Annotated in this window: 60 protein-coding genes and 2 tRNA genes (2 of these 62 cut by a window edge); 18 read left to right on the top strand and 44 right to left on the bottom strand. The window is 38.8% G+C overall.

Annotated elements, in window-relative coordinates; genetic code table 11:
* The 6 genes from ND812_RS10720 to rfaE1 all read right to left on the bottom strand — a co-directional run.
* Positions 1–892 carry the 5' portion of an LptA/OstA family protein gene (locus tag ND812_RS10720; RefSeq protein WP_265375443.1) on the bottom strand. Its footprint begins 446 nt before the window's first position, so only the first 892 of its 1,338 coding nucleotides appear in the window; the start codon lies at positions 890–892; the stop codon falls past the left edge of the window.
* Positions 889–1,434 carry an LPS export ABC transporter periplasmic protein LptC gene (lptC, locus tag ND812_RS10715; RefSeq protein ID WP_265375442.1) on the bottom strand — a complete coding sequence of 182 codons (546 nt, stop codon included), beginning with the start codon at positions 1,432–1,434 and terminating at the stop codon, positions 889–891. Before lptC ends, ND812_RS10720 begins: the two co-directional genes overlap by 4 nt.
* Positions 1,435–1,444: 10 nt before the next feature.
* Entirely contained in the window at positions 1,445–2,290 is an 846-nt protein-coding gene (gene kdsA, locus ND812_RS10710; protein ID WP_108959055.1) for a 3-deoxy-8-phosphooctulonate synthase, read from the bottom strand.
* A 1-nt stretch (position 2,291) separates the two neighbouring features.
* Entirely contained in the window at positions 2,292–3,914 is a 1,623-nt protein-coding gene (locus tag ND812_RS10705) for a CTP synthase (RefSeq protein ID WP_108959054.1), read from the bottom strand.
* Between the two features lie 63 nt (positions 3,915–3,977).
* Positions 3,978–4,466, bottom strand: coding sequence for a D-glycero-beta-D-manno-heptose 1-phosphate adenylyltransferase (gene rfaE2, locus ND812_RS10700; RefSeq protein ID WP_265375441.1), 489 nt, complete (start codon positions 4,464–4,466; stop codon positions 3,978–3,980).
* Positions 4,463–5,482 carry a D-glycero-beta-D-manno-heptose-7-phosphate kinase gene (gene rfaE1, locus ND812_RS10695; protein WP_407658505.1) on the bottom strand — a complete coding sequence of 340 codons (1,020 nt, stop codon included), beginning with the start codon at positions 5,480–5,482 and terminating at the stop codon, positions 4,463–4,465. Before rfaE1 ends, rfaE2 begins: the two co-directional genes overlap by 4 nt.
* Before the next feature lie 111 nt (positions 5,483–5,593).
* Between rfaE1 and ND812_RS10690 the strand changes: the two genes are divergently transcribed.
* A complete protein-coding gene (locus tag ND812_RS10690) occupies positions 5,594–6,145 on the top strand; it encodes an LON peptidase substrate-binding domain-containing protein (protein ID WP_322113691.1) in 552 nt (183 codons plus the stop codon).
* Here ND812_RS10690 and ND812_RS10685 read toward each other — a convergent pair.
* From ND812_RS10685 to ND812_RS10675, 3 genes are all read right to left on the bottom strand, one after another.
* Entirely contained in the window at positions 6,129–6,854 is a 726-nt protein-coding gene (locus ND812_RS10685) for an LIC11631 family protein (protein ID WP_265375439.1), read from the bottom strand. The genes ND812_RS10690 and ND812_RS10685 overlap by 17 nt on opposite strands.
* A 33-nt stretch (positions 6,855–6,887) precedes the next feature.
* Positions 6,888–8,822: an AMP-dependent synthetase/ligase gene (locus tag ND812_RS10680; RefSeq protein ID WP_265375438.1), complete on the bottom strand. Its 1,935-nt coding sequence runs from the start codon at positions 8,820–8,822 to the stop codon at positions 6,888–6,890.
* Between the two features lie 135 nt (positions 8,823–8,957).
* Positions 8,958–9,491 carry a TlpA family protein disulfide reductase gene (locus tag ND812_RS10675; protein WP_265375437.1) on the bottom strand — a complete coding sequence of 178 codons (534 nt, stop codon included), beginning with the start codon at positions 9,489–9,491 and terminating at the stop codon, positions 8,958–8,960.
* On the opposite strand from ND812_RS10675, the gene ND812_RS10670 reads away from it, so the two are divergent.
* On the top strand, positions 9,491–9,877 hold the full coding sequence (locus ND812_RS10670; protein WP_265375436.1) for a hypothetical protein: 387 nt from the start codon (positions 9,491–9,493) through the stop codon (positions 9,875–9,877). The two genes, ND812_RS10675 and ND812_RS10670, sit on opposite strands and share 1 nt — an antisense overlap.
* Here ND812_RS10670 and ND812_RS10665 read toward each other — a convergent pair.
* From ND812_RS10665 to recN, 8 genes are all read right to left on the bottom strand, one after another.
* Complete coding sequence (locus ND812_RS10665; RefSeq protein WP_265375435.1) at positions 9,863–10,999, bottom strand: glycosyltransferase family 4 protein; 1,137 nt, start codon at positions 10,997–10,999, stop codon at positions 9,863–9,865. The two genes, ND812_RS10670 and ND812_RS10665, sit on opposite strands and share 15 nt — an antisense overlap.
* Positions 10,993–11,862 carry a 3'(2'),5'-bisphosphate nucleotidase CysQ gene (locus ND812_RS10660; protein ID WP_265375434.1) on the bottom strand — a complete coding sequence of 290 codons (870 nt, stop codon included), beginning with the start codon at positions 11,860–11,862 and terminating at the stop codon, positions 10,993–10,995. The genes ND812_RS10665 and ND812_RS10660 overlap by 7 nt, the downstream gene beginning before the upstream one ends.
* A 23-nt stretch (positions 11,863–11,885) precedes the next feature.
* A complete protein-coding gene (locus ND812_RS10655) occupies positions 11,886–12,314 on the bottom strand; it encodes an LIC11625 family surface-exposed protein (protein ID WP_265375433.1) in 429 nt (142 codons plus the stop codon).
* Positions 12,315–12,332: 18 nt separating this feature from the next.
* Positions 12,333–14,516, bottom strand: coding sequence for an ATP-dependent helicase (locus ND812_RS10650; RefSeq protein WP_265375432.1), 2,184 nt, complete (start codon positions 14,514–14,516; stop codon positions 12,333–12,335).
* The gene (locus ND812_RS10645; protein WP_265375431.1) at positions 14,517–17,393 is read right to left on the bottom strand and encodes a BamA/OMP85 family outer membrane protein; all 2,877 of its coding nucleotides are present in this window, start codon (positions 17,391–17,393) and stop codon (positions 14,517–14,519) included.
* A gap of 3 nt (positions 17,394–17,396) precedes the next feature.
* Positions 17,397–17,828: an ExbD/TolR family protein gene (locus tag ND812_RS10640; RefSeq protein WP_100717074.1), complete on the bottom strand. Its 432-nt coding sequence runs from the start codon at positions 17,826–17,828 to the stop codon at positions 17,397–17,399.
* Positions 17,829–17,834: 6 nt separating this feature from the next.
* Positions 17,835–18,452 carry a MotA/TolQ/ExbB proton channel family protein gene (locus tag ND812_RS10635; protein WP_100717075.1) on the bottom strand — a complete coding sequence of 206 codons (618 nt, stop codon included), beginning with the start codon at positions 18,450–18,452 and terminating at the stop codon, positions 17,835–17,837.
* Positions 18,453–18,527: 75 nt separating this feature from the next.
* The gene (gene recN, locus ND812_RS10630; RefSeq protein ID WP_108959041.1) at positions 18,528–20,237 is read right to left on the bottom strand and encodes a DNA repair protein RecN; all 1,710 of its coding nucleotides are present in this window, start codon (positions 20,235–20,237) and stop codon (positions 18,528–18,530) included.
* A 130-nt stretch (positions 20,238–20,367) separates the two neighbouring features.
* Here recN and ND812_RS10625 point away from each other — a divergent pair, with 130 nt between their 5' ends.
* Entirely contained in the window at positions 20,368–22,074 is a 1,707-nt protein-coding gene (locus ND812_RS10625) for a patatin-like phospholipase family protein (RefSeq protein WP_265375430.1), read from the top strand.
* Here ND812_RS10625 and ND812_RS10620 read toward each other — a convergent pair.
* From ND812_RS10620 to ND812_RS10575, 10 genes are all read right to left on the bottom strand, one after another.
* Positions 22,071–23,072: a PLP-dependent cysteine synthase family protein gene (locus ND812_RS10620; RefSeq protein ID WP_265375429.1), complete on the bottom strand. Its 1,002-nt coding sequence runs from the start codon at positions 23,070–23,072 to the stop codon at positions 22,071–22,073. The two genes, ND812_RS10625 and ND812_RS10620, sit on opposite strands and share 4 nt — an antisense overlap.
* Complete coding sequence (locus ND812_RS10615; RefSeq protein ID WP_265375428.1) at positions 23,073–23,450, bottom strand: FKBP-type peptidyl-prolyl cis-trans isomerase; 378 nt, start codon at positions 23,448–23,450, stop codon at positions 23,073–23,075.
* Between the two features lie 8 nt (positions 23,451–23,458).
* The gene (gene leuD, locus ND812_RS10610; protein ID WP_265375427.1) at positions 23,459–24,085 is read right to left on the bottom strand and encodes a 3-isopropylmalate dehydratase small subunit; all 627 of its coding nucleotides are present in this window, start codon (positions 24,083–24,085) and stop codon (positions 23,459–23,461) included.
* Position 24,086: 1 nt separating this feature from the next.
* Entirely contained in the window at positions 24,087–25,481 is a 1,395-nt protein-coding gene (leuC, locus tag ND812_RS10605; protein WP_265375426.1) for a 3-isopropylmalate dehydratase large subunit, read from the bottom strand.
* Between the two features lie 78 nt (positions 25,482–25,559).
* Complete coding sequence (locus ND812_RS10600; protein WP_265375425.1) at positions 25,560–26,390, bottom strand: hypothetical protein; 831 nt, start codon at positions 26,388–26,390, stop codon at positions 25,560–25,562.
* A gap of 1 nt (position 26,391) precedes the next feature.
* Positions 26,392–27,873, bottom strand: a complete 1,482-nt coding sequence (locus tag ND812_RS10595) for an FHA domain-containing protein (protein WP_265375424.1) — start codon at positions 27,871–27,873, stop codon at positions 26,392–26,394.
* A complete protein-coding gene (locus ND812_RS10590) occupies positions 27,833–28,594 on the bottom strand; it encodes an ATP-binding cassette domain-containing protein (RefSeq protein WP_265375423.1) in 762 nt (253 codons plus the stop codon). Before ND812_RS10590 ends, ND812_RS10595 begins: the two co-directional genes overlap by 41 nt.
* Complete coding sequence (locus tag ND812_RS10585; RefSeq protein WP_265375422.1) at positions 28,581–29,168, bottom strand: D-sedoheptulose 7-phosphate isomerase; 588 nt, start codon at positions 29,166–29,168, stop codon at positions 28,581–28,583. The genes ND812_RS10590 and ND812_RS10585 overlap by 14 nt, the downstream gene beginning before the upstream one ends.
* Entirely contained in the window at positions 29,158–29,931 is a 774-nt protein-coding gene (locus tag ND812_RS10580) for an LBBP_01157 family protein (RefSeq protein WP_265375421.1), read from the bottom strand. The genes ND812_RS10585 and ND812_RS10580 overlap by 11 nt, the downstream gene beginning before the upstream one ends.
* Positions 29,918–30,739 carry a glycosyltransferase family 2 protein gene (locus ND812_RS10575; RefSeq protein WP_265375420.1) on the bottom strand — a complete coding sequence of 274 codons (822 nt, stop codon included), beginning with the start codon at positions 30,737–30,739 and terminating at the stop codon, positions 29,918–29,920. The genes ND812_RS10580 and ND812_RS10575 overlap by 14 nt, the downstream gene beginning before the upstream one ends.
* A gap of 30 nt (positions 30,740–30,769) precedes the next feature.
* On the opposite strand from ND812_RS10575, the gene ND812_RS10570 reads away from it, so the two are divergent.
* Entirely contained in the window at positions 30,770–32,689 is a 1,920-nt protein-coding gene (locus tag ND812_RS10570) for an O-antigen ligase family protein (RefSeq protein WP_265375419.1), read from the top strand.
* Positions 32,690–33,085: 396 nt separating this feature from the next.
* Here the strand turns inward: ND812_RS10570 and ND812_RS10565 are convergent, their stop codons facing one another.
* From ND812_RS10565 to ND812_RS10550, 4 genes are all read right to left on the bottom strand, one after another.
* The gene (locus ND812_RS10565) at positions 33,086–33,430 is read right to left on the bottom strand and encodes a type II toxin-antitoxin system PemK/MazF family toxin (protein ID WP_265375418.1); all 345 of its coding nucleotides are present in this window, start codon (positions 33,428–33,430) and stop codon (positions 33,086–33,088) included.
* Positions 33,417–33,665 (bottom strand): ChpI protein, encoded by a 249-nt coding sequence (locus ND812_RS10560; RefSeq protein WP_265375417.1) that lies wholly within the window; start codon positions 33,663–33,665, stop codon positions 33,417–33,419. Before ND812_RS10560 ends, ND812_RS10565 begins: the two co-directional genes overlap by 14 nt.
* Before the next feature lie 295 nt (positions 33,666–33,960).
* Positions 33,961–34,044, bottom strand: a tRNA-Leu gene (locus ND812_RS10555).
* 15 nt (positions 34,045–34,059) lie between these two features.
* A tRNA-Cys gene (locus ND812_RS10550) sits at positions 34,060–34,130 on the bottom strand.
* Between the two features lie 133 nt (positions 34,131–34,263).
* Between ND812_RS10550 and ND812_RS10545 the strand changes: the two genes are divergently transcribed.
* On the top strand, positions 34,264–34,689 hold the full coding sequence (locus ND812_RS10545) for an LIMLP_04285 family protein (RefSeq protein ID WP_265375416.1): 426 nt from the start codon (positions 34,264–34,266) through the stop codon (positions 34,687–34,689).
* Positions 34,690–34,753: 64 nt separating this feature from the next.
* On the opposite strand, the gene guaA is transcribed toward ND812_RS10545, so the two are convergent.
* A complete protein-coding gene (guaA, locus tag ND812_RS10540; protein ID WP_265375415.1) occupies positions 34,754–36,553 on the bottom strand; it encodes a glutamine-hydrolyzing GMP synthase in 1,800 nt (599 codons plus the stop codon).
* Between the two features lie 42 nt (positions 36,554–36,595).
* On the opposite strand from guaA, the gene queF reads away from it, so the two are divergent.
* The 3 genes from queF to ND812_RS10525 are packed head-to-tail and all read left to right on the top strand — an operon-like array spanning position 36,596 to position 37,470.
* A complete protein-coding gene (gene queF / locus ND812_RS10535) occupies positions 36,596–36,997 on the top strand; it encodes a preQ(1) synthase (protein WP_265358008.1) in 402 nt (133 codons plus the stop codon).
* Entirely contained in the window at positions 36,998–37,255 is a 258-nt protein-coding gene (locus ND812_RS10530; RefSeq protein WP_265375414.1) for a SemiSWEET transporter, read from the top strand. It abuts the gene before it with no gap.
* Positions 37,252–37,470 carry a ferredoxin gene (locus ND812_RS10525; RefSeq protein ID WP_265375413.1) on the top strand — a complete coding sequence of 73 codons (219 nt, stop codon included), beginning with the start codon at positions 37,252–37,254 and terminating at the stop codon, positions 37,468–37,470. The genes ND812_RS10530 and ND812_RS10525 overlap by 4 nt, the downstream gene beginning before the upstream one ends.
* 24 nt (positions 37,471–37,494) lie before the next feature.
* On the opposite strand, the gene ND812_RS10520 is transcribed toward ND812_RS10525, so the two are convergent.
* The 7 genes from ND812_RS10520 to ND812_RS10490 form a co-directional block, all read right to left on the bottom strand.
* Positions 37,495–38,883: an alkaline phosphatase family protein gene (locus tag ND812_RS10520; protein ID WP_265375412.1), complete on the bottom strand. Its 1,389-nt coding sequence runs from the start codon at positions 38,881–38,883 to the stop codon at positions 37,495–37,497.
* Positions 38,884–38,992: 109 nt separating this feature from the next.
* Positions 38,993–40,018, bottom strand: coding sequence for a flagellar motor switch protein FliM (gene fliM, locus ND812_RS10515; RefSeq protein ID WP_002974265.1), 1,026 nt, complete (start codon positions 40,016–40,018; stop codon positions 38,993–38,995).
* Positions 40,015–41,001, bottom strand: coding sequence for a hypothetical protein (locus ND812_RS10510; RefSeq protein WP_265375411.1), 987 nt, complete (start codon positions 40,999–41,001; stop codon positions 40,015–40,017). Before ND812_RS10510 ends, fliM begins: the two co-directional genes overlap by 4 nt.
* Before the next feature lie 73 nt (positions 41,002–41,074).
* Complete coding sequence (locus tag ND812_RS10505) at positions 41,075–41,674, bottom strand: hypothetical protein (protein ID WP_265358011.1); 600 nt, start codon at positions 41,672–41,674, stop codon at positions 41,075–41,077.
* Positions 41,671–42,498, bottom strand: a complete 828-nt coding sequence (locus tag ND812_RS10500; RefSeq protein ID WP_265359366.1) for a peptidylprolyl isomerase — start codon at positions 42,496–42,498, stop codon at positions 41,671–41,673. Before ND812_RS10500 ends, ND812_RS10505 begins: the two co-directional genes overlap by 4 nt.
* A 56-nt stretch (positions 42,499–42,554) precedes the next feature.
* A complete protein-coding gene (gene argH / locus ND812_RS10495) occupies positions 42,555–43,985 on the bottom strand; it encodes an argininosuccinate lyase (RefSeq protein WP_265375410.1) in 1,431 nt (476 codons plus the stop codon).
* Positions 43,982–44,410, bottom strand: a complete 429-nt coding sequence (locus ND812_RS10490) for a heme-binding domain-containing protein (RefSeq protein ID WP_265358013.1) — start codon at positions 44,408–44,410, stop codon at positions 43,982–43,984. The genes argH and ND812_RS10490 overlap by 4 nt, the downstream gene beginning before the upstream one ends.
* A 95-nt stretch (positions 44,411–44,505) precedes the next feature.
* Between ND812_RS10490 and ND812_RS10485 the strand changes: the two genes are divergently transcribed.
* The 3 genes from ND812_RS10485 to ND812_RS10475 all read left to right on the top strand — a co-directional run bounded on the left by ND812_RS10485 (position 44,506) and on the right by ND812_RS10475 (position 46,897).
* Positions 44,506–44,961, top strand: a complete 456-nt coding sequence (locus tag ND812_RS10485) for an NfeD family protein (protein WP_265375409.1) — start codon at positions 44,506–44,508, stop codon at positions 44,959–44,961.
* 93 nt (positions 44,962–45,054) lie between these two features.
* Complete coding sequence (locus ND812_RS10480) at positions 45,055–45,975, top strand: SPFH domain-containing protein (protein ID WP_100726922.1); 921 nt, start codon at positions 45,055–45,057, stop codon at positions 45,973–45,975.
* 1 nt (position 45,976) lies between these two features.
* Entirely contained in the window at positions 45,977–46,897 is a 921-nt protein-coding gene (locus ND812_RS10475; protein WP_100726697.1) for an SPFH domain-containing protein, read from the top strand.
* A gap of 9 nt (positions 46,898–46,906) precedes the next feature.
* On the opposite strand, the gene ND812_RS10470 is transcribed toward ND812_RS10475, so the two are convergent.
* The 3 genes from ND812_RS10470 to fliN all read right to left on the bottom strand — a co-directional run bounded on the left by ND812_RS10470 (position 46,907) and on the right by fliN (position 48,590).
* Positions 46,907–47,383: an RNHCP domain-containing protein gene (locus tag ND812_RS10470; RefSeq protein WP_265375408.1), complete on the bottom strand. Its 477-nt coding sequence runs from the start codon at positions 47,381–47,383 to the stop codon at positions 46,907–46,909.
* Positions 47,384–47,574: 191 nt separating this feature from the next.
* Positions 47,575–48,030: a GNAT family N-acetyltransferase gene (locus ND812_RS10465; RefSeq protein WP_265375407.1), complete on the bottom strand. Its 456-nt coding sequence runs from the start codon at positions 48,028–48,030 to the stop codon at positions 47,575–47,577.
* 41 nt (positions 48,031–48,071) lie between these two features.
* Positions 48,072–48,590, bottom strand: a complete 519-nt coding sequence (gene fliN / locus ND812_RS10460; RefSeq protein WP_265375406.1) for a flagellar motor switch protein FliN — start codon at positions 48,588–48,590, stop codon at positions 48,072–48,074.
* An 86-nt stretch (positions 48,591–48,676) separates the two neighbouring features.
* Here fliN and ND812_RS10455 point away from each other — a divergent pair, with 86 nt between their 5' ends.
* The 4 genes from ND812_RS10455 (at position 48,677) to ND812_RS10440 (ending at position 52,113) form a co-directional block, all read left to right on the top strand.
* Positions 48,677–49,927 (top strand): AAA family ATPase, encoded by a 1,251-nt coding sequence (locus tag ND812_RS10455; RefSeq protein WP_407658539.1) that lies wholly within the window; start codon positions 48,677–48,679, stop codon positions 49,925–49,927.
* A 122-nt stretch (positions 49,928–50,049) separates the two neighbouring features.
* Positions 50,050–50,883: a flagellar-coiling protein FcpB gene (gene fcpB, locus ND812_RS10450; RefSeq protein WP_265375404.1), complete on the top strand. Its 834-nt coding sequence runs from the start codon at positions 50,050–50,052 to the stop codon at positions 50,881–50,883.
* Between the two features lie 18 nt (positions 50,884–50,901).
* The gene (locus tag ND812_RS10445) at positions 50,902–51,393 is read left to right on the top strand and encodes a zinc ribbon domain-containing protein (RefSeq protein WP_265375403.1); all 492 of its coding nucleotides are present in this window, start codon (positions 50,902–50,904) and stop codon (positions 51,391–51,393) included.
* A gap of 3 nt (positions 51,394–51,396) precedes the next feature.
* On the top strand, positions 51,397–52,113 hold the full coding sequence (locus tag ND812_RS10440) for an RsmE family RNA methyltransferase (RefSeq protein WP_265375402.1): 717 nt from the start codon (positions 51,397–51,399) through the stop codon (positions 52,111–52,113).
* Here ND812_RS10440 and ND812_RS10435 read toward each other — a convergent pair.
* The gene (locus ND812_RS10435; RefSeq protein WP_322113689.1) at positions 52,103–53,677 is read right to left on the bottom strand and encodes a hypothetical protein; all 1,575 of its coding nucleotides are present in this window, start codon (positions 53,675–53,677) and stop codon (positions 52,103–52,105) included. The two genes, ND812_RS10440 and ND812_RS10435, sit on opposite strands and share 11 nt — an antisense overlap.
* Before the next feature lie 180 nt (positions 53,678–53,857).
* Here ND812_RS10435 and ND812_RS10430 point away from each other — a divergent pair, with 180 nt between their 5' ends.
* From ND812_RS10430 to metW, 3 genes are read left to right on the top strand one after another with little or no spacing between them, the layout of a single operon-like run.
* Positions 53,858–55,162, top strand: coding sequence for an O-acetylhomoserine aminocarboxypropyltransferase/cysteine synthase family protein (locus ND812_RS10430; protein WP_265375400.1), 1,305 nt, complete (start codon positions 53,858–53,860; stop codon positions 55,160–55,162).
* 7 nt (positions 55,163–55,169) lie between these two features.
* Positions 55,170–56,306 (top strand): homoserine O-acetyltransferase MetX, encoded by a 1,137-nt coding sequence (gene metX / locus ND812_RS10425; RefSeq protein ID WP_265375399.1) that lies wholly within the window; start codon positions 55,170–55,172, stop codon positions 56,304–56,306.
* Positions 56,303–56,920 carry a methionine biosynthesis protein MetW gene (gene metW, locus ND812_RS10420; protein ID WP_265375398.1) on the top strand — a complete coding sequence of 206 codons (618 nt, stop codon included), beginning with the start codon at positions 56,303–56,305 and terminating at the stop codon, positions 56,918–56,920. Before metX ends, metW begins: the two co-directional genes overlap by 4 nt.
* Before the next feature lie 16 nt (positions 56,921–56,936).
* Here the strand turns inward: metW and ND812_RS10415 are convergent, their stop codons facing one another.
* Positions 56,937–57,671, bottom strand: partial view of an Lcl C-terminal domain-containing protein gene (locus ND812_RS10415; RefSeq protein ID WP_265375397.1) — the 3' portion only. It continues 231 nt past the right edge of the window; the window shows 735 of its 966 coding nt (coding positions 232–966); the start codon falls outside the window, past its right edge; the stop codon is at positions 56,937–56,939.

Here is a 57,671-nt window from a genome sequence, read left to right as displayed (position 1 = left end):
TTTCCAATAGATCAGCTTTAAATTCAGAATTTTTCCTGTACATAAATGCATCACCATTCATAGAAGTAACAGTTTCTTTGCCTTTATTTAAATGAGTCAAAGTTTTACCCGAAAACAAAGTGATGACTCTTTCTTTGGAGACCGTATCTTTTTCTTTATCTTTTTTATTTTCGTAACTCACTTGGTAGATGGTTGCATCACCATCCAATTGGATACTTCCTTCTTTCACAAAATAAGAAAGAGTCTGTCCGATGAGAAAACGATTTTCTGAGAACAAAAACGGCTCTCCTTTTAAGTCGATACGGTCTTCTTTTTCAGAAAAAACAGCATCTTCGCCAAACACTTGGAATTCTTCCGAGGTAACGACTACTTTTCCTGCGAGAGTTGTTTTGGCTTCTTCTAAATTTCGAAGGATGGATTGGCATTGAATGCGAACTAATTTTCCATCTTTTTTTTGAGTTAGGACTGGGTGATTTTCCAAACTAACTATGCCAGCAACTTTATCGTATAGACCTTTTGTTGCGGTGAGTGTCACTCCATTCTGAAAGTCTTCAACAATCACTTGGCCTTTTAGGTTTCCAATGAGTGCCTCTTCTCCAATGATTTCGATTTCCTTAGCACTGAGTTTGATGGACTTATGCATGATATAAGCACCTCCACCTAAGATAAAAACTTTTACCGGAAATCCATTGATCACTCTTTCTTCTTGTGTGAGACTACTGCCTCCCCAAATGATTGGGATTTTATCTTTTTTCGATTTTTTCTCTTCGTTCTTTAGGATTGTCTCATCTGCTTTAAAAAAATCATCGTTCCCATACAAAATAGGAATCGGCGATGTTTTTAATTGCAATACAAATCCAAAGAATATAGACACGACTACCAATCGTCTCATGGTTTTTCCTTCAGCGGATTGGATCCACCGACACTGACTGCCTTTGGATGGATGATGGTGAATTTATTTAAACTTTTATCTGCTCGCAATCCTTTCCCACGAATGGTTGTTCCATCCGAATATACAAGGACATCCGCTTCTGAAGCGAGAGTTTTTTCTTCTAAATTATAAGTAAGAGATTCTGATTCGATAAATTTTCCATCATTGGTTCTTAGGCGAACTTTCCCCTCTAAAACAACCGTTTTGGTTTGGTGGTTGATCTCGCCTCGATTCCCTGTCATGAGAGACGTAACCTTTCCTTTTTCAAACTGATTGAATTCAAATCCATACACGATGGTTTTGTTTTCTTTGGGAAAGATATACGATTCTGCTCCTTTTAGTTTCCATTCCAATTCACCAGATTCTTTGTAAGAAGCGCGACTAAAGTTTCTCATCGAAACCATGGATCCTGATTCCTTTTCGACTTCAATCCGAAGGTATTCCTTGTCTTTACATGATGTAAAAACCAAGAGGAAACATATTATCCATACCTTCGTTTTCATTGGAAACGGACTAGTCCTCTAAGAACTTCGTTTTAACCAAACGATCCAATTCTAAAAGTTGAGTGAGTAAAACTTTTGCTTTGGCCAAAGGAAATTGGGTTGTTGCATCCGATAAAGCTTTTTCAGGATCAGGGTGGACTTCCATAAAAAGTCCTTCTACTCCTACAGAAACCGCTCCACGCATCATATGAGGGATGAATTCTCGTAAACCACCTGTTATGTTGCCAGCAGCACCAGGTAACTGTGCGGAATGGGTACCATCAAATACAATGGGAATTCCATGTTTATGCATCATAGGAATGCCTCGTAAATCAAACACAAGGTTTCCATACCCAAAACTCGCACCACGTTCGGTGACCATGTACTTTTCGGATCCAGACTCTTGTATTTTTGTTTTGATATGCCTAGTGTCATCAGGTGCCATAAACTGACCTTTTTTCACATTCACCCATTTCCCCGTTTCTGCAGCTTTGGCGATAAGGTCAGTTTGGCGGCTAAGAAAAGCCGGAATTTGAAAGATATCCACTGTGTCTTTTAATGGATCCACTTGTATGGTTTCATGGATGTCCGTTAAAACAGGTACATTGTATTTATGTTTGATAAAATCGAGGAGTTTGCGTCCTTCTTCCAAACCTGGACCTCGATAAGAATTGATAGAAGAACGATTGGCTTTGTCAAAAGAAGATTTAAATATATAAACAATCCCTAACTCATCACAGATGGCTTTCATTTCACCACAAACTCGATCAAGTAAGTCTTTGTTCTCCATCACACAAGGCCCAGAGATTAAAAAAAACGGCTGACGACCTCCGATTTTTTTTCCAAAAAATTCTCTTTCTTCAATTAAATCGTACATCTTAATCCTCCGATTTTTTCGCTAATTTCGATGCAGCTTTAATAAAACCTGCAAAGAGTGGATGTGGATCTGTTGGTTTCGATTGAAATTCTGGATGGAATTGAACACCAATGAACCAAGGATGGTTTGGAATTTCGACAATTTCCACCAAACTACCATCAGGTGAAAAACCAGATAAATTCATTCCTTTTTTCTCAAAATCATCCTTAAATCGAAGTGTAAATTCAAAACGGTGTCTGTGACGTTCTGAAATTCGGTCAGCTTTGTATTCGGAATAAGCAAGTGTACCTTTTTTGACAACACATGGATAGGCACCGAGGCGCATGGTTCCACCCATACGTTCGATTTCTTTTTGTTCTTCAATCATTGAAATCACAGGGTATTCAACATTTGGTTTGAATTCAGTTGAATTGGCATCTTTGAAACCTAAAACATGGCGTGCAAATTCAATCACTGCACATTGCATTCCTAAACAAATTCCAAAAAATGGAATCTGTTTGGTTCTCGCATATTGAATGGCAGCAATTTTTCCTTCGATCCCACGTTCTCCAAACCCACCTGGAACCAGAATTCCATGAACTCCTTTTAAAAGTTCTTTGGTATTTTTGGAGTCAATATCTTCTGGATTAATTTTAACAACTTCCACTTCTACATCATTGGCAATTCCACCATGAGCCAAGGATTCATAAACGGATCGATATGCATCTTGTAAGGAAATGTATTTCCCAATTAACGCCACTTTTACGGTCTTTTTTGTATTACGAATTTTTTTAACCATATTTTCCCATTGGGAAAAATTAAGTTTCCGTAAATCCATACCAAGTGCATTGAGTACAACCTCATCCAATTTATCTTCTCGATACATCAAAGGAATTTCATAAATGGATGTTGTAATATCGACAGCTGAAATTACATTCTGTTCTTTTACGTTGCAAAAGAGAGAAATTTTATTTTTCATCTCTTTTGACATTGGTTTATTAATACGACAGATTAATACATCTGGTTGGATTCCTAACGCCAATAACTCTTTTACTGAATGTTGGGTAGGTTTTGTTTTGGCTTCACCAGCTGCCGTAATTGTTGGGACAAGTGTTAGGTGAAGAAATAATACCTGGTTACTTCCATGTTCATATCGCATTTGGCGAATTGCTTCCAAAAATGGAATGGATTCAATATCTCCAACTGTCCCTCCTATTTCCACGATTACAAAATCTGTTTCTTGGTCACGTGTTAGGTTATAAATACGATTTCGAATCTCATTTGTGATGTGTGGTACAACTTGTACGGTTCTTCCAAGGTAATCCCCTTTCCGTTCCCGTTCGATGACGGCATGGTAAATTTGCCCGGTTGATACAGAATTTTTACGGGAAAATTTTGACTTGGTGAACCGTTCATAATAACCTAAATCTAAATCCGTCTCGGCTCCATCTTCGGTCACATACACTTCCCCATGTTGGTAGGGACTCATTGTGCCTGGGTCAATATTGATATAAGGATCCATTTTTTGTAAAGAGACGGTATAACCTCTGGCTTCTAACAAACAACCGAGAGCGGCGACAGTGACCCCTTTTCCCAAAGAAGAGGAAACACCACCGGTAATGAATATATATCTGGTCTTGGACAAACTGGACCTCAAAAAAGAATGTTTTTTACAGACTGTTGGGATTTGGGTCCAAAATCAATACGTTTAGGAAGGGGATTTGGCTTTTTCTAAAATCTTGGTAGTGGATTTTCCGGAAACAAATGGCAAAATTTGAATATCCGCACCCATCTCCTTTAAAATTTTGTATTCTGGGAGGGTTTCAATTTGGTAATCCCCACCTTTTGAATGGATGGAGGGTCTTACTTTTTTTAAAATTTCTAAGGGAGTGTCTTCAGGAAAACTAGAAACAAAATCAACGGAAGATAAAGCTGCAAGTACCATCATTCGGTCTTCACAGGAATTGATAGGCCTCGATTCCCCTTTTAACCTTCTGACACTCTCATCAGAATTCACACCAATCCAAAGTAAGTCTCCTAAATCACGAGCCTGAGCTAGGTAACTCACATGGCCCGGATGTAAAATATCAAAACAACCATTCGTAAATACGATTTTTTTCCCTTCTAGGGATTTACGTTTTGTTTCGATGGTGTCTTGTGCGATGATTTTACTTTGTAGTGACTCGTAAAAACTCATTTTGATTCCTCAAGATAACCTAAAGTCCGAAGAGCCTCTTCAATCTCAGATTGTGTCACCGTTGCCGCACCCAATTTCCCAACAACAATCCCCGCACTTACATTGGAGACAAGGGCTGCTTCTCCAATGCTCATCCCACTTGCTACAAATGCAGTATAGGTAGTGATGACAGTATCACCTGCACCTGTTACATCAAATACTTCTTTGGCGACAGTAGGGATATGGTAAAAACGATTGGATGTTCTTTCATAAATTGACATTCCCTTTTCCCCTCTGGTAATCATCATCGCATCTGGTGTAATACGTTCTGAAATCTCACGACAAGCGAGTTCAATTTCAGAATCACTGGATAGTTTTTTACCCAATGCCTTACCCGCCTCATGATGGTTTGGTGTCATGATATGAATGTTTTTGTATAAGAAAAAATGGCTTACTTGCGGATCTACAGTCACAATTTTATTTTCTGCATTACAAAGAGAAATCACAGATTGGATCAAAGAAGGTGTTAAGTACCCCTTATCGTAATCTGAGAGGATCACAGCAGAAGCCTCTTTGATTTTATCTTTTAATCGTTCCAGAATTTGTTTTTCTTCTTCATTTGTCAGTGGGACAATTTCTTCTCTGTCCACACGGCAAACTTGTTGGTGGGAGGCAATGATTCTCGTTTTTAGAATCGTGGGAATTTGTTTGGATTTTAATAAGGCTAAGTCTTCCTTTGCTACTGAATACGAAAGTAAAATTGATTCTAAATTTTCACCTGCTTTGTCTTCCCCGATCCTTCCAAAAACAATCCCTCTGACTCCAATGGATGATAGGTTTTGAACAACATTACCAGATCCACCTAAAGTTTGTTTTTCGCTTCTAACCCAAACAACGGGAACAGGTGCTTCGGGAGAGATTCTTTCCACTGATCCAATTAAGTATTCATCTAAAATCAAATCTCCTATGACGAGAACTTTGATTTGGGAAAGTTTGGCAAAGGTTTGGTGTAGCAAAGATTTTTTGATTTTCAACAAAGCCGAATCCTTGAATTGGTTTACAACTAAACATGGAATCTAAAACCTTTCTCTGTGTCAACCTTCCCCTTACCTCTATTTCCCTTACCAGATGTATTTCTGTTTCCTGGGATGTTTTTACCCTTACATATCTTTGAGCCAAGGTATAGAATGTTACTGGATTTTTGTTTGGAAAATGGAGGAGAAATGGGAATGGCACCTTATCCGAAAGGGTATTTGGGAAATGGATTACCTCCCATTCCTGAGGTTGTAGGGTTTGGACATATCATCCAAAAGGAATCTTTGCCTGATGGAAGATCCAATATTATTTTAGAGGGATTAGGAACGGCAGAGATTGTCAGTTTAACTTCCACCGAACCCTTTTATATCGCACAAGTATCCAAACGAGAACACCAACGGAATAAAAATGTCTCCGAGGAACTAAAAGAAAAAATAGAAGAATTGTTAGTGCTCACCAAACGAATCTTACTTGCTGAAGGTGCTGAGGAAGACCTAATTTTAAAAATGAACCAAATTTTAGTTCACCCATTTCCTGTGGATTTTATTGCTTCACTGATTTATTTTGATTTTAAAACAAAACAAACCATTCTGGAAACAACCAATTTAGACACTAAGGCAAATTTACTCAAACAAGTGTTAATGGGTCTTAATTTGGGAGAATAACTGTTTTATTTTTTAACTCTGCCACCAAAAACAAAAAGGATGGAAATTCTGAAGTATTTTCTCGGTAAAATACTCTTGGATTTGTTTCTTTTGCGTTTAGATACAAATAACTAGAGTTTTCTTTGCGGATGTAAGCTCTTTCCAAATAATGATTGGTTTGGGAATACAATAAAAAATCTTTCATTAAATCACTGATAGCGACTTCAGTTTCACTTTGTTTGTTCGTTGCGATGAAAAACAAAGAAGTGGAATTTCCCTCTTGTTTCTCAAAATGGAACTCGTTTGACCAATGGCCTTTTTTTCCAAAACCAGATTCAGGTGTTGGATTTTCTCCAACCAAATTCGGAATAAAATCAGAAGTTTCCCAAGGTATTTGTTTCCCTAAAAAATTTTCCTTTGCAAGGAAAGAACGCCAGTGTTTCGAAAGACCTCGTACTTGGAGTTTTGGTAATTCTAGATCTTCTCGAATGAAACCACGAAGGGTTAAAAATCCAAGAAATCCCATCTGAACTTGCGGAATGGATTGGAAATCCCAAATTTCTTCTTCTTTGAAAGGAGATAAAAACAAGGAATCCATAGCATAAAAATCTTGGTGTTGGTAAGGGTAAAATACCCCTGATTGGGAAGAAAAGACTGATCCATCTAAACGATTCACATAAAAAGTATCGACGGACTTTGGAAAAGAGAAGAGTAAATTCCGCCCCTTCATCGAGGCGGAACTCATTACTTAAAAAACGAGAAATTAATCTCCTGCGTAAAGGGCAGTGATTTTGTCTTTGTATTTCTCTGTGATTAAGTGGCGTTTCATTTTGAACAGGTTTGTCAATTCATCACCCACTTCAAATGGTTTTGTGATGAGGATGAATGGAGTCACTTGTTCAAAGGACTTAAATCCAGTTTTGGTATTGTTCAGAGCTTTGATTTCTTTTTTGTAGAAATCGAGGACTTTTGGGTTTTCAACGAGTTTCTGTTTATCAGTTTCACCGATTCCATTTTCCTTTGCCCATGCAGTCAACTGTTCAAAATCAGGAACCACGATGGCACCCAAATTCTTTTGGTCTTGGCCAATCACCATACACTGCGAGATAAAAGGAGACTCCGTGAGTTTGTCTTCAATCGGAACTGGCTCAACGTTTTCACCACCAAGAAGAACCACTGTGTCTTTTGCACGGCCTGTAATGGTAAGGGTTTTTTTGAAATTGAACATCCCAATGTCGCCTGTGTCCATCCAACCATCTTTGAGAACTTTTGCTGTGGTTTCTGGGTTCTTGTAGTAACCTTTCATCACTTGTGGTCCACGGATGTGGATGACACCACGTTTGCCATAAGATCCAGAAACCAATTTTTGGTTGGCATCAATGTGAGTGAGAACTTTACCCAAATCATCGCGGATTTGTAATTCCGTTTCAGGAGTGATCACCCCTACGGAACCTTGTACCAATCGTTTGAATGTACGAACTGAAATCACTGGAGAAGTTTCCGTCATTCCATATCCTTCCAATACGTTGATTCCAATATCATTGAAGAATGCATCGACGTGCCTTTGTAAAGCACCACCACCAGAAACAGATGCTTTTAACTCACCACCAGTTGCCTCACGGATTTTCGAAAGGACCACTAAATCGAGTAAAAAGTATGGAATCGCCAAAACGATAGCAACTGTTAGGTAATAAACACCTTTAAAAAGAGAAACAATTGGATTTCGTCCAACGTAATCAACTTGGTTTCCTTTCAAAAAACGAGTCGCTGCATTGAAGTGTTTTGAGAAAAAATATGCCAAATTGAATAAACCTCTGCGGATTGCAGGAGTTTGTTTTGGATCATTGATTCTGGTATAAATACCATTATAGATACTTTCCCAAAGTCTAGGCGCAGATGCCATAAACGTTGGTTTTGCTTTTTTCATATCATCCCGTAGATCGCGAACATTCGTATAATAGGTTGCACAACCTGCAGCAATCGCAAGGTATTCGAAAACTCGTTCAAATACGTGCCATACTGGTAGAATGGATAACATTCGTTCGTCGGCTTTGATTTCGATCATACTACCAAGAATGACTCTTGTTTGGTGGAGCATGTTACTGTGTTTTAACATAACTCCTTTAGGCATTCCTGTTGTTCCTGAAGTATAAATGATTGTGAAAAGGTCATCCGGAAGAATGGATTTCATTCTTTCTTCTGCTTTTTTGGAACCTTTGGCTCTCAGTTCTTTCCCTTTCTCAATGAGGTCATACATTTTTAAGACACCAGTTGCTGTGGATTTTTTATCCATCACAATGAGTGTTTTTGCAAATTCGAGTTGGGAACGGTTCTTTTGGAACTTTTCCAACATTTTATCATTTTCTAAGAAAACAACTTTTGCTTCACAGTGATTGAGAATATAAACAATTTCGGAATCGGTAATATCGGTTCCGCGTGGAACATCGGCAGCACCTGCCATGAGGATACCATAATCGGAAACAATCCATTCCAATCGGTTATCGGCAAGCAACGCTACATTCTCTTTTGCATTCACACCTAAATCAATAAGAGCTTCTGCTAAGTTGATACCAAGATCATACACTTCTTTGAAGGTGACTGGTTTATAGGACTTCGATTCGTCTTTACTAACGAACGCGGGGCGGTTCCCAAATTTTTCAGCACTCTGCTGGAAGAGTTCGGGCAAATTGGCTGGCATGATTCTGACTCCTTTCTGAAAAGAAAACGGTAAAAGGTATCTTTAAGGGACTTTTTTAACGAACATGAGTCAAGACATTTTCATTCTTGCCATTGAAATCAAGGAACCCGCAAATCTTTGTTTGGCATTGCACAATTATGGCAGATCAGACTTGGACCAAACATGAGAACGGATGACAAGCCCTGTTAGGTCTTCTTTTTCCAAGCCGTACTGTCGGTACACAATTTTTCCGGAACGATCAAAAACAAGAACACATGGTATTCCTTCCACTTTGTAAAAATCTGTCATTTTCCAGTCTTTATCGAGTAAGGTGGGATAACTCATCTTCAATCGAATCATATCTTTTTTAATTTTATCTAGAGGTTCCGTCGTGTCCGTATTGATCCCGCGAAAAACAAAATCTGACTCGGACACAGAATGTTTCCATTCATTGATCGTAGGTACTGCCTTTGCACATGGTTCACACCAAGTGGCCCAAAAATCCAATACAATCACTTTGCCTTTCCAATCTGACAAAGTCTCAGTGGTTCCAGTGATGGTTGGAAGTGGGTCTGGATAAAAATCTACTTTTCCTGCGTCTGGTTTACAAAAAAAGAAAGTAAGGAAAACGAGAAAATAAAATCTGGAAGATATCAATTGGGAGAATACGGTTTTACTTTTTGGAATCATTGATTTATAACTACTTCTCCAACTTAGACGAATGGAATGATTACGTAAAGGGAAACTGGAAAGGAAAAGGCATTTCAATGATCCCTTCCTTCACAGAACCATATGAATCCGGTGATGAAACTCTCGTTATATGGAAGTTTCAAGAAAACCAAATCAAATCCGTTTTTTCTCGCGGGAAAACCAAATATAACCTCCATTGGTCGGTTGAAGGAGACATTCTCTGTGACAGGATCAAACTATTCGCCAATGCTGAAGATTGGGAATGTGAAATCCAGGCGATGACAAAAGAACGGTTTCATTTACATGTGGTCCCGAAACAAGACAAAACTAAAATTTTATTTTCTGGCGTCGTGACAAAAAAGAAAGGTTTTTTATCCTTCTTCTAAAACAGATCGAAATACAGATTCTGTAATTTTAGCTGCATTTTCCCAACGAAATTCATCAATGGAAACATTCACAGGAGTTGGATTTTGAAAGAATGAATCAATGGCTTCTGCCCAACGTTTTGCATCTTCATTGGAATTGATTGGTAAATAACAAACATCTTTTTTTCCAATTTCATGGAAGGTAGGAATATCAGAAACAATACACGGAACCTTATGGAATAAAGCTTCCACCATCGGAATTCCAAATCCTTCATATTTACTCGCAAAAACAAAAAGTCCTGCTCGTTTGTACACATGTTGTAATTCTGAATCGGAAACAGAATCCAAGATAAAAATATCTTTGTAGAGTGTTCGTTCTTGGATTAATTCTTCAATGAATTCGGGAGATTCCCATCCGATTTTTCCAACAATCACCCATGGTCTGTAGTGGTGGGGATTTTTTTTTCTGTATTCTCGATATACTTCTAATAAAAAGGGATAATTTTTCCTTGGTTCGATAGTGGAAACAGACAAGAGATAACCATTCCCCAAGTCTTTCACTCGGTTTGAAATCGGTGAGTCTAATAACTTTGTCATTTCCACTGGATTCACACCAGGATAAGCAACTCCAGTTTTTTCAACTGGATAATCAAATTTTTTACACATATCATCACTTGTTTGTTTGGATATGGATAGTATAAAACTCGATCGCCTAACGGAATAACTTTGGAATAATCTTTGTTGTAATCTCGCAATCCAACGCATTGTATTTGGATATAAAAACAAAACCAAATCACAATACGTGAGAACTGCCTTAAGTTCTCTTGGCAAAAAAGGTGGCAACACCTGTTGTGAACCCCAAAACAAATCCAATCGATGGGTCATTAAATAAAAAGGAATGTAGAGATTATAATACAATCCACCTTTCCATTTCAAAAAACCTCCACCTTCTACCCACCTAACATTTTTTAACTCAAGGACTGCTTTATGATCAGGATGAATTGGCAAATGTGAGAATAGCAAAAACTCATATTTCTCCTGATTGGGAAATGCTTTTAAAGTTTCTGCAATGAGACGTCCAACTCCAGAAACTCTAGTGGATAAAGGGCGAGCATCCAATCCAATTTTATAAGTTTTTACCATCGTTCCTTCACCTTAAGTGAAAGTTGGTGGAAATCAATTTTACTTTCCAAATATTCTACAGATTTTCTTTTTCCTGCAACAAGCCCAAAAGATAATGTGGTTTTTTGATTAAAGGAATAAGGTTTGTCTTTTAATGGAAAAAAAGTGAAATTTTCCTCATCTAATAAAGCAATACCACCACAAATATCCCATTCATTTTTTGGTTTTAACGAGACAATTAAATCGATAAATCCTGCGGACAATAAACCAAGTTTATAGGCAATACTTCCCATAGACCGAATTTCAAAATCTTCATGCCAAAAAGAATCATCAAAAAGACCCTCTCGCATTTCTGAAGCCGAAACAATTAATACAGGCTTTTTAGTTTGGTCATTTGATTCTTGTAAGGGATGTAATACGGAGCCACTTTGAACAAGTAAGGTTCTAAAATTATCTTCTGTTGCATATGGTGCCTGGAGTTTTGCAAAAAAACTATTTTTTGCCTTCGAGAAAAATTCACCAGTCGCAGGGTTAAAGATGATCCCCCAAATTGCTTCACCATTCCGAACAAGTCCCAAACTAAGTGCAAACTGGTCATTTTTTTTGACAAATTCACGAGTTCCGTCAATTGGATCTAAAATCCAAACCCATTCCTTTTCTAAACGAGATACTGTATCCGCTTTTTCCTCAGACAAAAACCCATGTCCGGGAAATCGATTGGAAATTTTTTCATACAAAAATTCACTCGCATACAAATCCGCTTCAGTAACAGGATCATTACCACCTTTATCACGAATCTGAAAATCAGTTTTATAAATACTTAAGATGGAATCCCCAACTGATAGAACCCACCTCCATACTTCCTGAAACTCTTGTTCTTCCATTCCGTCCTTTATTTGGGACCTAACTAATTCTTTTTTTCTTCTTTATGTGCACCAGAACTTAAATCCAATCCTTCTGGTTTCTCTAATACAATTTCTTCTATTGGTGAAGTTACATATGTTTCAGGATCCACAGGGAACTGGTATTGAAAATAATAGTTTTTATATTTTACATAGAAAGTATTTGTACCTTCTGGACGTTCTGTTTGTAAGTCTTGGAATTTTAAATCTTTTAATTCTTTTTTTGGATTTGCAAACCGTTTTGATAATGTACTGCGAACGGAACTTACCATATTTGCTTCAAAGTTTTTTTTCTTTTGTTCTTCTGTGAGTTTTGGGTTTCTCAAATGGTCTTCTAATTTGGTAAACTCTTCCGCCAAACCAGTGCTCTGTTGTGAATATAAAAGTGTAACACTGCAACTCACGATTATCATTACATTAATCAAAAACTTCATAAGTTTACCCCTGATTCCTCATGATATTATCTCTAATGGTGTATATGCCAATAAGAATTTTTTATCCAAATGAGAACCGAATCTCACTTCTACCTTTCGGTTGTCCCCCGAACCAGACAAACTCAATATACGACCTACTCCGTATACTTTATGTCTAACTTTCGTTCCGATTTGGAAATCATTGCCTCCTGATTTAGCAAGGACTGATTCAAATTTTTCTTCTGATTTTTGGAACCTTTCCGCACGTGGTGTCACATCCGGCCTTCTAACTCCATATCGATTTTCGGTAAATTCCCCTTCTAAATATTCTTTTGGAATCTCTTCCAAAAATTGAGACGGTAACCGAGCATCCACTTCTCCAAATTTTCGAGTAAAACGACTAAAACTAATCTCTAAATGTTCGCGTGCCCGAGTGATCGCAACGTATGCGAGTCTTCTCTCTTCTTCGATTCCATCAGGAGAATCAATCGAAAGGAAATGGGGAAAAGTTCCCTCTTCCATTCCCGTCATAAAAACATGCGAGAATTCCAATCCTTTTGCATTGTGAACTGTCATAAGGATTACGTAATCAGGAAGATCTTTTGAATTTTCTTCACTTGTGATAAGAGAAATATTACTTAAATATTCTTCTAAGGTTGCTTCAGAATTTGTTTCTTCAAATTCTTTGAGTGCATTGACAAATTCATTTAAATTGGAAAGTCTCGAAAACGAATCCTCAGTCCCTTCATTTTCTAAAAACTCACGATAACCAGAATGTTCTAATACATCGTAAGCAATTTCGGAAGGAGTTTTTTTTCTCAAATCTTCCATTGCGGATTCAAACATCCGATACAACGAATGTAATTTTTGTGAGGTTCCCTTTTTGATTTCAGGAATTGGTTGGCCTAAACACTCAAATAAAGATAAACCTTCTTTTACGGAATGGGTCAGAAGTCGATTGACTGTGGTATCACCAATTCCTCTGGGAGGAGAGTTGATGATTCGGAGTAAAGAAGTTGAATCCACTGGATTCACTACCACAGACAAATAAGCAATTAAATCTTTTACTTCTTTTCTGTCAAAAAATCGAAAGCCACCAAAAATTTTATATGGGATTGCTTTTTTCCGAAGTGCTTCTTCAAAATATCTGGATTGTGAATTGGTTCTGTAAAATATAGCGAAGTTGGAATACTTTTTTCCCCTTCGGAATCCTGACAAAATTTTTTGAACAATACCTTCCGATTCTTCCATCTCATTTTGGTATGCAGTGAGCTTAATCTTATCACCTAACGGATTTTCAGTGCGTAAGGTTTTATTGGTTCTTTGTTTGTTATTCGCAATTAAGGCAGCTGCGGATTCGATGATGGTTTTTGTGGACCGGTAATTTTCTTCTAATTTAACAACAACTGCATCGGGATAATCTTTTTTAAAATTTAATATATTCGATATATCAGCACCACGCCAGGAATAAATAGACTGATCATCATCTCCAACCACACATAAGTTCTTATGAAAAGACGAAAGTGACTGAACCAAATGGTATTGTATTTTATTGGTATCTTGGTATTCGTCTACCATGATGTATTTCCATAATCTCTGGTATTTCTCCAAAATGATTGGGAAATCACGAAATAAAATCACAGTCTTTAAAATTAAATCACCAAAGTCCAAAGCATTACGTAATGATTTTCTTTTTTCATATTCCAAAAATACAGAAGCAATCGATTTTGTATAAGCATCATCTGCCTTTTTTTTTGCAAATTCTTCCGCTGTTAAAAAGGAATCTTTGGCTTGTGAAAATTGATTCGCAAGACTGGATGGACGAAATTCTTTTGTGTCCATCTCCTTTGATTTTAAAATTTCTTTGATCAGTGACTCTTGCATATCACTGTCATATACAGTGAAATTACTCCCAAGTCCTAAAACCTTACCTTCTCTCCTCAATAGATACAAACAAAGTGAATGGAAGGTACGAACAAAGGGTTCATAGTTTCCATCCGGCAATAAACTTCTGCACCTGGAGCGCATTTCCTCTGCAGCTTTATTTGTAAATGTAACAGCTAAAATCTGATTTGGATAAATTTTATGATTGAGGATTAAATTTGCAATTCTGTATGTGATAACTCTTGTTTTGCCTGAACCTGCACCTGCCAAAATTAACAGTGGTCCATCAACAGTTTCAACAGCTAGTTTTTGCTCTGCATTTAGCCCGACTAACTCCACTTAGAATCGCATGTCCCCAATTCCAAATACAAACTGGAAACTATTATTATCAGGATACAATCCAAAAGGTCTATCTTCAACACCAGTATACCGAATCTTTTGTGCAAAATACAAACGTAGTGGTAGAACTGGAATTTGTATCCTTAGACCAAAACCCCAAGAAAATCGAAAATTTGACATGGATAAGTTTTTACTCGAAAGTACCAAATTCCCTGGATCATTCACGACAAGTGGAGAATCGTAGATTTTTTTACCATAGGCATTGTAATTTTCAAATAAATACGTCTCAACTGGTTCTGTAGATCTTTGAGTTGCCACCAAACTATCATAGTTCTTAAAAAATTCCTTTCGTTCTCCGACCGCACGATTGATCTGCTCATACATGGAACCTGCGTCAAAAAAGATGACAAACCACAATAAGGTTGGTTCAATAGGAAACCTTAATTCAGAAGTAAATAATACCCTACTGGAAGCACCATCTTTCCATTCATCAGGGTAGTATTTATCATCAAAAAACCATCCACGTAAAGATTCGTATCCACCCAGAAACAACCGGTCTTGCACTTGGATGTAAGGAATTCTTTCTTTATCTTGGTTTCTATATTTAGGAGTCCTTTCAAAAGTAAATACGGAAGAAGTCCTAAATTGTTGAACAACTCTCCATCTTCTAAGAGCATTTTTTCGGATTAAACCAAAAAAAGTATAATCAAACCATGTATGATAATATTCTAATATAGGGCTGAACTGATCAAAATGACTTTCTCCACCTAGATACTGCCCAACATTGTCTACAGAAAAGATTAAATTAAAACCTTGTGTTGAATTAAAAACGTTATCACGGCTATCGTAAGCAAGACCATTCGTTAACTGTGAACGAAATTGCCATCCGCGATCTACTTCGGCAAGCACTTGGTCAGACACAAGAGATGTAGGCCGAGTTGAGGCAAAAAATGATGGGGAATAACGATGGAAATGTGTCCAGTTAATGAGAAACCTGTGTCCAATACCTGCACTGACACCGACCCCTGATCTTTCATAGGAAGCAACTTCTTTAATCCCTTGGTTGTTATTTTCTGTAATGGAAGTGGCTCCCACAAACAGAGTACGTGAGGAATAAAAAGCAGAAAGAGTTAAAGACCAAGGTTTGTCCATAAACCATGGTTCTGTCCAAGAAATTTGTAAGTATCTACGAATCGGACCAAACTCTACTCTTCCAGTGATTTGTTGCCCTGTTCCATTTAAGTTATTTTCACCTAACTGCGTGAAGATGGAAAATCCAGTGATCGTTCCGTATCCACCTCCCATTGAGACAGTTCCAGTTGGTTGTTCGAGAAGTTCGATGATCAAATTCATTTTTGTTTCATCTGAACCTGGTCTCATATTAAAGTTTACTTCTTTAAAATAACCTAAGTTAAAGATCCTTTCCCTAGAACGGTTCACAAGTGATGAGTTAAATAAATCACCTGGCTTAAAAAGTAATTCACGCCGAATTACTCGGTCTTGGGTTTTTTTATTTCCCTTAATGATGATATTTTCGATGAATGCTAAATTGTTTTCACGGATCGTAAAATCAACGTGAATGAATTTTTTACCGCGTAACTTCGGATCTTCTTCATATATTTTTCTGAGTCTAGCGACATTCAATCGATTGTATTCTTCATTACAATCAGCGATTGCATCAGAACTTCCTCTTTTATCGCAATTCTCATATCGTGACAAGGATCCATCACTAAGCTCTATCACTTTTCTTCTAGGAATTACCTGAGCGAATAGATATCCTTTTGCCGAATAAGCTTCGTTAATTGAAGATCTATCCTTTTGAAATTTTGTTTCATCGAAGACCTCCCCTACATCGACAGGAGCAAATTCAAATTGGTCTTCTAAAAACTTGACGGGGTAAACTGGAGACCACTCTTCTTTGGGCGTTCCAATCGGATTATTTTCTTTATTTAAAAACTGTGGCATCCCATTGGGAGCAATCGTTAAATCGTGACTCGTTGTATAACCGTTATAAAAGTATTGTTCACCTTCAATTATCTTAAAATTAACAATAACAACACGTTTGTCTTTTTTCTTGGGATTTTCCCAACGGATTTCCCAATTTGTACCTTCATTACTAATTTCTGCGTCTACATATCCCCTAGATTTTAGATAAGCAGCTATTTTTTGTTTATCAGATTCAAAAGCAGATTCTTTGAATACTCCTGATTCAATGATACCACTTTCCTTTAAATCCATGATCCCTTGGATATCGTATGTATCGATTTCATTATTACCAAAGATATTGATTTTACTGACAGGAATTTCTTCGCCCTCATCAATAATAAACTTCACCTTAACTGTGTTTGTTTCCGGATTCACTGGTTCCGTTTCAAAACGAACATAGGCTAGAAAAAATCCTTCGTCTCGGTATTTTTTCAGAATCACTTCTTTTGAAAGAGTCACTTTCTTCGGAGTAATGACTTCGTTTTCCTTCAATGGAATTTTATCTCTGAGGTCGGATGGGAAAACTTCATCTGCACCTATAAAATCAATATCTTTCACCCTAGGTCGTTCTTTTACTAGGACTAAGATTTTAACTCCATCACCATCAGCTTCGCCTTGGATGTCGATGTGGTAAAAAAAACCAGAAACAAACAATGCGCGCATGTCGGCATTGAGTAAACCCTGAGAAAGTTGGATCCCAGGTCTCATATCCATTAATTCTAAAATATCATCCGAGGATGTATTGATGTTTCCTTTAAATTCTATTTTTGTAATGACTTTATCGATGAATACAGAGCGGTTAGACCATAAGGATACCCACTCTGCTGATGTTATCAAAAGCAAAGACAATACAAATAGGCTAAGGTATTTTAAATTTTTACGAAGTTTCAAAAATTACTTAGTAGTGCCTTTTACCATTGCTAGGTTAAAGCGACTAACACCTGCAGCATTCACTGCATCAATCACTTTAACAACAACTTGGTAGGACGCACCACCATCTCCGCGAATGATCACTTTGTTTTTCTTTGGATCTCTTTCTTTTTCAGGTCCCAAAAACCCATTGATTTTTTCCGTCAGTCCTTCTAAAGGAACCGGTTCGGAATTTTGATCCAAATAAATTTTACCCTGTTTGTCAACAGTGATGACTAGTTCATCTTTTTGTTTTTCTTTTGCAACACTGGAAGATCTTGGCAATTCCACTTTTAAAGCTGTATTTTTTTCCAACGTTGCATTCATCAGAAAGTAAATTACGATAAATGAAATTACATCGATTAGCGGTGCAAGTTCGATATTATTAAATGACTTTGTCGTTTTACGAAATTTCATTTTTTGTTATCGTTTGTTCAAATGAGGAAGAACTAAATCTGTTACGTTTTCCATTTCCGTAATTTTCTCTTCTTTCATCCTAGAAAAAACATTATAAAAAATATAAGCAGGAATGGCAATTCCAAGTCCCATTGCAGTCGTGATGAGTGCTTCCGAGATACCCACTTCGGCACCTTGTGTTCCCGCACCTTCGGCAAAGGACCTTACGATACCAATCACAGTTCCAAGAACTCCTAACAACGGTGCAATGGTTGCGATGGTCCCAAGTCCAGTGAGGTAACGTTCCATCAAATAAATTTGTCGGAAACCTTCTTGTTTGATATCCTCTTCCCAAAACGAAACACCGCGGCGTTTTAAGTCAAAGGCCATTCGGAGTAAGATGGCTGCTGGAGATTGTACGTCTTGTGTAAGGACATCTTTAGCATCATCCCACTTGCCTTCTCTGGCAAGTTCTCTTACACGACGGAAGTGATCTTGTGGGATACTTTTTAATCTCCAATAATACACAAGTCGTTCCACGATGATGGTAAAACCAACGATGGATACAAAAATGATCAAAATGGGAATGGTTTGTGGAGGAACCGATGAAATGATTGAATCTGATTTAGCGAAAGGAAAAGACATGAATGAGACCCCATTGAAGGATTACGAATAGAGTTTTCAGTCTTCCCTTTTTCGCCAAATACTATTTTTAAAGGACTAACCAGCTTTTTTCATCAAAAGGTCTGTTGCCGCTTTGAGGACTGCAGAGGTCACCTGTTTTCCCCCAATCATCCGAGCGAGTTCCCGTTTTCTCTCCTCAAAATCCAAAACCGATGCTTCCGAGACAGTTCGACCACCTTCTTGCCGTTTTTCGATCTTTATTTGGTGGTCTCCCGCCGCTGCCACTTGTTGGGTGTGGGTGATGAGTAAGATTTGTGAATTTCGTGCTAGTTTTTTAAGCTTTGTGGCCATGGCCTCTGCTGCTTCACCGCCAAGACCCGTATCCACTTCGTCCAGAACCAACATTTGGGGCGAAGGTGCTTGTTTGCCAAGGACACTGCGCAGGGCAAGCATCACCCGAGAAAGTTCTCCTCCAGAGGCTACTTTGCGGAGAGGTCGAGGTTTCTCCCCTGGGTTGGCGCTAAAATAGAACTCGATTTGGTCGAGCCCTGTTTCTGAAAGAAAATAGGACTTAGATCCTTCCTCTACCTCACCTTCTGGATTTTCCTCCCATCGAAGGACCACTTGGAGTTTCCCTCCTTCCAGACCTAAATCAACCATTTCCCTTTGGACTTCTTCTTCGAATTGTGAAATGGCATTCCTTCTTAATTTTGAAAGTTGGAAACCTAATTCTTTGAGTTCCGCCAAACATTGGTCTTTTTTGATTCGTAAAAAATCTTCATCACCTGCTTGTTCCTTCCAACGTTCTAGTTCCGATTTTTTTTCCTCTAAGAGTTGGTTGATTTCTCCAATGCTTCCATTGTATTTTTTCTTCAATTTTTTAAGGTCTTGGAGACGTGCTTGTACCATATCCAACCTTTCGGGACTGAAAAATAATTCTTCCTCTTCTTCACGAATGACAGACTTCAATGATTTAAGTCTATCATACACCTCTTCCCATTCCTCTAACATGTCTCTTTTTTCAGGAATGAGGATGGTTACTTTTTGAATGGCATGGATGAGACTTGGGAATACTTTGAGGATGGAATTTTCTTTTTCCGAAAGTTCTTCCAACACCAAACGGTAGTTCTCTGCTAATTTTTCTCCATTGGCGAGTAAACTTTCTTCAGAACTTAGGCTTTCTTCTTCTCCGTCTTTCGGAGCAATTGTCTCAATTTCTTCCACTTCATATTCTAAAATTTCCTTTCGTTTTAACATCGTTTTCCGAGTTTCTTCAAAGTCAGAAAGTTTTTGTTTCCAGTGGCGGTATTGTTGTAAGGCAGATTTGAACTTAAATTTCAAAGACTCCAAATTTCCAAACCGATCGAGAAATTCCAATTGGTTGGATTTTTCTAAAAGAAATAGTTGTTCGTTTTGGCAATGGATCTCTGCCATTGTTTTCCCGAGTTCTCGTAAATGAGTGGTGGACGCAAGACTCTCGCCAATTTTAACTCTTGCCTTTCCATCTTTCATCAGTTCTTTAGTGATGACAATTTCATCACCCGTATAACGAAACCCTTGTTCCATTAAATAATCTTTCGTTTGGTTTTGGCCAGTGAGGGACAAAACGGCTTGTAAGGAATAACGATCCTTCCCTTGCCGAATATTGGCCGTGGAACACCTACCACCAAATAGCGAAGCCAATGCATCGAAAATTAAAGATTTTCCAGCACCAGATTCTCCAGTGAAGACAGACAAACCCTCCGAAAGGGAAAGTTCAAGAGATTCAAAAAGGGCAAAATCCTTAATTTTCAAATGTGTGATCATATAGACTCCTGTTTGCTATACATACAGTTACTACTTAACATATAAGTAGTCAACGAAATTTTTTGAAAATTTTAAAAATTCTCAATTTCTCTTCCCTTCCTTTTTGAAACACTGGTGGAAAAGGCACCCTATGAAAGATCTTGAAGGCAAAATCCACCTCGTTTCAAGTTTACCCCTATTCCGCAGTCTTTCGAAAAAAGAAAAAACTTGGGTGGCTGAGTCAGTTCACATTGTCGAAAGAGAACGAGACGAAATCCTTTTCACTGCAGGTGATAGTGATCGGAGTTTATTTTTAATTCTTTCTGGTGGGATTAAATTGTTTCTCCCCAAAAAAGGAGAAGGCAAACGAGAAGAAGAAGTTCAATACCTAAAAAAAGGGGAATATTTTGGAATCCAAGCTCTATTAACCGGCGAGAAACACAACCATACGGCTGTTACCGTCACTGAATCAAGATTTTTGGTTTTATCCCAATCAGAATTCCAAAAATTAATTCAAAAAATCCCATACCTTTCCATCACCTTTTCTAAAATGCTGACAAAATCCTTACGTGGGGAACTGTTAGGCGGAAAAGAATACTTTCGCAATTCGGTGGTTTGCCTTGTCCATTCCGATCCAATTGCAAAAGACAGGTTTTCCGATGAACTGGTAACGAGTATCGAAAGGGAATCAGGTAAAAAAGCAGTCATCCTACATTTTGGCCAAAATGGAAATCCACCTGCTCCTCATGCGAAATCATACAAATTCAAAGATGCAGATCGCATCAAAGAAACCTTAGGCAAACATTACGCTAGCCATTCCTTTATTTTTTTAGAAGTGTTTCCTGATACAGAAACTGATCTCAAACAACTGTTAATCGATGAAGCTGACCATATTGAAAACTTTGTTTCCAAAGATGTAGGATCAAATCTTTGTGATTCGATCACAAAAGATGCAAAGGAAAATCAAATCCTCTACCACGAAACAAATATCAGAGATATCCTAGACCACGGCAAATGGGATATTTTTATTCGTAGGAAAGCAAGAGAACTTTCAGGGGTAGAGATGGGAGTTGCTCTTGGTGGAGGAGCTGCCCTTGGCCTTGCACAAGTTGGGATCATGAAGGTGATGGAAGAAGAAGGTATTATTCCAGACATGATCGCAGGAACCAGTATTGGCGCTATCATCGGTGCATTTTGGGCCAGTGGCCTGGGTTACAAAGGAATCCTTCCCTTACTCGGTGAAATTGATAGTCTCTTTAAAATGTTCAAACTCGTAGACTTATCCTTTCCAGGCCAAGGTTTACTCCATGGAAAACATGTTCGAACACTTCTCGAAAAATACTTAGGTGATTTGTACTTTGATGATTTGCCGATCAAATTAAGGCTCATTAGTTGTGATATCTCAACACGACAAGAAATTGTTCTATCGGAAGGGAAGGTATTGGATGCTGTCATGGCAAGTATCTCGATCCCTGGAGTATTTGTACCCCAACCCCAAGAAAATGGAAAAACCTATGTAGATGGGGGGATTGTGAACCCACTCCCCGTTTCTGCACTGACCCAAGAAGGGATCCAAAAAATCATCGCAATCAATTCTATGCCGAGTTCCAAAGATGAAATGAAAACAAATAAACTCCTCAACTTAAATGTACTCGATATCATTGTAAATAGTTTGTATTCTTTGCAATATCGTATTGGTAAATATAGCGCTCAGGAAGCAGATGTGTATTTAAATCCGATCCTCCCCAATTCAAATTGGTTTGAATTTTGGAGGAGTAAGGAGTTTATTGAACTGGGTGAAACAGTGACAAAAAGTTCACTTGAAGAAATCAAACAACTGTTTAGCGAAAAAAATTAATCCCGATCAGGGGATAAAATCACAATATTAAATGGGTTTCTTTCATTTTTTTCTGATTCTGAAAGTGTTTCAGAAAAACGAAGGGCACCTGTAATCACAGTACCAGTCGTAAGACCAGCAAAAATTCCTTCTTTTTCATATAAGTCAGCTTGCAGGTGTAAGGCTTCGTCTTTTGTCACATGGAAATAATGATCAATGAGTTTTGGATCATACACTGCAGGAAGACGGATCCTTTCACGTTCTTTTGGATTGTCTGTTTTTCCATATTCCATAAAAGGAGAGTTTTGTTTTCCAGCGATGATAACTTTAACCCTTCTGTCTTGTGACTTCAGGTAACGACCGATTCCCGTAATGGCACCACCAGAACCAGGTGCAGAGATCACAGCACCTACCTTCCCTTGTAAATCACGCCAAATTTCTGGACCTGTTGTCTTAAAATGAAAATTGGGATTGGCTGGGTTTTCCAACTCATCAGGCAAATAACCACCCATTTTTTTTGACTTTTCTTCTGCGAGTTCTGCTAACTTCAAAGGATCAGATTCATTTGTTACTGTCACTTCTGCACCGTAACTCCTGAGGAGTTGGACTCGTTCGGGAGAGGTTGTGAGTGGAACAAGGCAATAAACAGGGTAACCTTTTACCTTTCCTATCCATGTGAAACTAACAGACGAAGAACCAGCACCGGAAAGGATAATGGGCATTCCTTTTTTTAATTTTCCGCGTTTTTCGGCATCTAACACCATTGCAATGGCAGTTCGATCCTTAGCAGAGCCAGTGGGATTTAAAAACTCGGCTTTTAAATAAAACTGAACTCCCGAATACTCGGAACCAATTCGATTCAATCGGATCAGAGGAGTGTTGCCAATCAATTGTAAGACATTGTCTTTAATCGGTTTGGCAACGGAAAGTTCTTTTCCAAAGATACCTTGTACATTGTTAAGCGCTTGCAACAAACTGTTGCCAAAGTCATCAATCCCTTTGGAAATTGGATCTATCATTTATTTAACTTTGATTAACTCAACATCAAACACAAGTGTAGAGTTGGCAGGGATGGGACCCACAGCTCTGTCACCGTATCCAAACTTTGGTGGAATGGTTAGTTTCCGTTTTCCACCTTCCTTCATACCGACAATTCCTCGTTCCCAACCTTGGATCACTTGGCCTTGTCCCAACTGAAAACTAAATGGTTCCCCTCTGTCGACAGATGAATCAAATACCTTTCCATTGGTAAGTTTTCCAGTATAGTGAACCACAACTGTCGTTCCACGGATCGCCTCTCTCCCTAACCCTTGTTTGGTGTCTTGAATGAGAAGTTCGTCTGCAGAAAGTCCTGTCACGAATAGTAATAAACTGAGAGTTAAAAATAACTGTTTCATGTGACTAATTATACACTCTTTCTGTACAACCAGGGAACATCTTTTTGGTTCTTTTCTTCAAATTTTTGAATAAAATCTGCTTTTTGGAGGGTAAGACCTATATCGTCCAAACCATTGAGTAGGCAATGTTTACGGAAGGCATCTACTTCGAAAGGGTATTTTTTCCCTTCCTCTGTGATCACAACTTGGTTTTCTAAATCGATTTCCAAATTGGCACCAGGTTTTTTGTCGATCGTTTGGAATATTTCTTCGATTTGTCCTTCTGGTAAAACGATTGGTAACATTCCGTTCTTAAAGCAGTTATTGTAAAAAATATCCGCGTAAGAAGGGGAAAGGATGGCACGAAATCCGTAGTCTTCTAATGCCCAAGGTGCGTGTTCACGAGAAGAGCCACATCCAAAATTGTCACGAGTGACAAGGATTGTGGCACCTTGGTATCTAGGTGCGTTGAGAACGAAGTCTGGATTTGGCTTTTGGCCTGCATCATCCAGAAATCTCCAATCATGGAATAAATGTTGTCCAAACCCTGATCTTTCGATTTTACGAAGGAATTGTTTGGGGATGATTTGGTCTGTGTCTACGTTTGCTTTGTCAAGTAAGGCTGTGATGCCTTTTAATTTCGTAAATGCTTTCATCTTATTTCCACTCCCGAATGTCTACAAAATGACCTTCTACAGCAACTGCTGCTGCCATTGCGGGTCCCACTAAATGTGTCCTTCCGCCTTTTCCTTGTCTTCCTTCAAAGTTCCTGTTGGAAGTGGAAGCACAACGATCTCCTGGTGACAACACATCATCATTCATAGCAAGGCACATCGAACAACCTGGGTTACGCCATTGGAAACCAGCTTCGAGGAAAATTTGATCGAGACCTTCACTTTCTGCTTGGCGTTTCACTCGGCCAGAGCCTGGAACAATGATGGCTTCCACGTCTTTACTCACTTTTTTACCTTTCACCGTGTTTGCGACAACACGAAGGTCTTCAATTCTTGAATTGGTGCAAGAACCAATGAATACTTTATTTACTTTCACATCGGAAAGTTTTTGCCCTGGTTTTAAATCCATATACGCAAGCGCTGATTCTGCGGATTTACGTTGGACTGGGTCAGTAAAATCATTAGGACTTGGTACTGTTGCCGTGACTGGAATCACTTGGCCAGGGGATGTTCCCCAAGACACCATAGGTGCAATTTCATTTGCATTGAGGATAACGGTTTTATCAAATTTAGCACCAGGGTCTGTGGCATACGCTTTCCACTTAGCAACTGCAAGCTCAAACTGTTCTCCTTTTGGAGCAAAGTCTCTTCCTTTGATGTAGTTGATGGTCGTTTCATCTGGTGAGATGAGACCTGCTCTTGCACCAGCTTCAATTGCCATATTACAAATGGTCATACGGCCTTCCATACTGAGGGAACGAATGGCCTCTCCTGTAAATTCAATCACATACCCAGTCGCACCGTCTGTTCCAATTTTTCCAATGATGGCAAGAACGATGTCTTTTGCCGATACAAGTGGAGAAAGTTTTCCATCCACTCTGATTTCTAATGTTTTTGGTTTCTTTTGGACAAGGGTTTGTGTTGCTAACACATGTTCCACTTCTGATGTACCAATCCCAAAAGCAAGAGCTCCAAAAGCTCCGTGTGTTGCTGTATGAGAATCCCCACAAACAATTGTCATACCAGGATGGGTAAGACCAAGTTCGGGTGCTACTACGTGAACAATTCCATTATCAGGATGGTTGATATCAAATAAAGTAATGCCGTTTTCTTTACAATTATCCATCAATGTTTGCATTTGCAAAACAGAAATGGGATCCACTGATTTCCAATCTCTAGTCCTTGTGGATACGTTGTGGTCCATCGTTGCAAATGTTGCATCGGGACGTCTCACCTTTCGGTTGGTCAATTTTAAACTTTCGAAGGCCTGTGGGCTTGTTACCTCGTGGACAAGGTGTCTATCAATATAGATTAGGCAGGTCCCATCTTCCTCGTGAACCAAATGGTCATTCCAAATCTTCTCAAACATGGTTTTCATAACTAGACTCCCCCACTTCCAGTCATAACTCGGACATGGGGGTCTGTGTCCAGGGAATTTGAAAAAATAGATTGATTCTTAAGGTGTTTGGACAGTAGAGCCGTCTACATACGTCCCAGAGATACTGGAACAATGGGCGGCTGCGGTGCCTGCCCCACCAGTGAGAGGTGCTGTGTACACACTGATGATGTATCCCACACTGGATTGTGTCACCTTACATGAGCCGACCACACCAGTCTCTGTACACTTAGCTGTCTGTTTTGTCCCCGAGAGGCAACTTGTCAAATACCCATAATAATTTTGGCAGACTCCTCCACCTATGGCACAGGCAAATTTGTAAGTTTTGGTAGAACCCCCGTTTAATAAATCAGTGAGGTCTGAATCGGAAACAGTTTGTACCGCAGTCCCATCCGTTAACACGGACAAAGGATTGGCAGTGCCACTTTCCGATTGGTAGACATAAAGGAGGTAACTCCCAGATTTTGTGAAACTAATGATGGTTTGGGTAGAGTCAGTTTTGGTGTATTCGGTACCTTCTTTGGCAAGAGGAGCAACATTTAATTCCAACGGGCAACTCGAGGAAGTATACACTGCCACTTTTGTGACTCGGGATAGAACTACCCTTGTTCCAATTTGAGCACCTTTGATTTGCATCACGGCATAATAAGTATCCCCAGCAAGTAAAAACGAAACCGACTGGGAACTCGTTGTGATCCCTGTATAACCCGCTTTCAGTTGAGAACCAAGTCCTGCCACCGTACAACCACTGGCTCCCGATTCTTTCGCAAGGAAAAGAGAAGTAGCGGTATCATTTTTTTTTGTTTCACCAGAACAAAATAAAAATACAAAGACGGAAACCAAACAAACTGTGAAACTGATTCGTTTTCTCAATTTTTGTACTGCTGGCATTTTAGTATCTCCCTCGAAACGTAAGGATGGTTTTACCCAATTGAATTTCATCCAAATTGTGCAGAACTTTTGGGCGTAATAATTTTTTGCCGTTTAAGTATACACCCGAGTGGGAAAGACAATCAAACAATATATATTTTCCCCTTCGGTTTTTTATCTTTGCATGGAAACCAGAAACATTTGGATCATGTAAGACAATATGATTGGATTCAAAATTACCAATTGTCATCTCATCCCATTCTAAAGGGATTGGTTCATACATTTGGCCCCCTTCCCTTACTTGGATGACAGCATAAGTGTAGGATACTCCTGGCAAAATTTCCTTTTCTTTGGTCGCAAGAGCAATTTCTCTATCCTTTGCAGCCTTCTCCAAGGTTTCTCCATACATACGATCATAAACGGCAAGTTCCTCTTTTCGTTCCAGGTTCTCACCTTCAGGGACTAGGATCGCAGTTTTTTCGATTCCATTCCTTCGTTCATTCTGAATCGGTTCAAATCCTCTTAAATAATAAAGGGAAGCAATACATAGTAAAATAAGAAAGAGACTCACGGGGAAAAAAACAAATGGATCCGAAATTTTGAGATATAAGGTTTGGAAAGGAGAAATTTGATATTGGTATTCAAACCGAACACCATTTGTAACAGACGTTAAAGTCCCAAAAACGTCATTCTCTTTCCACAATGATAAATTCCATGGAGAAGAATAAGAAATCACCCAATCAGGACTCATCGTTGCTTTTAGTTCAGAAAATAAAAATTCAAAACTCTCCGACTTTGAAATTGGATAAAAATTTCCCTTTGTATAACTCACAAGTTTATTGGCTTCCAAGGAATTGGGTGAAAGCACAATCAAGCGTAAGTTTTTGTCATTGATCTGCCGAGCAAACTCTGGAATTTCAAATCGATCTGGCCATTCATTTGCAAAACTCACGAGCAGTAAGATATGGTCCTCTTTGGTTTTATTCGTTGGAATCGAATCAACAAATCGTTCCCAATTGCGAATCGGAAACTGTAGGTTATTTTCCTTTGGGAAGGGAAACGTAACATCCAAAACTTGGGAACGAATCCTTTCAAACACATGAAATGTTTGGTCCGACTGGATATGGAGTTTAGAATGGCCACCACTTTGTTCCGATATTTTGACAAGTTGTTGGACAAGGTGGAGTAACCACCTTCTGTCTTCCGCATTAGTATAACTAGGAATGGAAATATTTAGATAGAGTGGGTTTTTAGTTTCAAGTTGGGATAAGTGGATGTCTTTAGTGAGCCTTACCGTATTCCCCAATTGTTCTTGGAGGGTATAACCACCAGTATTTAAATTTCCATTTACATGCAAACGGAGTTTTACATCTGGATACGACCGAAGGTCAATGGACCGAAAGGATACTTGGCCCTCTGGAAATAGGGATAAGGGCAAAACAAAGAAAAAAAGGAAAACAACCCTATTGAAATAAAACAGATGCTTCCTTGAGTTGTTTCCCATATTCCGAATTTGGCTCCAATTGGTGGTTGTTTATGAGAAGCGTTTCCATTACTTCCCCTTCTTTCATTATCGTAACTTGGGATGCTAGACTTTCGATGATCCGAAGTTCATGTGTAATAAAAACAACTGTCATCCCTGATTTTGCAAAGTTTTGGACTGTTTCCAATACAATTTTTTCAGAAAACGCATCAAGCCCCGTTGTTGGCTCATCTAAAACAAGAATTTTTGGATATCGAAGGAATGCTAACGTAAGTAAGATCCTTTGTTTTTCACCACCTGAAAGGTTTTTGGCAACCCGTTTCCAATGCCCACGTGGGATGGATAATTGATCAAAATAGGATAGAACCATTTCTTCCGTGACATGGGTTAACTTAGAAAGTTTCAGAAAATCTAAAACTTGGCTCCCAATGGTTCGATAGGGATGGAAGGCTAAATTGGGATTCTGAGGGACGAGGAAAACATTTTTTTTCTCAGGAAATTCATTTGAAAAAACGTCACAACCTAACACAGAAAATAAATCATAACTGATTTTGCAGTCGTCTGGTAAAATGGAAAATAAAGCTAGTGCAAGAGTCGATTTTCCAGATCCAGATTCGCCGATAATTCCATGGATGGTTCCGGCTTTGATTTCCATTCCAATGGATTTCCAAATGGAATGGCCTTCTTTAGTGATTAACGAGGCATTTTGAATTTGGATGACAGGAATATTAGTCGAGTCCAAACAATTCCTTCTCTATGATACTACAAAGTATATGCCCAATGAGAATGTGAGATTCTTGAATCCTTGCAGTAACTTTAGAAGGAACAATCATTTCCACATCTGCTTTTCCTTTTAGCTTTCCACCGTCTCCACCAAGGAGTAATACAACTTTCATTCCAATTTTTTTGGCTTCTTCTACCGCCAAAATGATGTTTTGCGAATTTCCAGAAGTTGTTAAGCCAACAAATACATCTTTCGGTTTTCCAAACGCCTGGATTTGTCTTTGGAACAAAAATTCATATCCATAATCATTGGAACAAGCTGTTAACACTGCTTGGTCACTGTTCAGAGCAATGGCAGGAATTGCTTTCCTTTCATTCCCTGATTTGTAACGTACAACCAATTCAGCTGCAATATGAGATGCATCACAACTAGATCCACCATTACCACAAAAAAACAAAGTTCCATCATTTCGTAATGAGTCCACTAACAGTTTTCCTGAAGCGGAAATATTTGGTAATAAAGAAGGAAGGAGTTGTTCTTTGACTCGTATGGATTCTTCAATTTGGGATTGGATGATTGTACTATGCTCCATGTTCTATTTCCTTTTCTCTTCTTTCTTGTATCAGATTGATTTTATTACCAAATTCTTTTAATGCAGAACCAAAACCATAAAGATTTTTTGTTTTGGAATGTGGGTTGTTTTGGCTACTAACTCCTAAATTCAAATAAAACAATTCATCCCTTACGAGGCGTTTTTGCCTTTCTGTTGCGATTTGAACAAAAAAATCTTTACACTCCTCTCCAATGGCCAACATAACAAGTGCCATAGAGTTTGGAGACATTTGTAATAACAATTGTTCCTGCCAAAATCTTTCCCAACTGAGAACAACCCGCCAATCATCTTTGGGAGCATCGGTATCTAAAAATAGATCTGCTTTTGGTATGGCAAATTGATTCAGAAAGTCATCCAATTTTCCAATCTCTTTGGTAAGATTTTGGTTCAAATCACCCTCATCAACAAATAACACACCTGCCCATTTCCCATCCTTATTTTTATACAAATGGTTATCGGTAACTAAGATGATCGAATAATCCTCACCTTCGATTCGAAATAGTTTTTCATTTGTTTTTGTTAAGCGAAACTTTTTTGTTTCGGTAACAAGGCCTGAGCTTACCTGTTTTGTGGGGAGTTTCTTTTTCCAAGATTCGTTTGCTGTAACCCATTCCATAAGAAACGATTTTGGCTCTTTTTTCCGTTTTTCAGAATCCTGTCCCTTGGAACTTTGGTCTGATTGGAATAGGGAGAGGAATTTTTTCCAAACTCCCCTTTTCTTTGGTAAACTATTTTTTGCCATAGTCTTTTCTTACATTGGAAGGTCGTTCCAACTTCAATTTGTCCAGTTCATATAATTTCGCATATTTCAGGAAGGTCGAAAATGAAGATGCAAGGGCAATCCAAAGTCCAGGGATTCCATCTAAAAAACCAAATTTAAAAACATAAATTTCAAGGAATTTTCCAAAGGGTTTAAAAATTGTTTTTAGAAGAGAAAACTTTTCTCCTTTCGCATAACGAGTATAAGCAACAATACTTGAGAATTGATTGATCGTATTAATTTGGTGGCTAAAATCGGTAAAACTATAATGTAAGATATCACCTTTCATTACCTTTCCCCGAGATCCCATTTTTAATTCTAAATAGTCGTGAGGGTTTTCACCGACCCAACTTGCACTTTCTTTCTGAAACAATCGGTACCGGCGTTGGGGATACCAACCACTGTAACGGATCCACTTGCCTAAATGGAACGTAAGTCTTGCGATTTTAAATCCTTCACAATTGATTTCCTCTGCTTCAAGGAAGGTGATGATTGATTTTTGGAGTGTTTCGTTTGCTCTTTCATCTGCATCTAAAGATAGGATCCAATCATTTTGACAATAGGAAATGGCTTTGTTTTTTTGTTCCACATGACCAGGAAAGGGAGCTTCGAAAAATCGAACGGTGGGGAATGATGTTGCGATTTCTTTTGTTTTGTCTGTGCTTAATGAATCAAGTACGATGATTTCGTCTGCAAAGGTAATTACGGATCGAATACAATCACCGATGTTTTTTTCTTCGTTGAAGGTGATGATTGCCACCGACAATTTTCTTTTTCTCTTGCCATCCATAGGAGTTAAAACCTATTCTTAGAACCAAATATGATTGGGAAAGAAACATTTCATACGGTATCCTTTGTTTTTCTCTGGCTTTTTTTGGCTTTCTCCCCATTTTCCATTAGCCTAAGCCAAATCTTCGCAAGCCTATCCCTATTCTTTTTATTCCTACACCAAATCAAAAACAAAGAACTACCCAAATTCCCAAATGCACTTCTTTTTTGGATCGGACTCTACATTAGTTTTTTAATTTTTCCTCTTATCGAATACCAACAGATCCATTGGAAAAAGGACATCGTAAAAACTGAATTTGGTGATCTATGGATGGCTTTTTTACTCCTCCACGAAACATCTCTTACAAACTTACAGAAAAAAAAATTACAAAAAGCAGTTCTTTTGGGATCGATTTTCCTAATCCTTTCAGGACTTGTTTCTTTATTTTTCCATTACAGACTTGCTCCCTATGTTATGGATGGTTTTCGTTATATCGAGGGAAAACGACTTCCCCATTTACTCGCAAATCTAAATGGAATTTCGATTTATTTGCCAATCGGTTTCCAGAGTACTCATTTAACCTATGGCGGACTACTTGCTTTATACCTTCCTTCGTTGTGGGAAAAAACATTTGTACTCTTCCAAAAGAAACAAATCCGAATCCATTTTTGGAAAGTTTCTTTGGTATTTTTTAGTTTCTCTTTGTTAGGTTTTTTTCTTCTATTTTTAAACCAAAGCCGGTCGATTTGGATTGGTTTTTTGGTTAGTTCCATCCTTCTCTACCAGAATAGAAAACCTTCGTTAAAAAAAATCCTACCTTGGCTCGTATTTGGAATATTTTTGATTCTGACAATGCTTATCATCTTTTATCATACCAATTGGATTTTCCAAAGGGCCATCGATGACATCTTCACCAAACGTTCGCTAGAGAACCAAAGAATTTGGATCCATAAAATCAATTTCATTTTGATACGAGAAAATTATCTTTTTGGAATTGGTGCCGGGAACTACGGCGAACGTTTTATTGATTCAGCTATTCCCATCATCGATCAATTTCCAGAACTCTACTACGATTTATTCATTACTCCTAAATCACATGCTCATTTTGATTTTTTGCATGACATCCTTCTCGGAGGAAGTTTCGCCTTTATTTTCTTTATGAGTTTTTTGTGGGGGATTTGTAAACATATTGAATCCACTCGAAAGCAATTTCTATTTTCGATCGGAATTTTTGTAGTACTCATTGCGGGAAGTTTTCAGTGTTATTTGTTAGATGATGAAGTATTATTACCTTTTATGGGTTTATTGTCGATCCTCCCACAATTGAGAAAAAACAAATTGGATTTACATTCCACAATAAAGGATCAACTTGGGAAACGTTCTACAACTGTTTTTCAAAATCGAAATTACATTCCCGTTTCCTTCGGAATGATTTTGCTTTGGCTTTTTTCCTCTTTGACTGTCACCTATCTATGGAGCCAAACGGAAGATAAGGATTTGGTCATTCACCGAACAAGGAGCAAAGATAACTTTCCAAGTCCATTCTCACAAAAGTCAATTGGTGCAGAATTTCCAATTCCCTTACCAGGCAATCCCAAAGAATGGTATTTCAAACTTTCAGGCTGTTTGGACAAAGAAGTGAATTTAAGAACCAAACCCGTCATCAGGAAAAAACCAATCCAAGTGAAAATTCTTTGGGACAAGGAATTTGAAAAACATTTACCCAATTCCATTCGAGTCGAAATTCGAAAACGAGAGAGTTTTGACCAAGACAAAGAATATAAAGTTCATGGTGAACGCGTTCTCAAAACCATCTCACTACCGATCACAGGAAAAGATCATCTGGTCTCCATAGATCCAAGTGATATGCTACAAGAAGCACCAGAGTTTGTTGATTTTGGATTTTGGTATGAGTGGGAGGGAAAAGAACCTTATTTACCGAGGATTGAAATTTCTGGGAATTGTGAGTAGAGGAATATTCTGTTGGTTGGAAACAGCACCTAGCTGATTCATTTTTACCTGGGAAGACACTCGAGTTTGCAACGATAATCTAGAAATTGCAATGAAAATAATCTAATACACCGGAACTGGACCCCAATAACGACATTCAATCTGTTCTCTTTGTCGATATTTTTTTCTATCTCTGCTCTGTGCCCAATAACAATCACCAACATTAACGCTTTCGGGCCAAAAGTCACCATCCTTCTAATATTTTTTATCTTTAATATTGGAATTTTTCTGGTTCGTCAATTATATCATTTTTAAACAATATCCTACATGAGATGAATCCCTATGTTAAATGAATCGTTATTAATTTTACTAATAAAACAGAATGGATCATTTTTTTCTGAAATTTCATCGATCACTTTATGAACTTAAAGAAAGAACTAATTTAATTCCCTCTTCAATTTTATTGATACTCTTTGATTTTAATTCCGATGCCCTACTAATGAATCTTTCTCGATCAAGAGACACTATTTGAGAAATATTCACAACTGAATCTTTAGAAAGGTTTGTCTCTTTACGAGTCAGCATCACATTCCCAGGCGCCTTTGCTAAATGCATATTAGTTGTCAAAGGTACGACAATAATTGAATTAATATTACTTTCATTGAAGGAATCATTTTGGATGATGAAAACAGGTCTTTTGAATCCAGGTTCACTTCCAAAAGGAATCCCAAGATCGACCCACCAAATCTCACCACGATTCATTTTTTAGACTATTTCTCAGAATTGCAACAGACACATCAGAAAGGGAATTATCCTTTTTAGTTGTATCATTTGAATACACTTCATTCAATTTCTCTGTAATCTTCTCTTTTGAATGATTCTGGATGAATTCTTCCAGAGCTTTTGCAAATAATTGACTTCTAGGAATTCCAAGTTTTTTTGCAGTATTTTCAGCAGTTACGAAAAGATCATCTGGTATCGAAATAGCCGTCTTCATATCTTAAGTATGACCGGGGTATAACCATAATTCAAGTTTTTTTTCAGGTCCTGTAATTAGAAAGAAAAGGATTCAAAATGAATCTAAGGCAAGATAAACAAGTCGGAGAAAGGGGGAATGATTGTTTGTTTGATTTTTTGCGTCCGCGGGAATGGCATCAAATTTCGGCCCTCCTGGCCTTTCGACCTCAGCCCGTCCGACTCGCGACTTCGAACTTCCTGTCCTAAAGAAAAATGGCTTCACGCTCCCTATGCGGGTTCGTTACCATTTTTTTCGCTCGTAGTCGTTCGAATCATACCTGGAGCGGGAATCGAACCCGCACGGGATTACTCCCACAGGATTTTAAGTCCTGTGTGTCTACCAGTTCCACCATCCAGGCGTTTGTTGTAAGACTAGGCGTCGGCCGGATTCGAACCGGCGGTCAAGCTTTTGCAGAGCCATGCCTTACCACTTGGCCACGACGCCAATCGTGACTTTGGATAGGCTAAAATAGGAGACCTAGGTGTCAAATGGAAACTGAATTCACTTTTCATCGGATTGTAACATTTCTTCCAAAAATCAAATTGCTCCCCCTATTTTTGTAAGGTGCAGTGCAAATATGAAGCTCCAAAGATTTGTTTTTGTAACAATTTTATTATTTTTCCTTCACCCACTCCTCGCAGATACCGTGAAAGTAAAAACGACAAAAGAAGTATTAGAAAATGTAAAAACTTCTTCTCCAACTGCTAATTATGTTTTAGTGGAATCGCAAGATGGCACCAAACAAGCGTTCAAGAAAAATGCTGTAGAAGTCACAACACTTCCTGTTGTTTGGGACCAACCGAAGGAAGAAGAAAAACCTGGATTCTTTTCAGGATTATTTGCCTCCAAAGGGAATTCAGAGGGACAAAAATCTTCGGAACCGAATGCGGAAGGGAACCAAGAACCGTCCAAAGAAGGAAAAGAAAACGAGAGTATTCTCTCCAAACGCCTTCCTGAGCTCGCAATGGGTGGAATGGCTCTCCTTTGGATCCTACTCCCTTAAAGGAAATAGGACGATTCCATTATTCTAAAACATGACCTCAAATCTAAATCTTAAGACAAACTTCCTATTCCCATTCAATGGTACCTGGAGGTTTGTGGGTAAGATCATACATCACAAGAGAGATACTGGGAAGGTTTAACAATTTGTTAGTGATCTGAGACAAAATGTTTCGGTTCATTTGGTAAAAATTGGCAGTCATCGCTTCAGTAGATTCAACAGGTCGTAAAACCACTCCATAGGAATTTTCACGTAATCCAACAGGAACAAGCACAACTGGCATCTGCCAAATTTCATTATGGATCGATTCTTCATAAAGGATTTGGTTTACAATTGCATCTGCTTCTCGCAAAATATCTGCATGATCTTTGTCTAACGAAAGTTTTGTGTAAAAGAAATCTTTATCAAAATGAGTGATACCTGGGGCAAATACCACACGATTGATTTCTTTTTTGGTATTGGTGATTTCAACAGACAATTGGTCGAGTTCCATCCAATCGGAAGTAAAATCACTGAGCACCGCACAGTGAGCATAACTCCTTTGGTCTCCCTGAACACCAACAGATAGAATCGGTAAAATTTGAATCTCTGCTTTTGGAAACTTATTCTTCCAGACACCAAAATCGATGTGGGGAGGATTTGTCTTCGGACTTGCGATCATACGTACCACAAGGCCAGGCCCAGGGAAAGGGTGGCGTTCGATCCATCGTTCTGGCAGCCCAAGTTTTCTACCCAAATCCCTGACTTCGTCTTTATAAAGGTCCGCAATTGGTTCTACAATTTTTCCTTCACGGATGAGTGCTTCGATTTGGGGCACACGGTTGTGGTGGGTTTTGATTTTATGAGAATGTTTGGTTCCACCAGACTCGATGGTATCTGGGTAGATCGTCCCTTGACCAAGTAACCAATGTTCGGCGTCAAGTCCTAGAGAGTTTGTTGCTTTGCCTTGTGCTTCTAAGAATAAATCTCCAACGATCCTTCTTTTTTTCTCTGGTTCAAATTCGTTTTGTAAGTGACTATAAAACACCTCACTTTCATCCCAAATGGTAAGGTCAAAACCCACTTGGTGCAAATTGTCCATCAGATCTTTTACTTCGTTTTTCCGCATAAACCCTGTATCGACAAGGAGTCCCTTGACACGGTCTTTCCCAAGAGCTTTTGCAAGGAGTAAATAGGCAACAGAGGAATCCACTCCTCCTGATACGAGTAAAAATACATTTTTGCCAGCTGGGACTTTTTTTTGTAGGGTTTGGATTTGTTCTTCTAAGAACTGCGATATACTCCATGTAGCAGAAACACCACATAACTCTACAAAGTTTTTGAGTAAAATTTCCCCTTCTTCTGAATGGGTTACCTCAGGGTGGAATTGGATCCCATACAGTTTTTTGGAAGAATGGGAAACAAACGCATAACGGCAGTGATCCGATTGTGCGATCACTTGGAAATCATTTGGAAGCCGAACCACCTCATCTCCATGGCTCATCCATACTTTTGTTTTTAACGATAATGATTTTGATAATTCTGAATTAGCATTTTCGATCTCTAGAATGGCAGGTCCATATTCTTTTGTGTTGGCGGAAACAACCTCTCCTCCAAGGGCACGCATCATAAGTTGGTGGCCATAACAAATACCTAAAACTGGAACAGAGGTGTTAAAAAACCCAGAGGGTAATTGGGGTGCACCTGTCTCATACACACTACTGGGTCCACCAGAAAGAATGATCCCGGCATAGGATTCGTAAACAGACAATGGTTCTTCGTTGGAAAGGATTTCTGTATAAGCTCCGAGTCTGCGAATACGGGAAGCAATGAGGTGAGCATACTGGCCGCCGAAATCGACGACTGCGATTTTTTTATCACTTTTCATGGGATGGTTCCAAAATATTTTTGTTAATGTCGGGGTAAACAAATGTCGGAAAAAAAATCAGAATCTTCTTACGAGGACAAACAGGACCATATCCCGTCTTGGACCACCCCTCCCATTGAGTGGTTTGCCAATGTCTATGCTGGCCGAGAGTACAATATCGAATTTACCATTCCCGAATTTACGGCCGTTTGCCCAAAAACAGGACTTCCGGATTTTGGAACCATTTTCATCGAATACATCCCCAGAGAAAAATGTGCCGAACTAAAATCCCTCAAAGAATACATGATGTCCTACCGGAATGTAGGCATTTTTCATGAAAATGTGGTGAATAAAATCTTGGAAGATTTTGTGAAGGCTGTGGACCCCATTTATGTCAAAGTGATAGGTGATTATAATGTTCGAGGTGGTGTCAAAACCGTCGTAAAACGAGAGTACAAAGCATAAATGGATAACTTAATTGGGTATGTGGCAGCTTTTTTAACTACGGTCTCTTTTCTACCACAAGTCCTTCGTGTTGTCATGACCAAACAAACTAGGGATATCAGCCGTAATATGTACATCATGTTCTTTTTCGGTGTCGTGTTATGGTTTGTTTATGGAATTTTAAAATCAGATTTTCCGATTATCCTCGCAAATGTAGTCACTTTATTTTTTGTAACAATCATTTTATACTATAAACTCAATGAAGGGAAAGAAACATGAGAAAGGCTTATGTAGACAAAGACAATTGTACTTCCTGTAACCAGTGTGCAGATAATTTACCTAAGTACTTTATGATGGATGAGGATGATTTGTCCCAAACCCATATCGGCGGAGAAACGATCAACGATGCAATGATCCCTGACGAAGACGAAAAAAAAGTCCAAAAGGAAATGGATGAATGCCCAGGGGAATGTATCCACTGGAAAAAACACTAACCAAATCTCAGAATCATTTTTAGATCAGGGTTTTGTGGGAACACTTGGCCCTTTGGTTTTCCTTTCTTTCAAACCTAACATCTCTTTTACGATAAAAAATACATCTTTTACAGATTGAAACTGATGTTTTTTTCCAGTTGGATCATAGACAAATCCTATCGTTTTCATTTCTGGATTCTCATTCCAATACCCATGGCCATGGATTTTACTAGGTGATGTTTGGAACAGATCCCCTTTTCTTGTCCCACTAAAAAATAAGTTTTCTTTGGTTCGGAGGATTCCCAATGCTCGTGGATGGATTTGGGATCTGATCTTTTGATTTGTATTGTCACCGACAGGAAATGTTTCGGCTATTGGCAAACTTGTAAAATCCAACCATTCAGCACCTGGACAAGAATTCGTAATTTCAGTGACTAGATTTGTAATGGTTTCTTTTGGAAGAGTTACATCGGCTCCTGGTAAGAGGATCGAGATTCCACCGGAACTTTTAAATGTAAGAGTGTAAGTACCAGTTTCATCATTGATGTATCCTTTTTGTTTTAGGAGTACATTGGGTGCACAGACTGACACAGCAGAATGAAACCCGTGATCTGATACAATCACAATGCTCGGACCATTATTAGTAAAAGCTCCTACACTTTCTAAGAAAGTAAAAATGGCCGTGTCAATTTCTGCCAATCGTGCCAAAGCCTTTTCGGAACCGGGTCCAAAACCATGTTGCATGGAATCCAAATCAGTCGTATAAACAAACATTAAATGTGGTTTTTTGGTTTGGAAAAGCCAAGTAGCTGTTTTTAACTTCACTTCATCTTTTGCAACATCGTTTAACGGAGATCCAACGGCAACCTCGGCTTCCTTATGTAAACCCGTTGTGGAAATCACACGGAGAAGTTTATCATCCTCGGGTATTTTTTTCCTCCAATACTGGGGAAGGTTCGAATTGATATTTGCCCCAACGGTAACAGGCCAAAATACATTCGCAGTTGTTTTTTGATTTTGTTTTGCGAGATCCCAAAGAGTTGGCACTATAATGTCTTCTGCATACCACATCCATCCCCCATCATTTTTTTCAAAAGGATCGGACAATGTATTATTGAAAATTCCATGTTCCCCTGGATCCTTCCCAGTCACCATTGAGGTATGCGCGGGATAAGTGACAGAAGGATTGACTGTTTCTATTTCCGAGACTCCGTATTTCTGGAAAAGTCCGACTAAATGGGGAAAATAGGAATGGTATTTTGGATTTGTCCAATAGTAGGAAGGAAACCCATCGATAGAGATTACAATCGTTTGGCGAACAGAGCGGATATGTCTGGCATTATAATCTATTTTCTGATGTTTTTTCGGCCTTGCGTCTAAAGAATTAACCTCACCTATACTGAAAAGTAGATGAATCAAAAAAACAAAAATCAAACTATTCCTGAACGAATGTCTCAATGCGAACTTCCAAACCAATGGATCCAATCCAATGTGGTGATTCAAAAATTTGGAAATTCGCATGATACGTGTTTAGCGAAAATGATTAATATTCTTGTTCGGAACGAGTGGAACCGAGGAGTTCGTCAGGAATGTCCTCTATACTATCTCCAATTTGGATCGCGAGGCGATTGCCAACACGTCCAGGTGTTGCTTTGAATTTACTCCGATCGCCCACTTTGACCATTAAATCAGTTTTGATAGGTGTGTTTTCGAGTTTGATCACATCACCTACATGCAAATTCATAAGATCATTTAAGGAAATGTCAACACTCCCAACTTCCGAAATCAGAGGGATTTTCACTTGGTCGAGTCGCTCTTGGATGACTGCTCGGTTTTCGTCAACCTCCCCTTTTCGAATAGAGGAATACCAATACTGGGCAGATAGTTTATTGATGATCGGTTCAATCGTGATATAAGGAATACAAAGGTTTGTCATCCCTTCTACTTCCCCTACTTTTGTTTCGAGGGTAATTAATACCACCATGTCATTCGGAGGAACTACCTGTGCGAACTGTGGGTTTGTTTCAATGTTTCCAAGCCTTGGGCGTAAGTCAATCACCGTTGACCAAGACTCTCGTAAGTTTCCAAGGATCCTAACAATGATCCCTTCCATAACCGATAACTCGATATCAGAAAGTTCCCGATTGACTTTTGAAGACTCTCCCTTACCACCAAACAGACGATCAATGATTGTAAAGGAAATTGAAGGGTCAATTTCTAAAATGGCAGACCCTCGGAGTGGATCCATATTGATAACAGCAAGTGTAGTGGGATTCGGAATGGAACGAATGAATTCTTCGTATGTTAACTGGTCAACCGAAGCTACGTGGACAACAACTAATGCTCGTAACTGTGCAGAAAGACCAGTGGTTGCCAAACGGGCAAAGGTCTCATGCATCATCTGTAATGTACGAATCTGGTCTTTTGAAAATTTATCCGGACGTTTGAAGTCGTAAATTTTGACTTTTTTTTGTTCCCCAACAGATGAGTATTCATCTTCCGAAACTTCGCCGGAGGAGATGGCATTTAACAGGGCATCAATTTCATCTTGGGAAAGGATTTCCGTCATTTTTTTACCTTTACGAGTAAGTTTTTAATCTGCCAAAATCCAACACGGTTTCCTTCTTCTTGTCGCAAGGTGTATATATATTCGTACCTTGTTTTGAACCGACCCATCATTCTCTCTACATACACTTGCACACGTGCATCTCGTTTGGAAGGGAAGTCAACACTCATGACTTTAAAGTATTTTAACACACCTGATGGTGATTCCGTCAAATATTCTTTAAAATCTTCAATGATCGTTTCTCTCTCGCCAACACTCGCTTCTGCATATGCACTGCTATACCTGTCATACGCTAAGATGTATTCCGAAAAATCGATCCATTTAAAATGGTATTCCCAACGTTTTTTCATCTCAGCACCGAGGAATAAGAATATAATTTCTTCAGGAGAAAGGCCACCGTTTTCTGTGATTTGACGGTTTACTGATTCCTTTTTGATTTGTTTGGAATTTTGGAACAAGAATCCAACTGTATTTTGTGACCTTAAAAATGCCGATTTATCTTCCGTATAATTGGGATAAAAATACCCGGTGATGTAGAATTTTTGGTCTGGCAAAAACTGGTAGTACTCATCCAGATAAATGGTTTTGGAAAATGACTCATTTCTGTGGAGACTAATCTCTTTATTCTCATCACCAACCAAGTTTACAATCGTAGTTCGCCTTTTTAAAATTGGGTCTGGAAAATCAGGTTCCTCAATCGGTGTGAGGATTCGATCGTTTTCATCCTTCACGATGATTTGGAAGGAATAACGAAAATCAAAGGATGGGAAAATCCTTACAACTTCCTTACCTGTATTTGTAACCGTAAAGGTAAGTGGAATTCTCTCCCCTGCTTCATAACTTCTTTTGGTGAGAGTCAAGCTTATCTTGGATTGGAGAGCGACAAAATTATCAACCCTTTCCCCCCTCGCATCTCTGTCAGGGAATGCAAAAAGGGTCTCGGAAACCAAGAATCCTAATAAAATGAAGGTTTGGAAAGAGCGCATTCACTATTCAATTTCGGCAAAGGAGGAATTTTCCGAAAGAAAATTTAGTGGATTTTCAACCCCCAAGGAGTGCTTAACTGGTTCCCATTTTTGCTTCATCTAGGATATAATCTGCGATTCGAATCAGACGGACCATGACGGAACCCAGTTTTTTGTATTGGTAATAGTTTTCCCTTTGTTTATCCAAATGAGGTTCGACAAGGGCAACCGTCTTTGAGGCCAATTTTAAGTTTTTGATTTCATTATCAGTCACTCCATAAAGATTTGCTTCCGAAACAAATCGATTGAGTTCTTTCACCAAACTTTCATCCGTTAAGTCTTGTATTTCAAAAACCTTTTCGATTTTTAAAATAAAATCAGTAAGTGTTCGTTTGATTTTTGCTTCTTCTTCTGTTGGTCTTTTTTTTGAAGTGATCTGGTTTAGGGATTCGTATTTTTCAAGAGCCGTTTCATATAAATGGTTCATCTTGGACTTTTGTCCTAAAATGAAACTGATAAAACTAAGCAAACCAACAAACGTATCTGGGTATTTATTGATCCCACCTATTTCGTCCAAGGCATTGGCAAAGGCTTCCTCATTATGAGGAACAGTCATAATAAATTTTAACACAGGTTCCACGGAAGAACCTGATGTATACTTTTGGATTACCTCTATGCCTTCTAAGTAGTTCATTGTCTTTTGTCTATGACGAGAACCTTACGAATTGTGGTTTGGAGATTCCCTTTTTCAATGATTCGATCCAGGACATCATAACCAGTGACCAAAAATCCAAACACCGTATGGAGTCCATTTAGGTGAGGAGTATCTACTTGGTTGATAAAAAACTGAGAACCGTTTGTATTGGGTCCCGCATTGGCCATAGCAAGTGCTCCCCGAGTTGCTTTTTTACTCGGTAACACTTCATTGAATCGATAGCCAACTCGGTATAAAACTTCTAACACTGGGAGTTCCATTGCTTCCTGGTATGCTTTTTCAACCTCAGTTCTTTTTTCTTCGAATTCTTGGCGTGATTTGATATTAAATTCGGACAACACTACCCTTTGTAATTGTGATTGGTATTCAGGTGCATCTTTGATTTTGAGTTTGTCTAACCCGAGAGCCTTCCCATTGATTTCATCTTCAAATTGAAATCCAGGTCCACCCGTTCCATCCCCTCTAGGGCATCCCCCTTGGGCCATAAAATTTTCGATCACTCGGTGGAACTTTAAACCATCGTAAAACGGGCGTCTTTCGGAACCTTTTTCCGTTTTAAAATCTTTTTCCCCTTGGGCAAGATCGATGAAATTTTGAACTGTTTTAGGAGCCGCTTGGTCGTAAAGCTCAATGACTAAGTCACCTTGTGTTGTTTGGACCACGGCGTAAATGGCAGGTTTTTCTGGAAGTTTAACGGTAGTTTGGTCGGCTCGTTTGACTAAAACTTTGGTTGGTGAGTATGCCAAAGGTTCGTATGTGATTTTTTTAAACGTCTGGTCACTACAAAAAGCAGTTTGGCTCATAAGTAGGAATAAAACGGAAAGGGATTTTAGATGAGAAATGGAAACTCGATTCATAACTATTTTTTACCTTTGGATTCTATCGCCTTTAATTTTTTGGTCAATTCGTTTAACTTGGCTTTGGCCTTTTTGATCTGTTCTTTTTGACGAGGGAGAGCTGTGCCTCCATAAACATCTTTTTTATCACAGGAGGTCTCAAGTGAAATGGCAGCATCATAACCAGGGTCAGTGAGGACTGCATGGATTTGCCCCCTTTCCCCACTAGGGATTGTGAATAAATCCACGCCTTTTGCAGAACAATGTTTCACAAGTTCTCCCACAATCTCATGGGCAGAACGGAAAGGAATTCCCTTGCTACTCACAAGCCAATCAGCTAGGTCTGTGGCAGTGGCAAATCCATTCCGCAAACTCCGAGTGGCATTCTCAGGGAAAATTTGAATCCCTTCCACCATATCCCGAATCCCTTCCGTACAAATTTTGATTTGTTTAACGGTGTCAAAAAGAGGGAGTTTATCTTCCTGGAAGTCGCGGTTATAGGATAAGGGAGTTCCCTTTAACATAACCAATAGGTGGTTTAGATTACCGATCACTCGCCCTGCTTTCCCACGAATGAGTTCGGCCACATCTGGATTCTTTTTCTGAGGCATAATCGATGAACCTGTCGTTAGGTGGTCAGGCAATTTAAAATAACTAAATTCTTGTGAAGTGTATAAAATGATTTCTTCACAGAACCGGGAAACATGGATCATAAATTGGGAAGAGGCAAATAAAAATTTAAAAATATGGTCTCTTTGGCTTACTGCATCCATTGAGTTCTCAGACAATCGGTTTAAGTTTAAATCTTTTCTTAAAAATTCTCGATCGGTTTCATAATTGACCCCAGCCAAAGCACCTGAGCCTAACACGAGTTCATCTGCTCTATCATAAGCTGCTAAAAAATCTTCGAAGTCTCGTACGTTGGCCCAAAAATGAGCTAAAAAATAATGAGAGGCTCGGATGGGTTGTGCAATCTGTAAATGAGTGTACCCAGGGATAATTGTTTTTACATGAGATTCTGCTTTTTTCACCCAAACTTGTAACAAATCGAATACGAGAACCAAAATGGATTGAATTTCTGATTTGATATACAAACGAACATCTTGTGACACTTGGTCATTACGACTTCTGCCTGTATGGAGTTTTTTCCCCAAGTCTCCAAGAAGTTCCGTTAGGCGAGACTCAATGGACATATGAATGTCTTCATTTTCCATTTTAAATTCAAATTTACCTGAATCCATTTCCTTCAAGATTTGATTGAGTCCAGTTTCGATCTTTCTTTGTTCCGACTCGGTAAGGATTCCGATTCGTTTTAACATACGAGAATGGGATATGGAACCAACAATGTCATGTTGGTAGAGTTCTTTATCAAAACTAATAGATTCACCAATTCGAATCATAAGAGAAGAAGGTGGGGCATCAAATCGACCACCCCATAATTTTTTTTCCTTCATTCCGATTCCTCACTGAATTGGTTTGCCCAGTTTTTTAAAACCTCTTTGTCTTTCTCGGATAACTTGGCACTTGGGTGCATCAAACGGTAATCGATAGGTGGCATTTCCCCTTCATCCACTTGTTCCCAAACTTCATATATTTTTTTGTTTTGTTTTCGTTCTGGCAATTTCCCAAATTCAGAAAAATTCAATTCTTCTCTTCCTTCGGTCACATGGTTTGAGACCAAATAGGAAACTGGAAACACATAGGAATAAAAAGGCCAAGTGGTTTCATTCGAGTGGCAATCGTAACAACTTCGTTTTAGAATTTGTTTCACTTCATCAGAAACAACAATTTCAGATGTTACTGGTGGATTTTCTCTGGGTACAGGAAACAGTTGGAAAAATAGGAAAACAGATAAAAGAAGGTACAATATTCGTTTCACACTAGACAGGTTCTTTGCCCTATCACATGAATCAAAGTATTATTTTTCTTGCCATGAACTGATTGGAACTGTCTACTTCCTTAAAGGATCACACATTGGATTTGATTTTGGCAAACACAGCTTACTTATGGATTTTAATGGGAATCGTTCTCCTCTTTTCTGAATTCCTTTTGCCTGGAACCTTTGTGATGTTTTTAGGAGTTGGTGCCATTTTTACTGGTATCCTTTCCCGTTTGGTTCCCATGGAGTTATATACCGAAGTCATCATTTGGGTGGTTTCCAGTTTGATTTCGATCCTACTTGGTGGATCCCTCATTAAAAAGTTTTTTAAATCAGAATCAAGTGTGGATCCTTTTATCCAAGATGATTATCTAAACCAAATTGTACCTGTTGAAACTGATATTTTGGTGAACCGCCATGGCGGAAAAATCCGTTTCCAAGGGACTGTTTGGGATGCAATTTCGAAAGATTCAAAAATCCCAAAAGGGGAATATGTAAAGATTCTCTCGCGTGAGAATTTGACTTTCACTGTCGAAAAAGTAGAATCATAAAGCCTACCGTTCATTTTTTTTAAGGGTATTCAAAAAAACCCTTTTCTCTTTCGAAAGTCCATGTACCGTCTCCAAGTCACAAAGGAGGAAACAATGGGCGCAACCGTCATCGTTGTCTTTTTGGTAGTAGTTTATATCATCAAAAAAACAATCATCATCGTACCAGAACAAAGTGTTTTTATTAAAGAAAGATTAGGTGTTTTAAATGGAGTTTTAAAATCGGGGTTTTATTTTATGATCCCATTTGTCGACCAAATTCGTTACAGACAAAACCTGAAAGAACAAACCATTGATATCGATCCACAAGTTTGTATCACAAAAGACAACGTATCCGTAGAAGTAGATGGAGTTTTGTATCTAAAAGTCATCGATGGTGAAAAGGCTTCTTACGGAATTGATAACTTTATGTTAGCAACCACCCAACTTGCACAAACCACACTTCGCTCTGAAATTGGTAAGTTGATTTTTGATAACTTACTGTCTGAAAGAGATGAAATCAATGGTCGAGTTGTTTCCAATATTGACAGAGCCACAGACCCTTGGGGTATCAAAGTCACTCGTTATGAAATCCGCAATATCACTCCACCAAAACAAATTTTGATTGAGATGGAAAACCAAATGAAATCAGAACGGGAACGCCGCGCTGAAATCACCATTTCACAAGGAGAAAAAGAATCTCGAGTCAATCATTCCGTTGGCGAAAGACAAGAATCTATCAATATCTCCGAAGGGGAAAAAATCCGTTTGGTGAATGAAGCAGACGGTCGTGCACAGGAAATCACACTCATCTCCAACGCAACTGCAAAAGGCCTTCAACTCATCTCAGAAGCCATTAGTAAAAAAGGCGGAAAGGAAGCTGTGAGTTTACAAATCACACAGGAGTATTTGGATGCCCTCGGTCATATCTTAAAAACATCCAAAACAACTGTGGTTCCAGAAACCTTAGCCAATATCGGTGGAGTGTTCGAAGGGCTTTCCAAAATCACAACTAAAATCCCACAGGTAGGAGAATAAAATGGAATTTGTTTATTTAGCATTTTGGGCCGTTGTTGCCATCTATCTGATTTATAAAATCTTCCGATGCATTCGTATCATTCCTGCACAAGATGTTCTCATTGTGGAAAGGCTTGGGAAGTATTCTCGTTCCTTACGAGCAGGGTTTCATATCCTCATCCCGTTCATTGATCGAGATGCGTATTACCACACATTAAAAGAACAATCAATTGATGTCCAACCTCAGATTTGTATCACACATGATAACGTCCAAGTAAAGGTGGATGGTGTGATTTACTTAAAAATCATCGATCCAGTGCGTGCCTCTTATGGAATTGAAGACTTTCAATTTGCTGCCATCCAACTCGCACAAACAACAATGCGTTCGGTGATTGGAACTATGGAACTTGACAAAACCATCGGGGAAAAAGATTTAATTAACTCGACCATTGTTGCAGCGATTGACCAAGCATCAGAACCTTGGGGGATCAAAGTGAATCGATACGAAATTTTAAACATTGTTCCACCTAAATCTGTGTTAGATGCCATGGAGAAAGAGAAAAAAGCACAAATTGCAAAACGTTCCCAAGTGCTTTTATCAGAAGGGGAAAGAGATGCTCGTATCAACCGCTCCCTCGGTTTCAAAGAGGAAGCAGTGAACAAATCGGAAGGGGAAAAACAACGAAGGATCAACTCAGCAGAAGGAAAGGCAACAGAGATTGAAGCTTTGGCTGTCGCTACTGCCAAAGGGATTGAAGCCATAGCCGGTGCCATTTCCGACCAAGGTGGTGCTTCGGCAATCAAACTGCAAATCACCAAAGCCTTTATCCAAAACTTCTTACACGTAGCCAAAGAAAGTACGGAAATTCTCATCCCAGCAGATGTGATGAATTTACCAACTCTCATTGCCAACCTAACAGAAGCCAAAAAGCCAAAGGCATAGTTTTATCGTCTAACCAAATGATTCCGGTGGATCTTCCACCGGAGTTTCAGTAAACAATCGAAAACTAGGTTTAGCCATGGCTTGTGCTGCAAGTGACACAAGTAAAGCTTCATTGTCATCAGGTCCAATCCGATTGGCATGAATTACCCCACAACCTTTACAACGGTGTAAAATCACCCATTCTCCCTTTCTTACCCAAATGGAAATGGCTTCCATTTTACTCCCACAGATCGCCGCTCTATCACCAGGAGTGTTGTCCAAGTGAAGGCTTGTGAGGCAATTGGGACAATGGTTTCTTTGCTCGGTTCCAAAGCCTGGAGGGAATACCATTTGTTTGCATTCCACACATCTGAATTCTTCCGTATCCGAACGAAACCGGTGAGATTTTTTTTTGACATGAGAAAATGAGGTTTCCTCGTCTTCGTCTTCAAAACGTTTTTTCTTAGAAATTTTTTGGAAATTCGTTTGGTCAATATTACGTGACATACCCAGTTTTTGCGGCAAAACAAAAAGGGACACCAAAACAGTGGATGAGAGGGAATAAACCGCCTGCGCGAAGATAGCCGCCTCCTAATGTAATTTAGGCGGGGTATCCAAAACAAGATCACCGTTTTGGCGGTCTACACAATGGCTAGAGTTAACATAGAATTACAAACTGTTCGGATTGAGAATTGCCGTCAAGGAGAATCCTTTGTCAATTTTTTACAAAGGAAATAACAATTCTGACCTTCTGGATAATTGGGAATCAAGCCTACTTCTTCATACCCAAATTTGGTATAAAATTTGGGAGCTTGGAATCCAAAGGAATACCCAAATACCAAATTTGCTCCCATTCGTTTTGCCTCTGTTTCAATCTCTTGCAGGAGTTTAGTTCCTAAATCCTGTCCCCGTTTTTCTTCAGCAACCCAAAGTAATTGTAAATTTAATCCTTTGAAGAAGAGATAACAAAGAGAGGCTGCGATGAGTGTGTCCCCTTCTTTGACTAAAATGGCAAAAAATTCTTTTGAAGCGAGAGACTCATCCCCTAACTTAGAGATGCTGTAATCATGTAAACGTTTCCAAAGGTCTTCTTGTAAAGATTCTGAAGGATTGGTGATCCTTTCGATTTCGTATTCGAACTTATTTGTTTCCAATGATGAAACATCCTTTCCAACTTAAAATGAAATCTACGGGTTTATAAAAAGGCAGGACCACCCAAACGTTCCATCGGATCCACAATCTGGGTGATTTGGATTCCGTAATAATCATCTAGTACGATCAGTTTCCCTCGTCCTACAAGTTTTCCATTGGCAAGGATATCGAGTTCTTCCCCAATGTTTTTGTCGAGTTCGACAACTGTCCCTTCAGTGAGTTGTAAAACATCTTTGATGAACATTGTGGTTCTACCAAGTTCAATTGTCAGTTGTAAGGTGACATCTAGTAAAAGGTTGAGGTTTGCAGTATTATTACCTGAACTGGATTGGGCTTTTGACTGTCCTCTTGTTGGAGCTGGGGTTGCACTTGGTCCTAGGGCTGCTGCAATGTCAGCAAAGGAAGGTCCATTGTCATCTCCTCCACCACCTCCGACTAAAGCATCCAGGTCGTCGAGTCCACCGCCACCTCCGCCAGAACCACCACCCGCAGGTGTGCTCCCGCCGCTAAAACCACCGAGTAGCGCGTCTATGTCTTCTTGTGATAGTGAACCTTCACCCATAATCCTACAACCTCTACAATGTATTCGTCGGAGGAAATCAAAATCCTTCCTTGAAAAAAAAGCCAATCTTCCCTATTTTGTTCCTTATGTCCAATTCCACCCCTGCCTTGGATTTTTTTAAGGCCAAAGACCTATTTGCCGCAGAGTTAAAACAGGCAAATTACCAATTTGTACAAGAAAAAGAAGAAACCATCTTTCGGTTCCGCCAAAATGCAGTGGGAAAGGAAAAAATCCTAGATTGCCTGGGGATCGTTCGGAACTACATTGAAAATTTCCGCATTTATAATTTTGAAGAAGGATACTTAAGTTTACAGACATTAGGTGACAACTTATTCGAACCACAAAAAAATTTATCGGCGAGATTTCGCATTCGTTTTTCGTTTAAATCGGATCTCAAAGTGGAATGTTCGAAGTTAGGTGATTTTTCCACAAAAGAAATACAAACCATCATCCATTTGTTTCAATTTTTGAAATTGGAAGGAGGTACAACAAAAGACCCTAGGTCTATTTTGGAACCCCTTGGCGTGGAAGTGTATGACCCCATTTTAGAGAAAGCAAAAGGGAATGATTTAGGTTTTGATTCTGTTTTTGGGTATGATTCTGTAAAAGAACAAATCTTAGAAAGTTTGGTTTTCCCCCTCAGACAACCAGAACCATTCCTTGAAATCACTAAACTCACACGTATGAAACCTACAGGAAACCTCCCAAGGGCTGTATTATTTGAAGGGGAACCTGGAGTCGGAAAAACCAGCATGGCAAAAATCGTTTCCCATCTTTGTGGTGTGCCCATGGTCTATGTTCCCATCGAATCCATATTGAGTAAGTACTATGGAGAATCTTCTCAAAACCTGGCGATGGTGTTTGATGCATCCGCCTTGTTTCCAAAGTGTATTTTATTTTTAGATGAAATTGATTCCCTTGCAACTTCACGAGAAGACGGACTTTTTGAAGCCACAAGGAATTTACTGAGTGTTTTACTGCGAAAACTGGACGGTTTTGCAGAAAAAACAGGCACCATCACCATTGGGGCAACCAATCGTAAAGAGGACCTTGATTCTGCCCTTTTGTCTCGTTTTGACAGAAAAATCAAATTTCCCCTTCCAAACCGAGAAGAAAGGACTAAAATCCTGGAGGGATATGCAAAACAATTGGACCACAAGGAAAGGGAACAGATTGCAGATTTGTTAACAGGAGCCTCAGGGAGGAATTTGAAGGACTACTGCGATTATGTGGAAAGGCGATGGATCACCAAAAATTGGAAACATTTGGAACAGTTGACCGCCCCAGGATTGCCATTTTATTTGGAATCCTTTCCAGATTTTGGATGGAAACTCTAAAAAGAGAGAGATTCGGCTTCAATCTTATTCAGGATTTTACCGATACTATTTACAGGATATTTGTTTACGCCCATGGGACGTTCCTTGGTATCCTCAAATTAACCTTTTAGGAAGATTCGGACATGAAAATAAAATTAATTCTCCCCATTTTACTACTTAGCATTGGGGTTTTCGCTCAAACTGGTAGTTCAGAAACTGGCTCTACTTCTGCAGGAATCGATCCTTCTCAATCAGGGAAATCGATGGCTGATACAGAAAAAGAACTCGATGATAATATCTCTGAAGTGAACAAACGCCTTCGCCTTCATACTGTTCTTTTCAAAATGAAAGTAAGAACTCTTCCACACAAAACTGTGTTGTACAAAGGAAAACCAAGTGCAGACGGAGAACGTTGTGAACTAGCTGATAAACAAGAAGCACAAGATAACACTTGTTTGCACCTTGAAGTATTTGATTTTGTTGGAAGTGAAGATGGAAAATCTTCTAAAAACTTAGGTGCAAAATTCAAAAAAATGGAACTTTTTTTTGAAGGATCTAACAACGCAGATCCAGATCCAAGAAAAGAACAACCACGTAACCTTACAAAGGTGAGAACTTACATTTACCAAAACAATTTTGTTTTAGAAGATAAGATTATTTCTGTGATTGCTGACGTTGCTCCTAACGGTGATCCAGCACATAATGATAAAATTGAATTGTTTTACCAACATGATGATTATCCAGTTTGGGGAACTCCAGAAACACCTTCTGAAAAAGGAGTTGGTAAATACATTCTTTCAAACGTGGAAAACACAAAATCAAACCCAATCCGAAATAATTTTAAAAAACAATTTTATTTCAAAAACCTAGATTATTTTGATAAACTATTCACAAAAATCTTTGATTATAATGATCGTGATTCAAACAAACATTATAAGAAAAACGTTGAAGCATTGAAAAGTTCTTTGAAATACTAAGAACATACAGGTTCTTAATTGAATCGCGTAAAACAATGTCCGAATTGTTCCACGATGTTACGGTTCCCTGTTACGCAGGGAACCATTTTGGTTCAATGTCCCGTCTGCTCTCACCGATTTACTTTTGATCCGGAAATAGAACAAGAAGACAGTTTCAGTGTAAGTGAAGTAGAAATCCCCTCTTTTCAATTTAAACCAACATTCCAAAATTATAAAGATCTAATTTTTGATTTACTGTATGCTCCGATTGATTACCTAAAATCAAAACGAGGGAACAATAAAAAAGAAATTCCATGGATACCAATTCTCCTCTTTTCCATTCTGTTATTGTATGTTTGGAAATGGTCAATTGCAGGAACCAATCCAGACAGACAGATAAATAAACAAGATCCATTTTTCCAAGAAGAATCACCGAAAAACTTCCTACCTGATTTTGAAGGACCACCTGTCGAATCAGAGGAAGAAGAAATATTACCTTCAGAACCCAAAAAACCGAGTATTGAGATTTAAATTTTGAATTGGATACTGATTCAAAGGGAAGAGTTACGTATTAATGAATCAGTAACCCTAACGGACGAACGCCATAACCATATCAGGACCATCTTAAAAAAAAAACCTGATGAAGAGGTTCAGGTTGTGATTCAGAACGAAGGGAATTATATGTTTCGAGTCCTTCAAATCACGGAAACTGAATCAATCCTTATCAAAAAAGATTCCCTTTCGCGAACATTAAACCCTTTACCGATCCACTGTTTTTTCTCGTTACCTAGACCACAGACTGCAAAAAAAATCTTTCACCTAGCGGGCGCATACGGAATCAACTCGCTTAGTTTTTTTGCGACGGAAACAAAAAACAAAGAATATTGGACTTCACCCGTTTACACAAAGGATTGGAATCAGTGGGTTCATACAGGTATGAGCCAAACAGGGAATGTACACTTTCCAATGATTCAGTTTGGGCAGAAACAAAATTGGAAAAAGTATCTGGAAACTTGGGATGGGAACATCATTGTGATGGATCGCATGGGGGAACTTGATCTCAAAACCTACAAAGAACCTTTGGATCATTTGCAAAACACTCTTTTTGTTTTTGGTCCAGAATCAGGTTGGAATGAAGACGATATGAAATTTTTTAATGAGTTACCATACAAAACAATGACATTAGGGAATATCAATCTACGAACAGAGTTTGCTTTCTCATCTCTATTGTATTTTTTGTTTAGAAACTAATTCCACCAGATACAAGAAATCGAATTTCATCGATACTCAGGAAGGTCTTTTCACTCGAGTCCAGATAGTACTTACGATAATTTTGAAGCCTTAGGACAATGGGGCCAAATGCTTTAGAGATTTCAGCTGCAGCTTGCGTATTATTATCCATTTCAAAAGCTTTCCCTTGCGAATCAAAACCTTTCTTTGTATAATAAAAGGACATGAGAAAAGAAGAACCTAAAGGAATATAGGCGGCAGCAAACACACGTTTGTTTCCTTTGATTCCATAATCTTCCACAGCAAATTCAAAACCAAGATGATAAAAATTCACATAAATTGTATGATAATAACCAGTCACTTTTGCATTGGATTGGTTTTCTAAATATTCATATTTTGGACGGATTGGAGCTGAAACTGGAAATTTTTGAAATCGTTCCACTTCATAAAAACTATCAAAATACATGGGAGCATAATTGGCAGTCATTTGGCGAAACTCAGGTTTCAAAATGACATTCAGATCCTTTGTCCCTAATCGAAAGATCGAACCATAGTGGGCACCTTGTGCACCATCCAATCCTTTGATTTTATTAAAGTCGACATAAGGTGTAAATTCAACGAACGGTAGGTTCAGTAACCTATATTCAATGTCCATTCCCTCAATGGAAGCTCTCGTTACTTCAGTTGTTTTTGGGTTGTCTAATTTTTTCTCTGTTACAGGAGAACCATTGGTGTTGTAAGCCATTTGAACAGGCGCTTGTCTATCCCAGGCTTGTGTATAACCTATTGTCAAACGGTTGTACCATGGGTCATTGTCGACAAGTTCCATACGAGAATCTTTACTGACAGGTCGGATTTCTTTTTTGCGAAGTTCTTCTGCTTTTTTCTTTTGAATTTCTTCAGCACCAGCTTCTTCTTCTACACTGAGTCGCCCCGATTCATCCAGAACATTTCCTCTTAAGTCCATTAGATACACTAGATCTGCTGATTTATCAAATAAAGAATATAATGATCTTCCTATCGCAAGTGGTTTGATATAAACCCTTGCTGCATTCACTTCAAAATTTACAACGGAATTTGCGAAATATTGAACACCACCATAATCAGTATTCAAATCTGCCATCACACCAGGGTTATAGGAATCAAAACGAGATGAACTTTGGTATTTATTAACGATAGTACCATGTCCAATGTATCCATCTACCATCTTACCAGTATAAGCTGAATAGGTTACCTTTCCTGGAACTTGTTGGTTATACGTTCCATACGAAATATAATTGAGAACCCTTGCATAATCATTGCGGCTATTGTAATCCATTTCACGGATTTTACCAGCTTTACTCTCTAACTGAAGAGGTTCTTTATCCACTGCAAGAACATTGATCGGAAGTGAAAAAGAATAACCAAATTGGCTACCATGATTGAAGGTAAAATTGGGAGAGATGTATCCATAATAATCTTTCTGGAAACTCGAACCACCAGCATCAAATTGGACAGCGGAGGCACGTCTTCCCTCTGTACCAGTGGGAACCCATACTTGGGCGATGAGGGTTTGTGTTACTAGAATTTGTGTAACGAGTCCCAAACAGAGATAACGACAAATCTTACCCACGATATGTTCATTATCGTATGATCTTCCCTCGAAAATAAGAAATAATCTATTTTGGCAGCGTCCAATAAAGCAGAAATTAATTCTATTTTATTGGAGATTTTATTGACAAATGAGAATGCATGAGAAAACTAGGCGATACCATCGGGGGAATCTATGCCACGCCAATACAAACCAGAAACCATCGCACTCCACGGAGGCCAAGAACCGGACCCAACCACAACGTCCCGTGCCGTGCCTTTATACCAAACAACATCCTATGTTTTCAAAGACACAGACCATGCAGCGAGATTATTCGGTCTCCAAGAGTTTGGAAATATTTACACACGACTCATGAATCCAACAACTGATGTGTTAGAAAAACGTGTTGCTGCTTTGGAAGGTGGTGTTGCTGCTCTTGCGACAGCTTCTGGTCAAAGTGCTGAGATGTTAGCACTTCTTAATATTGTGGAAGCTGGCCAAGAAATCGTCGCCTCTTCTTCGTTATATGGAGGAACCTATAACCTACTCCATTATACATTTCCAAAAATGGGAATCAAAGTACATTTTGTTGATCCTTCCAATCCAGAAAATTTCAAAAAAGCATCCAATGACAAAACTCGCGCTTTTTATGCTGAGACTTTGGGAAATCCAAAATTAGATACGCTTGATATAGCTGCTGTTAGTAAAGTCGCAAAAGAAGTGGGAGTTCCACTTATCATCGATAACACAATGCCTTCACCATATCTCGTCAATCCACTCAAACATGGGGCAGATATCGTAGTTCATTCCCTAACAAAATTCTTAGGTGGCCATGGAACATCAATTGGTGGTATCATCATTGATGGTGGAAGTTTTAACTGGGGGAATGGGAAATTTAAAAATTTCACAGAGCCAGATCCATCTTACCACGGATTGAAATTTTGGGATGTGTTTGGAAAATTTGAACCATTTGGTGGTGTCAACATTGCTTTTATCTTAAAAGCACGTGTCCAAGGTTTACGTGACTTAGGGCCTGCCATTTCTCCATTCAATGCTTGGCAAATTTTACAAGGGGTGGAAACTCTCCCACTTCGAATGGAACGCCATTCCCATAATGCACTCAAGGTAGCTGAATTTTTACAAAAACATCCAAAAGTGGAATGGGTGAATTATCCAGGCCTTCCTTCTGACAAAAACTACGCGACTGCGAAAAAATACCATGAACGTGGATTGTTTGGAGCAATTGTAGGTTTTGAAATCAAAGGTGGTGTGGATAAAGCTAAAAAGTTCATTGATGGACTCGAACTCTTTAGTTTACTTGCTAACATCGGTGATGCGAAATCATTAGCGATTCACCCAGCATCAACAACACACCAACAGTTAACCAGTGAAGAACAAATTTCTGCCGGTGTGACTCCAGGGTTTGTCAGACTCAGTGTTGGTTTAGAAAACTTGGATGACATTCTAGTAGACTTAGAAGAGGCATTAAAAAATATCTGATAATACTATGCCTACTTCCGAAACAAATGAATTTTTTCACGGATCCGTAGGTGTCGTACAGACAAACATTGTTACGTTTGAATCGTTAACTCTTGAGGGGGGTGAAACCATCACTCCTCTTGAGATTGCTTATGAAACTTACGGTACTCTCAACGAAAAAAAAGACAATGCCATCTTAGTATGCCATGCCCTTTCTGGGGATGCACACGCTGCAGGTTTCCATGAAGGTGACAAACGACCTGGTTGGTGGGATTATTACATCGGTCCTGGCAAAGCGTTTGATACAAATCGTTATTTTATTATCTCTTCAAATGTCATAGGTGGTTGTAAGGGATCGAGTGGGCCATTGAGTTTCAATGGCAAAACAGGAAAACCTTTTCAATCCACTTTTCCTTTTGTCTCCATTGGTGATATGGTCAATGCACAGGAAAAGTTAGTCCGCCATTTTGGAATTCATAAATTATTCGCAGTTGCTGGTGGATCAATGGGAGGAATGCAAGCCTTACAATGGTCAGTTGCTTATCCCGATCGTTTAAAAAACTGTATCGTCATGGCGTCTTCTTCCGAACACTCTGCTCAACAAATTGCTTTTAATGAAGTAGGAAGGCAAGCAATCTTATCTGATCCCAACTGGAACCAAGGTTTGTATACCCAAGAAAAACGACCATCAAAGGGGCTCGCCCTAGCTCGTATGATGGGTCATATCACCTATCTCAGTGATGAGATGATGCGTGAAAAATTTGGTCGTAAACCTCCGAAAGGAAATATCCAATCTACTGATTTTGCAGTGGGCAGTTATTTGATTTACCAAGGCGAATCCTTTGTTGATCGATTTGATGCCAATTCTTATATTTATGTTACAAAAGCATTGGACCACTTTAGTTTGGGTACAGGGAAAGAACTCACAAAGGTATTATCGAAGGTTAGGTGTCGTTTTTTAGTCATTGCGTATACTTCTGATTGGTTATACCCACCTTATCAATCGGAAGAAATCGTTAAGTCATTGGAAGTAAATGCAGTTCCAGTGAGTTTCATTGAACTGAATAATCCCGCAGGGCATGATAGTTTTTTACTGCCTAGTGAAGAACAAGATTCTATTTTGAGAGATTTTTTAAGTGCAACAGATGAAGGAGGATTCTTTTGAATATCCATACAAATGAAGCACTTGGTTTAGACTTAAAAAATAGACCTGATATATCTTACATTGCAAATCTCATCAAACCTGGTGAAAGGGTTTTAGATTTAGGATGTGGGTATGGTGAACTCATGTTGATTTTAAAAAACAAAGGAGTTCGTGTACAAGGGATCGAAAAAGACGATAAATGTATCATCCAATGCGTAAAAAAAAGCTTATATGTCCACCATGGAGATATAGATGATGGATTAAAACATCACCTAGACCATAGTTTTGATTTTGTTATCTTAAACCAAACCATCCAACAAACATTAAATCCAGGAGACATCATTAAAGAATGTTTGCGTATCGGGAAACAAGTGATCATTGTGTTTCCCAACTTTTCCCATTGGCAAATCAGAACTTCGATTTTGATAAGCGGAAAAACACCCGTAACGGATTTAATGCCCTTCCATTGGTATGACACTCCCAACTTACATTATCTTTCAGGAAAGGATTTTGAAGATTTTTGTGAGTTTGAACGTATCAAAATCTTACACAGAGCATTTTTCAATCGTACTCGCCAAATTAAGTTATTTCCTAACTTATTTGCAACACTTGCTCTATTTGTCATTCGAGCATAAAAGAATCTACTGCGATTCATTCAGAAACACATCTTACATACGCAAATTGATCTTTGTTGAGGTATGACTCATTTCCAGGATTAAAATTGATCATATAAGCCTGTATATCGCCTCCAGCTGGAAAGGTTTGTGAACTCCAATAGTTATCAGCGATTGTTCCTGGAAATAAAATTGGATCTGCTGTGGCACCTGGATATTTTGTTGCATCTCCCACAGTTAAACAACCATCTTCTCCTGTGATTACTCCAGTGTTAGTTGCACTACAACGTATGATAGAAAACATTTCTGTATATAAAGGCAGCCTCCAATTAGACTGGCCGTAACGCTTCGAATTTCGACTGTTAAGGCAGGCCGAAAAAATAGGACCTTTATCTACTAGAAAAGAATTATTTCCACCATTACAAGCGTTAGGATTGGTTGTTGCATTGTATCCTTCCCCTGTAGTGCAATAATTCAAAGCAGTTGCAGTTCCAATTGAACAGTCTCCATTACCAATCCCTGTGCCATTTCCTTCAGGATTCCAACTAGACCCAAATGTACATCGGTCCCATAAAAGTGTTTTTCCTAAAACAACAGTTTTGGCGAAAGGACAAGTAATTAGCATATTGGTTTGATTGGTTCCGTCCCAAACACCACGATCCCAAACAATACAATGAAGGTTGTCTGGCTGAGAAGAAATTTGAATGTCGAAGTATTTTGGGGATGCAAATACGGTCATGGAAAAAGAACCATTTGCACTGATTGAAACGGA

The organism is Leptospira limi (assembly GCF_026151395.1).
Taxonomy (GTDB): Bacteria; Spirochaetota; Leptospiria; order Leptospirales; family Leptospiraceae; genus Leptospira_A; species Leptospira_A limi.
This window is presented reverse-complemented; position numbering and strand designations above follow the sequence as displayed.

Excerpts from the sequence above, each read along its gene's own strand:
- leuC (WP_265375426.1), bottom strand. The coding sequence starts at position 25,481 with ATGAAAACCATGTTTGAGAAGATTTGGAATGACCATTTGGTTCACGAG.
- recN (WP_108959041.1), bottom strand. The coding sequence starts at position 20,237 with ATGATCACACATTTGAAAATTAAGGATTTTGCCCTTTTTGAATCTCTT.
- ND812_RS10565 (WP_265375418.1), bottom strand. The coding sequence starts at position 33,430 with ATGAATCGTGGTGAGATTTGGTGGGTCGATCTTGGGATTCCTTTTGGA.
- ND812_RS10525 (WP_265375413.1), top strand. The coding sequence starts at position 37,252 with ATGAGAAAGGCTTATGTAGACAAAGACAATTGTACTTCCTGTAACCAG.
- fcpB (WP_265375404.1), top strand. The coding sequence starts at position 50,050 with ATGAAAATAAAATTAATTCTCCCCATTTTACTACTTAGCATTGGGGTT.
- ND812_RS10635 (WP_100717075.1), bottom strand. The coding sequence starts at position 18,452 with ATGTCTTTTCCTTTCGCTAAATCAGATTCAATCATTTCATCGGTTCCT.
- ND812_RS10685 (WP_265375439.1), bottom strand. The coding sequence starts at position 6,854 with ATGAAGGGGCGGAATTTACTCTTCTCTTTTCCAAAGTCCGTCGATACT.
- ND812_RS10655 (WP_265375433.1), bottom strand. The coding sequence starts at position 12,314 with ATGAAGTTTTTGATTAATGTAATGATAATCGTGAGTTGCAGTGTTACA.
- ND812_RS10690 (WP_322113691.1), top strand. The coding sequence starts at position 5,594 with ATGTTTTTACCCTTACATATCTTTGAGCCAAGGTATAGAATGTTACTG.
- ND812_RS10470 (WP_265375408.1), bottom strand. The coding sequence starts at position 47,383 with ATGTCACGTAATATTGACCAAACGAATTTCCAAAAAATTTCTAAGAAA.
- ND812_RS10510 (WP_265375411.1), bottom strand. The coding sequence starts at position 41,001 with ATGCGCTCTTTCCAAACCTTCATTTTATTAGGATTCTTGGTTTCCGAG.
- ND812_RS10575 (WP_265375420.1), bottom strand. The coding sequence starts at position 30,739 with ATGGATGGCAAGAGAAAAAGAAAATTGTCGGTGGCAATCATCACCTTC.
- ND812_RS10595 (WP_265375424.1), bottom strand. The coding sequence starts at position 27,873 with ATGGGAAACAACTCAAGGAAGCATCTGTTTTATTTCAATAGGGTTGTT.
- ND812_RS10660 (WP_265375434.1), bottom strand. The coding sequence starts at position 11,862 with ATGGAAGAACAAGAGTTTCAGGAAGTATGGAGGTGGGTTCTATCAGTT.
- queF (WP_265358008.1), top strand. The coding sequence starts at position 36,596 with ATGTCGGAAAAAAAATCAGAATCTTCTTACGAGGACAAACAGGACCAT.
- ND812_RS10480 (WP_100726922.1), top strand. The coding sequence starts at position 45,055 with ATGGGCGCAACCGTCATCGTTGTCTTTTTGGTAGTAGTTTATATCATC.
- kdsA (WP_108959055.1), bottom strand. The coding sequence starts at position 2,290 with ATGTACGATTTAATTGAAGAAAGAGAATTTTTTGGAAAAAAAATCGGA.
- ND812_RS10530 (WP_265375414.1), top strand. The coding sequence starts at position 36,998 with ATGGATAACTTAATTGGGTATGTGGCAGCTTTTTTAACTACGGTCTCT.
- metX (WP_265375399.1), top strand. The coding sequence starts at position 55,170 with ATGCCTACTTCCGAAACAAATGAATTTTTTCACGGATCCGTAGGTGTC.
- ND812_RS10545 (WP_265375416.1), top strand. The coding sequence starts at position 34,264 with ATGAAGCTCCAAAGATTTGTTTTTGTAACAATTTTATTATTTTTCCTT.
- ND812_RS10570 (WP_265375419.1), top strand. The coding sequence starts at position 30,770 with ATGATTGGGAAAGAAACATTTCATACGGTATCCTTTGTTTTTCTCTGG.
- ND812_RS10680 (WP_265375438.1), bottom strand. The coding sequence starts at position 8,822 with ATGCCAGCCAATTTGCCCGAACTCTTCCAGCAGAGTGCTGAAAAATTT.
- ND812_RS10505 (WP_265358011.1), bottom strand. The coding sequence starts at position 41,674 with ATGAACTACTTAGAAGGCATAGAGGTAATCCAAAAGTATACATCAGGT.
- ND812_RS10475 (WP_100726697.1), top strand. The coding sequence starts at position 45,977 with ATGGAATTTGTTTATTTAGCATTTTGGGCCGTTGTTGCCATCTATCTG.
- ND812_RS10620 (WP_265375429.1), bottom strand. The coding sequence starts at position 23,072 with ATGATAGATCCAATTTCCAAAGGGATTGATGACTTTGGCAACAGTTTG.
- ND812_RS10665 (WP_265375435.1), bottom strand. The coding sequence starts at position 10,999 with ATGGTAAAAACTTATAAAATTGGATTGGATGCTCGCCCTTTATCCACT.
- ND812_RS10580 (WP_265375421.1), bottom strand. The coding sequence starts at position 29,931 with ATGGCAAAAAATAGTTTACCAAAGAAAAGGGGAGTTTGGAAAAAATTC.
- ND812_RS10500 (WP_265359366.1), bottom strand. The coding sequence starts at position 42,498 with ATGAGCCAAACTGCTTTTTGTAGTGACCAGACGTTTAAAAAAATCACA.
- ND812_RS10585 (WP_265375422.1), bottom strand. The coding sequence starts at position 29,168 with ATGGAGCATAGTACAATCATCCAATCCCAAATTGAAGAATCCATACGA.
- ND812_RS10640 (WP_100717074.1), bottom strand. The coding sequence starts at position 17,828 with ATGAAATTTCGTAAAACGACAAAGTCATTTAATAATATCGAACTTGCA.
- ND812_RS10560 (WP_265375417.1), bottom strand. The coding sequence starts at position 33,665 with ATGAAGACGGCTATTTCGATACCAGATGATCTTTTCGTAACTGCTGAA.
- lptC (WP_265375442.1), bottom strand. The coding sequence starts at position 1,434 with ATGAAAACGAAGGTATGGATAATATGTTTCCTCTTGGTTTTTACATCA.
- ND812_RS10455 (WP_407658539.1), top strand. The coding sequence starts at position 48,677 with ATGTCCAATTCCACCCCTGCCTTGGATTTTTTTAAGGCCAAAGACCTA.
- argH (WP_265375410.1), bottom strand. The coding sequence starts at position 43,985 with ATGAAGGAAAAAAAATTATGGGGTGGTCGATTTGATGCCCCACCTTCT.
- fliN (WP_265375406.1), bottom strand. The coding sequence starts at position 48,590 with ATGGGTGAAGGTTCACTATCACAAGAAGACATAGACGCGCTACTCGGT.
- guaA (WP_265375415.1), bottom strand. The coding sequence starts at position 36,553 with ATGAAAAGTGATAAAAAAATCGCAGTCGTCGATTTCGGCGGCCAGTAT.
- ND812_RS10675 (WP_265375437.1), bottom strand. The coding sequence starts at position 9,491 with ATGATTCCAAAAAGTAAAACCGTATTCTCCCAATTGATATCTTCCAGA.
- ND812_RS10615 (WP_265375428.1), bottom strand. The coding sequence starts at position 23,450 with ATGAAACAGTTATTTTTAACTCTCAGTTTATTACTATTCGTGACAGGA.
- fliM (WP_002974265.1), bottom strand. The coding sequence starts at position 40,018 with ATGACGGAAATCCTTTCCCAAGATGAAATTGATGCCCTGTTAAATGCC.
- ND812_RS10600 (WP_265375425.1), bottom strand. The coding sequence starts at position 26,390 with ATGCCAGCAGTACAAAAATTGAGAAAACGAATCAGTTTCACAGTTTGT.
- ND812_RS10430 (WP_265375400.1), top strand. The coding sequence starts at position 53,858 with ATGCCACGCCAATACAAACCAGAAACCATCGCACTCCACGGAGGCCAA.
- rfaE2 (WP_265375441.1), bottom strand. The coding sequence starts at position 4,466 with ATGAGTTTTTACGAGTCACTACAAAGTAAAATCATCGCACAAGACACC.
- ND812_RS10625 (WP_265375430.1), top strand. The coding sequence starts at position 20,368 with ATGAAAGATCTTGAAGGCAAAATCCACCTCGTTTCAAGTTTACCCCTA.
- leuD (WP_265375427.1), bottom strand. The coding sequence starts at position 24,085 with ATGAAAGCATTTACGAAATTAAAAGGCATCACAGCCTTACTTGACAAA.